Source organism: Roseovarius nanhaiticus (assembly GCF_900156535.1).
Taxonomy (GTDB): Bacteria; Pseudomonadota; Alphaproteobacteria; order Rhodobacterales; family Rhodobacteraceae; genus Roseovarius; species Roseovarius nanhaiticus.
The window spans coordinates 168642-224722 of sequence record NZ_FTNV01000003.1; the positions used below are offsets into that span (position 1 = coordinate 168642).

57 protein-coding genes (1 of these 57 only partly in view) are annotated in these 56081 nt (G+C 63.3%); 40 read left to right on the plus strand and 17 right to left on the minus strand.

Features of this window, described 5'->3' with window-relative positions:
• The first annotated feature begins 100 nt into the window (after positions 1–100).
• Positions 101–2392 carry a hypothetical protein gene (locus tag BW975_RS13960; protein ID WP_076534942.1) on the plus strand — a complete coding sequence of 764 codons (2292 nt, stop codon included), beginning with the start codon at positions 101–103 and terminating at the stop codon, positions 2390–2392.
• A gap of 74 nt (positions 2393–2466) precedes the next feature.
• Here BW975_RS13960 and BW975_RS13965 read toward each other — a convergent pair whose 3' ends face one another.
• Entirely contained in the window at positions 2467–3030 is a 564-nt protein-coding gene (locus BW975_RS13965) for a cupin domain-containing protein (RefSeq protein WP_076534943.1), read from the minus strand.
• A 162-nt stretch (positions 3031–3192) separates the two neighbouring features.
• Here BW975_RS13965 and BW975_RS13970 point away from each other — a divergent pair, with 162 nt between their 5' ends.
• The 3 genes from BW975_RS13970 to BW975_RS13980 all read left to right on the plus strand — a co-directional run bounded on the left by BW975_RS13970 (position 3193) and on the right by BW975_RS13980 (position 7265).
• Positions 3193–4470, plus strand: a complete 1278-nt coding sequence (locus BW975_RS13970) for a 4-aminobutyrate--2-oxoglutarate transaminase (protein ID WP_076534944.1) — start codon at positions 3193–3195, stop codon at positions 4468–4470.
• Between the two features lie 99 nt (positions 4471–4569).
• Positions 4570–5802, plus strand: coding sequence for a putative DNA modification/repair radical SAM protein (locus BW975_RS13975; RefSeq protein WP_076534945.1), 1233 nt, complete (start codon positions 4570–4572; stop codon positions 5800–5802).
• Positions 5802–7265 (plus strand): UdgX family uracil-DNA binding protein, encoded by a 1464-nt coding sequence (locus tag BW975_RS13980; RefSeq protein WP_076534946.1) that lies wholly within the window; start codon positions 5802–5804, stop codon positions 7263–7265. The genes BW975_RS13975 and BW975_RS13980 overlap by 1 nt, the downstream gene beginning before the upstream one ends.
• On the opposite strand, the gene BW975_RS13985 is transcribed toward BW975_RS13980, so the two are convergent.
• The 4 genes from BW975_RS13985 to BW975_RS14000 form a co-directional block, all read right to left on the minus strand.
• On the minus strand, positions 7236–7835 hold the full coding sequence (locus BW975_RS13985) for a flavin reductase family protein (RefSeq protein WP_076534947.1): 600 nt from the start codon (positions 7833–7835) through the stop codon (positions 7236–7238). The genes BW975_RS13980 and BW975_RS13985 overlap by 30 nt on opposite strands.
• 130 nt (positions 7836–7965) lie before the next feature.
• A complete protein-coding gene (locus BW975_RS13990) occupies positions 7966–8805 on the minus strand; it encodes an ABC transporter permease (RefSeq protein ID WP_076534948.1) in 840 nt (279 codons plus the stop codon).
• Positions 8802–9845, minus strand: a complete 1044-nt coding sequence (locus BW975_RS13995; RefSeq protein WP_076534949.1) for an ABC transporter permease — start codon at positions 9843–9845, stop codon at positions 8802–8804. Before BW975_RS13995 ends, BW975_RS13990 begins: the two co-directional genes overlap by 4 nt.
• A 100-nt stretch (positions 9846–9945) precedes the next feature.
• On the minus strand, positions 9946–11661 hold the full coding sequence (locus BW975_RS14000; RefSeq protein ID WP_076534950.1) for a peptide ABC transporter substrate-binding protein: 1716 nt from the start codon (positions 11659–11661) through the stop codon (positions 9946–9948).
• 323 nt (positions 11662–11984) lie between these two features.
• Between BW975_RS14000 and BW975_RS14005 the strand changes: the two genes are divergently transcribed.
• The gene (locus tag BW975_RS14005) at positions 11985–13553 is read left to right on the plus strand and encodes an ATP-binding cassette domain-containing protein (RefSeq protein WP_170846591.1); all 1569 of its coding nucleotides are present in this window, start codon (positions 11985–11987) and stop codon (positions 13551–13553) included.
• An 88-nt stretch (positions 13554–13641) separates the two neighbouring features.
• A complete protein-coding gene (locus tag BW975_RS14010; protein WP_076534952.1) occupies positions 13642–14802 on the plus strand; it encodes a M20 aminoacylase family protein in 1161 nt (386 codons plus the stop codon).
• On the opposite strand, the gene BW975_RS14015 is transcribed toward BW975_RS14010, so the two are convergent.
• From BW975_RS14015 to moaA, 3 genes are read right to left on the minus strand one after another with little or no spacing between them, the layout of a single operon-like run.
• On the minus strand, positions 14799–15839 hold the full coding sequence (locus tag BW975_RS14015; protein ID WP_076534953.1) for a glycosyltransferase family 4 protein: 1041 nt from the start codon (positions 15837–15839) through the stop codon (positions 14799–14801). The genes BW975_RS14010 and BW975_RS14015 overlap by 4 nt on opposite strands.
• Before the next feature lie 33 nt (positions 15840–15872).
• Positions 15873–17162, minus strand: a complete 1290-nt coding sequence (locus BW975_RS14020; protein ID WP_076534954.1) for a 3-deoxy-D-manno-octulosonic acid transferase — start codon at positions 17160–17162, stop codon at positions 15873–15875.
• A 4-nt stretch (positions 17163–17166) separates the two neighbouring features.
• Complete coding sequence (gene moaA, locus BW975_RS14025) at positions 17167–18174, minus strand: GTP 3',8-cyclase MoaA (protein ID WP_076534955.1); 1008 nt, start codon at positions 18172–18174, stop codon at positions 17167–17169.
• A 133-nt stretch (positions 18175–18307) separates the two neighbouring features.
• Between moaA and BW975_RS14030 the strand changes: the two genes are divergently transcribed.
• Complete coding sequence (locus BW975_RS14030; protein WP_076534956.1) at positions 18308–18802, plus strand: hypothetical protein; 495 nt, start codon at positions 18308–18310, stop codon at positions 18800–18802.
• 3 nt (positions 18803–18805) lie between these two features.
• Here BW975_RS14030 and glmS read toward each other — a convergent pair whose 3' ends face one another.
• Entirely contained in the window at positions 18806–20629 is a 1824-nt protein-coding gene (gene glmS, locus BW975_RS14035) for a glutamine--fructose-6-phosphate transaminase (isomerizing) (RefSeq protein WP_076534957.1), read from the minus strand.
• A complete protein-coding gene (gene glmU / locus BW975_RS14040; protein WP_076534958.1) occupies positions 20629–21984 on the minus strand; it encodes a bifunctional UDP-N-acetylglucosamine diphosphorylase/glucosamine-1-phosphate N-acetyltransferase GlmU in 1356 nt (451 codons plus the stop codon). The genes glmS and glmU overlap by 1 nt, the downstream gene beginning before the upstream one ends.
• A 146-nt stretch (positions 21985–22130) precedes the next feature.
• Between glmU and BW975_RS14045 the strand changes: the two genes are divergently transcribed.
• Positions 22131–22793 (plus strand): HAD-IA family hydrolase, encoded by a 663-nt coding sequence (locus tag BW975_RS14045; RefSeq protein ID WP_076534959.1) that lies wholly within the window; start codon positions 22131–22133, stop codon positions 22791–22793.
• Entirely contained in the window at positions 22790–23983 is a 1194-nt protein-coding gene (locus tag BW975_RS14050) for a DegT/DnrJ/EryC1/StrS family aminotransferase (protein WP_076534960.1), read from the plus strand. The genes BW975_RS14045 and BW975_RS14050 overlap by 4 nt, the downstream gene beginning before the upstream one ends.
• On the opposite strand, the gene BW975_RS14055 is transcribed toward BW975_RS14050, so the two are convergent.
• Complete coding sequence (locus tag BW975_RS14055) at positions 23980–24405, minus strand: CreA family protein (RefSeq protein ID WP_244512585.1); 426 nt, start codon at positions 24403–24405, stop codon at positions 23980–23982. The genes BW975_RS14050 and BW975_RS14055 overlap by 4 nt on opposite strands.
• A 59-nt stretch (positions 24406–24464) precedes the next feature.
• Entirely contained in the window at positions 24465–24938 is a 474-nt protein-coding gene (locus tag BW975_RS14060; protein ID WP_076534961.1) for a pyridoxamine 5'-phosphate oxidase family protein, read from the minus strand.
• Between the two features lie 131 nt (positions 24939–25069).
• On the opposite strand from BW975_RS14060, the gene BW975_RS14065 reads away from it, so the two are divergent.
• Complete coding sequence (locus tag BW975_RS14065; RefSeq protein WP_076535249.1) at positions 25070–25369, plus strand: hypothetical protein; 300 nt, start codon at positions 25070–25072, stop codon at positions 25367–25369.
• 6 nt (positions 25370–25375) lie between these two features.
• Here BW975_RS14065 and BW975_RS14070 read toward each other — a convergent pair whose 3' ends face one another.
• Positions 25376–25990 (minus strand): OmpW/AlkL family protein, encoded by a 615-nt coding sequence (locus tag BW975_RS14070; RefSeq protein ID WP_076534962.1) that lies wholly within the window; start codon positions 25988–25990, stop codon positions 25376–25378.
• A gap of 237 nt (positions 25991–26227) precedes the next feature.
• Between BW975_RS14070 and BW975_RS14075 the strand changes: the two genes are divergently transcribed.
• The 26 genes from BW975_RS14075 (at position 26228) to BW975_RS14200 (ending at position 49760) form a co-directional block, all read left to right on the plus strand.
• Positions 26228–26878 (plus strand): glutathione S-transferase family protein, encoded by a 651-nt coding sequence (locus BW975_RS14075; protein WP_076534963.1) that lies wholly within the window; start codon positions 26228–26230, stop codon positions 26876–26878.
• A 399-nt stretch (positions 26879–27277) separates the two neighbouring features.
• Positions 27278–27643 carry an NADH-quinone oxidoreductase subunit A gene (locus BW975_RS14080; RefSeq protein WP_076534964.1) on the plus strand — a complete coding sequence of 122 codons (366 nt, stop codon included), beginning with the start codon at positions 27278–27280 and terminating at the stop codon, positions 27641–27643.
• Positions 27634–28167, plus strand: a complete 534-nt coding sequence (locus tag BW975_RS14085) for a NuoB/complex I 20 kDa subunit family protein (RefSeq protein ID WP_076534965.1) — start codon at positions 27634–27636, stop codon at positions 28165–28167. The genes BW975_RS14080 and BW975_RS14085 overlap by 10 nt, the downstream gene beginning before the upstream one ends.
• A 30-nt stretch (positions 28168–28197) precedes the next feature.
• On the plus strand, positions 28198–28818 hold the full coding sequence (locus BW975_RS14090) for an NADH-quinone oxidoreductase subunit C (protein ID WP_076534966.1): 621 nt from the start codon (positions 28198–28200) through the stop codon (positions 28816–28818).
• A complete protein-coding gene (locus BW975_RS14095) occupies positions 28818–30059 on the plus strand; it encodes an NADH-quinone oxidoreductase subunit D (RefSeq protein WP_076534967.1) in 1242 nt (413 codons plus the stop codon). Before BW975_RS14090 ends, BW975_RS14095 begins: the two co-directional genes overlap by 1 nt.
• A gap of 71 nt (positions 30060–30130) precedes the next feature.
• Positions 30131–31420, plus strand: a complete 1290-nt coding sequence (locus tag BW975_RS14100; RefSeq protein ID WP_076534968.1) for an NADH-quinone oxidoreductase subunit E — start codon at positions 30131–30133, stop codon at positions 31418–31420.
• A gap of 39 nt (positions 31421–31459) precedes the next feature.
• Positions 31460–32257 (plus strand): endonuclease, encoded by a 798-nt coding sequence (locus tag BW975_RS18410; RefSeq protein ID WP_175610729.1) that lies wholly within the window; start codon positions 31460–31462, stop codon positions 32255–32257.
• 12 nt (positions 32258–32269) lie between these two features.
• A complete protein-coding gene (locus BW975_RS14110) occupies positions 32270–32491 on the plus strand; it encodes a DUF5337 domain-containing protein (RefSeq protein ID WP_076534970.1) in 222 nt (73 codons plus the stop codon).
• A gap of 7 nt (positions 32492–32498) precedes the next feature.
• The gene (gene nuoF, locus BW975_RS14115) at positions 32499–33806 is read left to right on the plus strand and encodes an NADH-quinone oxidoreductase subunit NuoF (protein ID WP_076534971.1); all 1308 of its coding nucleotides are present in this window, start codon (positions 32499–32501) and stop codon (positions 33804–33806) included.
• A 29-nt stretch (positions 33807–33835) separates the two neighbouring features.
• Complete coding sequence (locus BW975_RS14120) at positions 33836–34171, plus strand: hypothetical protein (RefSeq protein ID WP_076534972.1); 336 nt, start codon at positions 33836–33838, stop codon at positions 34169–34171.
• Between the two features lie 124 nt (positions 34172–34295).
• Positions 34296–34697 carry a DUF5333 domain-containing protein gene (locus tag BW975_RS14125; RefSeq protein WP_076535250.1) on the plus strand — a complete coding sequence of 134 codons (402 nt, stop codon included), beginning with the start codon at positions 34296–34298 and terminating at the stop codon, positions 34695–34697.
• Between the two features lie 5 nt (positions 34698–34702).
• Positions 34703–36715 carry an NADH-quinone oxidoreductase subunit NuoG gene (gene nuoG / locus BW975_RS14130; RefSeq protein ID WP_076535251.1) on the plus strand — a complete coding sequence of 671 codons (2013 nt, stop codon included), beginning with the start codon at positions 34703–34705 and terminating at the stop codon, positions 36713–36715.
• 3 nt (positions 36716–36718) lie between these two features.
• The gene (locus BW975_RS14135; protein ID WP_083687124.1) at positions 36719–37108 is read left to right on the plus strand and encodes a hypothetical protein; all 390 of its coding nucleotides are present in this window, start codon (positions 36719–36721) and stop codon (positions 37106–37108) included.
• 32 nt (positions 37109–37140) lie between these two features.
• Positions 37141–37509 carry a hypothetical protein gene (locus BW975_RS14140; RefSeq protein ID WP_076535253.1) on the plus strand — a complete coding sequence of 123 codons (369 nt, stop codon included), beginning with the start codon at positions 37141–37143 and terminating at the stop codon, positions 37507–37509.
• Positions 37510–37516: 7 nt separating this feature from the next.
• A complete protein-coding gene (nuoH, locus tag BW975_RS14145; RefSeq protein WP_076534973.1) occupies positions 37517–38554 on the plus strand; it encodes an NADH-quinone oxidoreductase subunit NuoH in 1038 nt (345 codons plus the stop codon).
• 6 nt (positions 38555–38560) lie between these two features.
• Positions 38561–39349 (plus strand): methyltransferase domain-containing protein, encoded by a 789-nt coding sequence (locus BW975_RS14150; protein ID WP_076534974.1) that lies wholly within the window; start codon positions 38561–38563, stop codon positions 39347–39349.
• A gap of 4 nt (positions 39350–39353) precedes the next feature.
• Complete coding sequence (nuoI, locus tag BW975_RS14155; RefSeq protein WP_076534975.1) at positions 39354–39848, plus strand: NADH-quinone oxidoreductase subunit NuoI; 495 nt, start codon at positions 39354–39356, stop codon at positions 39846–39848.
• Entirely contained in the window at positions 39845–40258 is a 414-nt protein-coding gene (locus tag BW975_RS14160) for a carboxymuconolactone decarboxylase family protein (RefSeq protein WP_076534976.1), read from the plus strand. Before nuoI ends, BW975_RS14160 begins: the two co-directional genes overlap by 4 nt.
• Entirely contained in the window at positions 40255–40863 is a 609-nt protein-coding gene (locus tag BW975_RS14165; RefSeq protein WP_076534977.1) for an NADH-quinone oxidoreductase subunit J, read from the plus strand. The genes BW975_RS14160 and BW975_RS14165 overlap by 4 nt, the downstream gene beginning before the upstream one ends.
• Positions 40864–41060: 197 nt before the next feature.
• Positions 41061–41366 (plus strand): NADH-quinone oxidoreductase subunit NuoK, encoded by a 306-nt coding sequence (gene nuoK / locus BW975_RS14170; protein WP_076534978.1) that lies wholly within the window; start codon positions 41061–41063, stop codon positions 41364–41366.
• Positions 41367–41370: 4 nt separating this feature from the next.
• Positions 41371–43443, plus strand: a complete 2073-nt coding sequence (gene nuoL / locus BW975_RS14175; protein WP_076534979.1) for an NADH-quinone oxidoreductase subunit L — start codon at positions 41371–41373, stop codon at positions 43441–43443.
• Positions 43443–44993: an NADH-quinone oxidoreductase subunit M gene (locus BW975_RS14180; RefSeq protein WP_092746245.1), complete on the plus strand. Its 1551-nt coding sequence runs from the start codon at positions 43443–43445 to the stop codon at positions 44991–44993. The genes nuoL and BW975_RS14180 overlap by 1 nt, the downstream gene beginning before the upstream one ends.
• A gap of 9 nt (positions 44994–45002) precedes the next feature.
• Entirely contained in the window at positions 45003–46448 is a 1446-nt protein-coding gene (nuoN, locus tag BW975_RS14185) for an NADH-quinone oxidoreductase subunit NuoN (RefSeq protein ID WP_170846590.1), read from the plus strand.
• A gap of 109 nt (positions 46449–46557) precedes the next feature.
• Positions 46558–47316 carry a biotin--[acetyl-CoA-carboxylase] ligase gene (locus tag BW975_RS14190; RefSeq protein WP_076534981.1) on the plus strand — a complete coding sequence of 253 codons (759 nt, stop codon included), beginning with the start codon at positions 46558–46560 and terminating at the stop codon, positions 47314–47316.
• Complete coding sequence (locus tag BW975_RS14195; RefSeq protein WP_076534982.1) at positions 47316–48086, plus strand: type III pantothenate kinase; 771 nt, start codon at positions 47316–47318, stop codon at positions 48084–48086. The genes BW975_RS14190 and BW975_RS14195 overlap by 1 nt, the downstream gene beginning before the upstream one ends.
• 6 nt (positions 48087–48092) lie before the next feature.
• Entirely contained in the window at positions 48093–49760 is a 1668-nt protein-coding gene (locus tag BW975_RS14200) for a ribonuclease J (protein WP_076534983.1), read from the plus strand.
• 89 nt (positions 49761–49849) lie between these two features.
• Here BW975_RS14200 and BW975_RS14205 read toward each other — a convergent pair whose 3' ends face one another.
• Both BW975_RS14205 and BW975_RS14210 read right to left on the minus strand, forming a co-directional pair.
• A complete protein-coding gene (locus tag BW975_RS14205; protein WP_076534984.1) occupies positions 49850–51397 on the minus strand; it encodes a DEAD/DEAH box helicase in 1548 nt (515 codons plus the stop codon).
• Positions 51398–51612: 215 nt separating this feature from the next.
• The gene (locus tag BW975_RS14210; RefSeq protein ID WP_076534985.1) at positions 51613–52557 is read right to left on the minus strand and encodes a glycosyltransferase family 2 protein; all 945 of its coding nucleotides are present in this window, start codon (positions 52555–52557) and stop codon (positions 51613–51615) included.
• Positions 52558–52733: 176 nt separating this feature from the next.
• On the opposite strand from BW975_RS14210, the gene BW975_RS14215 reads away from it, so the two are divergent.
• The 3 genes from BW975_RS14215 to grxD all read left to right on the plus strand — a co-directional run bounded on the left by BW975_RS14215 (position 52734) and on the right by grxD (position 54021).
• Positions 52734–53264, plus strand: coding sequence for a hypothetical protein (locus BW975_RS14215; protein WP_076534986.1), 531 nt, complete (start codon positions 52734–52736; stop codon positions 53262–53264).
• A 112-nt stretch (positions 53265–53376) separates the two neighbouring features.
• Complete coding sequence (locus BW975_RS14220) at positions 53377–53613, plus strand: BolA family protein (protein ID WP_076534987.1); 237 nt, start codon at positions 53377–53379, stop codon at positions 53611–53613.
• Positions 53614–53658: 45 nt separating this feature from the next.
• Positions 53659–54021 carry a Grx4 family monothiol glutaredoxin gene (grxD, locus tag BW975_RS14225; protein WP_076534988.1) on the plus strand — a complete coding sequence of 121 codons (363 nt, stop codon included), beginning with the start codon at positions 53659–53661 and terminating at the stop codon, positions 54019–54021.
• Between the two features lie 86 nt (positions 54022–54107).
• Here the strand turns inward: grxD and BW975_RS14230 are convergent, their stop codons facing one another.
• Positions 54108–54782, minus strand: a complete 675-nt coding sequence (locus BW975_RS14230) for a DUF1638 domain-containing protein (protein WP_244512584.1) — start codon at positions 54780–54782, stop codon at positions 54108–54110.
• A gap of 128 nt (positions 54783–54910) precedes the next feature.
• The gene (locus BW975_RS14235) at positions 54911–55615 is read right to left on the minus strand and encodes a corrinoid protein (RefSeq protein WP_076534990.1); all 705 of its coding nucleotides are present in this window, start codon (positions 55613–55615) and stop codon (positions 54911–54913) included.
• 215 nt (positions 55616–55830) lie between these two features.
• Between BW975_RS14235 and BW975_RS14240 the strand changes: the two genes are divergently transcribed.
• Positions 55831–56081: the 5' end (the start) of a PA0069 family radical SAM protein gene (locus tag BW975_RS14240; RefSeq protein ID WP_076535255.1), read on the plus strand. The gene runs 832 nt beyond the window's last position; the window shows 251 of its 1083 coding nt (coding positions 1–251); its start codon is at positions 55831–55833; the stop codon falls past the right edge of the window.

Consider the following 56081-nt stretch of genomic DNA (forward strand, 5'->3'; position numbering starts at 1 on the left):
CTTCACTACTTCCCTCAGCCAACCGGGTGCGCCCCGGTCTGGCCTCATAAGTGACATCCGCCGCGTGCCGCACGGGGCCGGATGCGAAAGGGAAAACAAGATGAACAAGGCAGTTACCGATGGCATCCTCTTCATGCCGCCCAGCTTTTCGGGCGGTCTTGGCGTCTGGTCCAGTGGGGATGGCACACCGGGCTCGGACACCTACCTCAATGCGCCCAACGCCGCTTTTGTCCCGGCTGATCAAGATTTCGGTGCGGCGCTGGAGTTGCAAAAGGCGCAGGCGGTCCAACGCCTGCGCTATATGGGCCAGACGCCAATCCTTCCGGGCTGCTATTTGCGCGTGAGTGCGCGGATCAAGGCGATTTCGGGCAATCTGCCCACTGTGCGCATCGCCGGGCGCGCGGGCCAGCCGGGCGGCGCGCAGGTGCCGGGCGTCACGCAGACGGGCCCCGAGAAAATCCTTTCGCGTTATGGCGAGGTCGTAGAGGTGAGCGCCATCGTCGGTACCGGCCAGCGGCCCGGCGTCGATATGGTCTGGGGCCCGACGGCGACATATGGGCATATCGGGCTGGACCTGACGGGCGGCAATGGCGGCATCGTGCGCATCGATGATCTGGTGATCGAGGATATCACGCGCGTTTTCCTGCGTGATTACATCGACGCTGTGGATGTGCGCGATTTCGGCGCCATTGGCAACGGCGTGCATGACGACGCCCCCGCGTTCGAGGCGGCAGATGCAGCCGCAGCCGGGCGCGATGTGCTGGTGCCCGACGGCACCTATCGTTTGGGCGATAGCGTCACGATGCAATCTTCGATCCGCTTTGAAGGTACGGTTCAGATGGCGCGCGAACATATCCTGTCTCTGACCCGCAACTACGACCTGCCGACGTATATCGACGCCTTTGGCGACGAGGAGGAGGGGTTTCGCAAGGCATTTCAGGCGCTGTTGAACAATGTCGGGCACGAATCGCTGGATATGCAGGGGCGCATCATCTCGCTGACCGGCCCCATCGACATGGCCGCCGCTGTGCCGGATAAAAGCAGCTACTCGCAGCGGCGCCTGATCAAGAACGGCCAGTTCTCGGCCCTGGATCGGGCAGAATGGGCCGACGAGGTGGTTACGTCCCGCGCAACCTATTCGGTGCGCGATAGCCTGCGCCTGACCGGCGTGGTGAACGTGGCAAATATTCCGCTGGGGGCCGTGGTCGAAGGCAACGGCGTGGGGCGCGAGGTCTATGTCGCGGGCGTCGATATCGCGGCGCAGGAGGTGCGGCTGAGCCAGCAACTTTACGATGCGGCGGGCACGCAGATCTTTACCTTTCGGCGGTTCAAATACATGCTGGATTTCAGCGGGTTCGAAAAACTCAGCAAGTTCAGCCTGTCCAATATCGAGTTTCAGGCCGGTGGCGATTGCAGCTGTGTGATGCTGCCGCAGGCGGGCACCGGATTTCACTTCCGCGACTGTTTCTTCACGCGCCCCAAGGATCGCGGCATTTCGAGCCTATCCGTCGGGGATCAGGGAATGATCGTGGACCGGTGTCAGTTTTTGTCAGACGAGGATGCCGAACTGGTCGCCAACAGGACGTCGATCGCACTGAATGCCAATGCCAATGACGTCAAGCTGCGCGACAATCGCGTGACGCGGTTCCGGCATTTCGCGCTGCTGGCGGGGTCGAGCAATATCATCTCGGGCAATCACTGGTTTCAGGGGGATAATTCGAACGATGGCACCCGCTCGGCCGGTCTGGTTTTGACGCGCACCAACTGCCGCACGACTGTCAGCTCGAATTATGTCGATAACTGCTTTATCGAATGGAGCAACGAACACGACGCCGAGCCGGAGTTTGCCAGTGAATTTTCTTTCAGCGCGCTCAACGTGGTTGATAACGTGTTTCTGGCGGGAAATGTCGCGCCGTGGTTCACGTTTCTGGTGGTCAAGCCGCATGGCTCGGGGCATTTTCTGAATGGCATGAACGTCAGTGGCAACTCGTTCCGCATCATCGACGATCCCATTGACCGGATTGAACGGGTGGACACCACTTTCGCGGATCTGGACTATAACCGGATCAAGAATATCGCGTTTTCTGACAACACGTTCGGCAACATCTTTCATCCGGTTTCCAGCCCGCTTCTGGTAGAGCACACGCAGTCCTCGGCGGAGGCCACGTGGACGATCAACGCTGCGATCAGCCTGCCGTTCGGGGCCTTCGCGCAGACCGTCACATCGGTCGTGCCCGCTGGCCCACTACGCAGCGCAAGCGGGGCGGTGGTGCATGTCGCGCCCTATTACGAGGCCAAGCAGGGCCCGGACAGCAGTTGGGTGCGGCTGCAATTCGGCCAGCCCGTACGCGGCACGATGATGGTGACGATGCGGATCGATGATCCGTTCTGAGACGAGCAGATCAAGATATTGATGGCAAGGGCGGCTTCGGATCGGAGCCGCCCTTTTCAGTCCGTTCCGCATGTCTAAAATGTCGGCGGGGTGCAGGCGCTGATGATCTCGCAGGGCTCGGGGCCGACCTGGCGAAAGCGGTGGGGATTGCGGCTGTCGAAATAATAGGCATCGCCGGGGCCCAGCACCTTGCGCTGATCGCCCACCGTCACCTCGACGCGGCCCTTTACGACGATGCCGCCCTCTTCGGCCTCGTGGCCGATCATGGTGCGGCCCGTGTCGGCGCCTATCTCATACGTTTCGGCCAGGATCATCATGGCGCGGCCATAGAGCGTGGTGCCGATCTGGCGAAGGGACACACCGTTCTTGCCGATCTGGGTAAGTTCCTCGGCGGCGTAGAACACCTTGCGCTCGGCCTCGGGCTGGAACGCGAAAAACTCGGACAGGGCGATGGGAATGCCCTCTAGGATGCGCTTGAGGGCAGATACTGACGGGTTCATCTTGCCCGCCTCGATCAAAGATATGGTAGAGTTAGGGACGCCGGTTTTCTTGGCCAGTGCCCGTTGCGACAGACCCGCCTGCATGCGCACAGCGCGCAATCGCGGCCCCAACTCAAGATCACTTTTAGTGCTCGCCATGTTTTGTACCCTGAACAGTCTCCGACTGGCCCAAGCTAAATCAAGGGCTTGGCCCGCGCAAGAAACAGACTTTTGAGCCGTGACGAAACGGCGTACAGACCGTTTCATGTTCGGCAGGACGATTCCGCGCCGCAAAGCCACCATTTCTCGAAAGGATGCGTCATGTTGAACGCCGAGATCGCAGAACGCCGCACCGGCGCCATTTCGCAAGGCGTGGGCATGATGACCCAGGTCTATGCGGACCACGCCAAGAATTCCGAAGTCTGGGACGTCGAGGGCAACCGCTATATCGATTTTGCAGCAGGGATCGCCGTGGTCAACACCGGCCATTGCCACCCCAAGGTGATGCAGGCCGTGTCCGACCAGGTAGCAAAGTTCACCCATACCTGCCATCAGGTCATGCCCTACGAAAGCTATATCCGTCTGGCCGAGCGCCTGAACGACAAGGTCCCAGGCGACTTCCCGAAAAAGACCGTGTTTGTCACAACCGGCGCCGAGGCGGTCGAGAACGCGATCAAGGTCGCGCGCATTCACACGGGCCGCTCCGCCGTCATCGCCTTTGGCGGTGCCTTCCATGGCCGGACCTTCATGACCATGTCGATGACCGGCAAGGTCGCGCCCTACAAGAAGGGTTTTGGCGCGATGATGCCCGACGTCTATCACGTGCCGTTCCCGATCGATCTGCACGGTGTCAGCACCGAGGACGCGATGAGCGCGATGCACAAGCTCTTCAAGGCTGATCTGGACCCCGAGCGCGTCGCGGCCATCATCATCGAGCCCGTCCAGGGCGAGGGAGGCTTCTACCCGGCACCTGCCGAGTTGATGCGCGGTATCCGCAAGCTGTGTGACGAGCATGGCATCGTGATGATTGCCGACGAGGTCCAGACAGGGTTCGCGCGCACCGGCAACCTCTTCGCGATGCACGGCTATGACGTGGCTGCCGACATCACCACGATGGCCAAGGGCCTTGCCGGCGGTCTGCCGCTGGCGGCGCTGACGGGCCGGGCCGAGATGATGGATGCGGCGCATCCCGGCGGTTTGGGCGGCACCTATGGCGGCAACCCTCTGGGCGTTGCGGCGGCGAATGCCGTTCTGGACGTGATCGAGGAAGAGCAGCTCTGTGACCGCGCCAACGAGCTGGGCTCGCGTCTCAAGCAGCGGCTGGAGCAGATCCGCGCAAGCACGCCCGAGATGGTGGATGTACGTGGCCCCGGCTTCATGGTCGCTGCCGAGTTCAACCTGCCAGATGGCAGCGCGCCCAATCCCGACATGACCAACCGCATCCGCATGGAGGCGCTCAAGCGCGGCCTGATTCTGTTGACCTGCGGCGTCTACGGCAACGTGATCCGCTTCCTCGCGCCGATTACCATCCAGGACGAGATCTTCGCCGAGGCGATGGAAATTCTGGAAGAGTCGATCGCGGCAGCGCGCGCGGCGTAAGCGGAAATCATCCGAAAACATTCGAGGGGCGTGCCATTGGCGCGCCCCTTTCATTTTGCCGCACTTGCCGGAGAGGCATCGAGAACATATAAAGAACATATGACTCGCCAAACGCTCGATGAAAAACTCGCGATCCTGTCGGATGCTGCCAAATACGATGCCTCTTGTGCATCGTCCGGCGGCACCAAGCGGAATGCGCGGGGCGGGGGCCTCGGCTCGAATACCGGCGCTGGGATCTGCCACAGCTACGCGCCGGACGGGCGCTGCATCAGCCTGCTCAAGATCCTGATGACCAATTTCTGCATCTACGATTGCAGCTATTGCATCAACCGCGTGTCCTCGAACGTGCCCCGCGCGCGGTTTTCCGTCGATGAGGTCGTCAAGCTGACCATCGAGTTCTATCGGCGCAATTATATCGAGGGGCTGTTCCTGTCGTCGGGCGTCATCCGCTCGCCCGATGCCACCATGTCGGACATGGTGCAGATCGCGCGAAAACTGCGCCATGAGGAGCATTTCAAGGGCTATATCCATCTCAAGACCATTCCGGACGCCGCGCCTGAACTGATCGCCGAAGCGGGCCTGTTGTCCGACCGCCTCTCGATCAACGTCGAGCTGCCCACCGATGCCGCCGTGCAAACCTATGCGCCCGAAAAGAACCCCGGCCAGATCCGCCGCGCCATGGCAGATGTGCGCCAGCGCCGCGAAAATGCCAAGGATCGCAGCCATACTGGCAAACGCCCGCCGAAATTCGCCCCCGCCGGGCAATCGACCCAAGTGATCGTGGGCGCCGATGGTTCGACCGATGCGACAATCCTCGGGCAATCCACGCGGCTCTATTCCGGCTATGGGCTGCGACGGGTTTACTATTCGGCCTTCTCGCCGATACCCGACAGCTCGGCCAAATTGCCGCTGATCAGCCCGCCCTTGCAGCGCGAGCATCGGCTCTATCAGGCGGATTGGTTGCTGCGGTTCTATGGTTTCGATGTGGACGAGATCACCTCGGTCACGCCCGACGGCAACCTTGACCTCGATATCGACCCCAAGCTGGCCTGGGCATTGCAACATCGCGGGCTTTTCCCGCTGGATGTGAACAGTGCCAGTCGCGAATTGCTGCTGCGCGTGCCGGGCTTCGGCGTCAAGACGGTGAACCGCATCCTCACGACGCGGCGCCATCGCCATATCCGCTACGAGGATATCGCGCGCATGGGGGCCTCGATGAAAAAGGCGGGCGCTTTCGTCATGGCGGGCGGCTGGACGCCGGGCAGCTTGACCGACAGCGCCAATCTGCGTGCGCGCTTCGCACCGCCGCCGGAACAGATGAGCCTTTTTTGATGCGGCAGGTGATGGTGCCGCTCATCGGGGCCGCCGGTATTTGGCGCGATGCGGCGCGGGGCCTCTTGGCCGAGGGTGTGCCGCCCCATGAGGTGCTGTGGAACGCCGAAGGGCAGGATGAGGCGCCAGATCTTTTTGGGGGCGATGCGCGGCCCGCACGCGGTGGCAGCGACATCACGGTGCCGCGCAGTTTCATAGCGCTGGCCGGTAGCGTCTGTTTTCACAATGACCCGCAGCGGTTTGCACGGCTTTATGCCTTTCTATGGCGGCTGCGTTCCGCCCCGCACCTGATGTCGGACCGCGCCGATCCCGATCTGGCCAAGCTGCGCGTGATGGAAAAGGCGGTGCATCGCTGTCGCCACAAGATGCGCGCCTTTGTCCGTTTTCGCGAGATTGACGCGCCGGGCGCGAACCGGCGCAGCTTTGCCGCATGGTTCGAGCCGACGCATTACACGCTGGAAATGAACACCGCGTTCTTCCGCGACCGCTTTGCCGATATGAACTGGCGCATCGTGACGCCTGACGTGACGGCGACTTACGATGGCAGAACCGTGACGCTGGCGCCGGGCCAGCCTGCGCCGAACCTGCCCGAGGATGCCAGCGAGGAGTTGTGGCTCACCTACTTCCGCAACATTTTCAACCCTGCAAGGCTGAAGGTCAGCGCGATGACATCGGAGATGCCGCGCAAATACTGGAAGAACCTGCCCGAGGCTGCCGCCATCCCCGAGATGATTGCAGGCGCCGCAGCCCGCGCGCGCGAGATGGCGGCCGCCGCGCCCACCTTGCCGCCTATCCGTGCCGCGCGCGCTCAGGCGCAGCTGGCCGCGCATAAATCAGCATGGGTCGATACCGGCGCGGGGCTCGAGGCCGAAATTCGTGCCTGCTCGCGCTGCCCTCTGCATTGCAATGCAACGCAGGCGGTTTGCGGCGAAGGCCCGCAAGAAACGCGGCTGATGATCGTGGGCGAACAGCCGGGCGATCAGGAGGATCTGGCCGGGCGGCCCTTTGTCGGCCCTGCGGGGCAGCTGTTCAGCCGCGTGGCCGAGGAGGCCGGGTTGGATCGCGGCGCTGCGTATCTCACTAACGCCGTCAAGCATTTCAAGCATATTCCGCGCGGGCGGCGGCGCATCCACCAACGCCCTGATGCGGGCGAGGTGGAGCAGTGCAAATGGTGGCTCGAGGCGGAAATTGCGCGCGCCAAGCCGCAACTGATCCTGGGCATGGGCGCCACTGCCGCGCTGGCGCTGACCGGATCTGGCGATGCGATCACGCGGCGACGCGGCCGCGTCGAGCGTGGTGTGATGGGCCACAACGTGTTGCTGACGCTTCATCCATCCTACCTCTTGCGCCTGCAGGACGAAAATGTGCGCGCCAAGGCGACCGTTGATTTCCGCGCGGATCTCGCGTTGGCCGCCCGGCTGGCGCAGGGCAGCTCAGGCTTTGGGGCGGCCCAGCTCCCATGAGGCGGTAACGGTGCTGTAATCGCGGTAGCCCATCCGTGCGATGGGCCGGGCACCAACGGTGTCAAAGCGTCCATCCTTGATGAACTCGTCGCGGATATGGGTCTGGACGACTTCGCCGATCACCATGAAGCGATCGAGCAATGTGCCGTGCCGGTCGCTCAGCTGCCTGACCTCGAGCGTCACGCATTCCAGCGCCGCAGGGCTGGCCGCAACAAAGGGCGTGCGGATGACGACTGGCTGCCCTTGCTCGACCTGCGCCAACTCAAACTCACTGACACCTGAGGGCTGGGGCGTGGAAGAGATGTTCATCTCGTCCTTCAGCGCCTCGGTGGCGAGGGAGAACGTGAATTCGCCCTGCTCGCGCGCGTAGGTGGCCGAGTGCTTGGCACCTTCGCTTGAGAACATGACCATGTCCGGATCTGACCCGATGGCGTTGAAGAATGAGTAGGGCGCAAGATTGGTCAATCCGCCCGGATCCAGCGTACCGATCCAGCCGATGGGGCGCGGCGTGATGATGGCCTTGAATGGATTATGCGGTAGCGCTTCGGGCCGGTCATCGCCGTAATGCATGGTAAACTCCTGAAAAATATTAGGTGAGGACATCCTAGAGCGTCCCTGAGATGTGTCGAGATGCCCGTCCGCTTTATCGGCCTGGGATTTGGGTATTTTCACCAAGAAAAAGTTGGGCGATGACGCCGTTTCAGCGGTGGCGACCCTTGTAGGGGTCAGCAAGGTCGCGCCACAGATCTGCCAAAAGCGTCGCGGCCAGCGCCGTTGCGGTAATCAGCGCCCCGGGCCAGAGTGCGCGGCCCGGATGGGTTCCCAGATGCGCGGTGCCGTCATGCAAAAGCCGCCCCCAGCTGGCCATATCGGGCGGAAAGCCCAGGCCGAGAAAACTGAGTGCGCTTTCCATCAAGATCGCAGACGCCATGGCGAGCGCTGCCGAGACCCCGAGGGGCGCCGCAATGGCGGGCAGGATGTGGCGCCAGATCATCTGCGGAAGCCGCGTGCCGGTGCTGCGCGCGGCGCGGATGAAATCGCGCTGCGCCAGTGTTTGCACCTCGGCGCAAAGAATGCGGGCAGGCGCCATCCAGCTGGTCGCGCCGATCGCCACGGTGATCAACACGAAGAGACCCGCCTCGGCGCCCATCGCCGCGGACAGCGGCGCGCGAAATAGCGTGGCCGCGATCAGGAGGAGCGGCAGCAGCGGCAGCGCCAGGAAGAGATCGGTCAACCGCATCAGAGGGCCATTCAGGCGGCGCGAAAGCCCGCCCGCGATGCCGATGGCGGCCCCAAGCGTCAGCGAGATGCCCATTGCCGTCAGCCCGACCGCCAGCGACAGCCGCCCACCCGCCATCAGCCGGGCCAGCGCGTCGCGGCCCAGCTGATCGGTGCCGAGCGGATGCGCGGGGCTGGCTCCTTGACTGCGCGCCGCCAGATCCACTGCGCCCGGAGACACGCTCCAAACAAGCGGGCCGATCAGCACGAAAGCCGCGATGGCGCCCAGAAGTGCTGCGCCGAGGGGCAGGCGGCGCGTCATGATATATCGCCCCTTATGACCTTGTAGGGCCCGCCCTCTGCCGCCAGACGCGGATCGAGCCAGGGCAGAGCGATATCCGCGATCAGGTTGGCCAGCACGATGAAGACCGCGATGAGCGCCGTGATGGTCTGCACCGTGGGCAGGTCCGTCGCCTTGAGCGATGTGATCAGCAGCTGGCCGATGCCGTTCACGCCGAAGATCGCCTCGGTGATGATCGCGCCGGCGAAGATCTGGGGCGCGCCAAGCGCGATTGTCGGCACCACCGGGATCAAAGAATTGCGCAGGCCGTGCCCCCAGATTACACGCCTTTCGCTGAGCCCCTTGGCGCGTGCCGCGCGAATATGATCCTGTTCAAGCGTGTCGAGCATCGCCGCACGCATATAGCGCGTTATCTGGGCCGTGGTCTGGAGACTGAGCACCAGGACGGGCAGGGCCATTTGGCCGATTTGTGCCAGAAGGCTGTCCCAATCCGTCACCGCCAGCGTCGTGTCATAGACCGAGGGCGCCCAGCCTAGCTGCACCGCAAAGACATAGATCAACACCGCGGCGGTGAAAAACGGCGGCAGCGCATAACCGAGCGCGGCGATGGCCGTGCCGATCCGGTCCAAAAATCCGCCCCGCCGCCGTGCGGAGGCCACCCCGAGGCCGATCGCGGCCAAGCTGCCCAGTATGTAGGCCAGGCCGACGACGAGGGCCGTTTGCGGCAGGCGCTGACCGATCAGCTCCATCACCGGTGCTCGGGTCTGCCAGCCGAGGATGCGCGGCGCCCCGGCCGTCATCTGCGTGCCCAGAATTGCATCAAGCGCTACGCCCGGCTCGATAATCAGCATCTGGCTGAGCCACAGGAAAAAGCGCGTCACGGCGGAGGCGTCGAGGCCGAGCGCGCGGCGCATCGCGTCCCGGACATCCTCGGGGATGGTCATGGGTAGATCGGCCATCGGATCGCCCGGCGCCAGTTCCAGCAGGGCAAAGATCACTGCCCAAATGATCAGGAGTGTCGGCAGGGCCATTGCGAGGCGGCGAAGAAGGTAGGATCGCATATCTTGGCGGCGCCTTCAGGGTGATCTGCGGTGATGCGAATGTGGCGGCAACCTTAGGGCGCTGGCGGCGCGCTTGGCAATGCGTGCCGCACCTGCCCCGCTAGTCAGGCAGACGGTGCCAATCGGCGATGTTCCACAGCTCGCTGTCCCAGGCGTTGATGCGCACGCCCTCCAGGCTGTTCGCATGGGCCGAGACGCGGCCACGGTCGATCAGCGGCACAACGACATATTGCTGCACCAGCATGTCGTTCAGCGTACGCGCAATGGCCGCACGGTCCATCGTGCCTGTCGTGCTGGATAGCTGCGCGAGCAGCGCATCATAGGCTGGATCGCACCAATGCCCGATATTGCGCCCTTGCCAGCCGTTCTGTGGGTTGGGCGCGCTATCACAGGACCAGCCCGACAAATACGCCTCGGGGTCTGGCCCGTCGGAGGCGCCCGCATACATCTGGATATCGGCGTTGAATTTCTGAAGCGTGTCGGGGCTGCCGCTATCGCCACCAAAGAAAACTGCGGCCTCGACCGCGCGTAATTCGGTGCGCGCGCCGATCTGGCGCCACCATTCCTTGGCGAGGGTCTGGAAATCCTGCCGCACCGCGTTGGTCGAGGTCAGGAATGTCAGCTCCAGTTCCTGCCCGGCGCGTTCGCGCACCCCGTCCCCGTCGCTGTCAATCCAGCCACTGCTGTCGAGAAGAGCGCGGGCCGCTTTCATATCCTGCCGCTCGCAGCCGCTATTGGCGTCCGATGCATAAAGAGGCGGGCCGGGCAGGATGTTGCAAGCGGGGCGCCCTGCGGGGCCATAGCCGATCTCGGACATGATGCTGCGATCGAGCGCCAGAGCCAGCGCGCGCCGTACGGCCCTGTCGGCCAGAACATCGTTGGGGGCGTCGCCCGTGGCACTTTCGCCGGGCTCGCGAAGATTGAATGCCAGACGTTCGACCAGCGTCGAGAAGGCCGTTACCACCTGTCCGCGCCCGCGCGCCTCCATCGGGCCCAGCACATCGGGCGCCAGTTGCAGGTTCCACGCATAATCGAACTCGCCCGTCTCCAGCACGGCGCGCCCCGCGGCCATGGCGCTGCCGCCGCCTTTCAGCATGACGGTGGCGAACGCGGGCTTGCCCGGTGTTCGAAATCGGTCATTCGCTTCAAACAAGGCCGCGTCGCCGGGGCGAAACTCGGTCACGCGGTAAGGGCCGGTACCGATGGGCGCAAAATTGGCGTCGCTACACCCGGCAGCGGCGGGGCCGAGGCACTCCGCAAACTGCGCCGCCTGCAGAATTGGCGTCTGCGGGCCGACGAAGGCGGAATAGGGGTAGGGCTTTGGGGTCGTGAAGTGGATTATGGCGGTCTGCGCGTCCGGCGTCTCGATCCGGTCGATATCGCGAAAGCTTTCAACCTGTGCACAGCCTGCGCCCGGCGCGGTGCAGTAGCGATGGGTAAAGGCGATGTCCGAGGAGGTGACCTGACTGCCATCCGACCACACGAGGCCGGGCTTCAGCCGCCATGTGATGCTGCGCATGTCCTCTGCCACGTCGCCGTTTTCCGCGGTGGGGATGCGCTGGACGAGCCACGGGATCATCTCGCCTTCGGGCGACAGACGCGCCAAGGGTTCCAGCACGGGAGAGGCGGCTTCGACATCTTTGATACCGCCCGACAGATACGGATTCAGCGTCGAGGGAGCCTGCCAGTAAAAGAGGCGCAGCTGCCCGTCTTGCCCACGCTGGCCATCCGCGGCGTGGCTGTCGCCGGGGGCGATTGCCCAAAGGGCCGATGCGATGACGATTGCGCCAAGCGCTCTGCCAAGCCTTGCGGTCATCCGGACCTCCTTTCGGGTCATTGAACGGTCGCACCACCCATGGCGAGCGGCGCTTTTCAGGGAGCGATCTTGGCCACGCGACAGAAGGCGTCTTGCCGACAATCCGCGCAGGTCTTTTCTACCCTTATCGTTCATCGTGCTTGGAATGACAGTCGGGTTCGGCAAAATTCGCGTGAAATGCGAAAGAAATAGCTCACAGCTTTGATTTCCATTGGCATTTCCTATGACCTCGGACCAGCGCATAGCGTCTGATGCGTGACAGTTCTGACGCGCTGCGCCATGTTGGGGCGGCGTCTTGCGCTGATTTTTCTATGAGGTCGCCGGTGACACTGTTGCGGATCGAAGATCTGACCTTGCGTCATGCGGGCGCTGCGGTGCCTGCGGTCATGCAAGCGACGCTCGAGATCGCGCCCGGCGCCGCGGTCAGTCTGATCGGGCCTTCGGGCGCGGGCAAGACGGCGCTGGTCGGGGCTTTGATGAGATTGGCCCCAAGGGCCGAGATTTCGGGACGGGCGCTCTGGCAAGGGACCGAGGGGCAAATGACGGACCTTCTGGCGCTGCCGCCGGCGCGGATGCGCGCAGTATGTGGGCGCGAGATCGGCATGGTCTTTCAGGATCCTGCAACGGCGCTCAGCCCTGTGATGCGGATCGGCACCCAACTGACGGAGGGGATGCGCGCGCATCTGGGCATTGGCGCGCGTGCCGCCCAAGCGCGCGCCATCGCCTTGCTGAGGCGGGTCGGGCTGAGCCATCCAGAGGCGATCGCCCGCGCCTATCCGCACCAGCTTTCGGGTGGGATGCGCCAGCGTGCGCATATCGCCATTGCGCTCGCCTCTGCGCCGCGCCTTCTAATCGCGGACGAGCCGACGACAGCGCTCGACGGCCCGCTTCGGGCGGGCATCCTGGATCTGCTCGACAGCTTGCGGCGCGAGACGGGAATGGCGCTGCTGACAGTCACGCATGACATGGAATCGGTGCGGCGCCTTGGTGGGCAGGTGGTGGTGATGGAGGCAGGGCGCATTGTCGAAACGGGCGGAACCGACGAGGTGATGTCCGCGCCCCGCGCGACCACGACGCGCGCGCTGATCGATGCGGCGCAACTCGGGCGCGCGCCCATATGCGCGGCCGGCGCGCCGGTTCTGGACATCCGCGATCTGACACTCCGCTACGGGGGCGGCGCGCCTACACTGCAAGAGGTCAGCCTGACTGTCCGCCGGGGGCAGACGCTGGCGCTGATCGGTGCATCTGGCAGCGGTAAGTCAACGCTTGCGCGCGCCGCTCTGGGGCTTGAACGGGCGCAGATGGGCGATGTACGTATCTGCGGCACCGCGATCCGCGGGCTGGGCACGCGGGCGATGCGGCAGCTGCAGGCACATGTCCAGATGGTGTTTCAGGATCCGGTCACGTCGCTTGATCCGCGCCGTGCCCTTGGGCGGCAGGTGGCTGACCCTTTGATCAACTACGGACGCTCGGCGCCGAAGGCCCGTATCGCCGGGTTGTTCACTCGGGTTGGTTTGCCGGTCGATCTGATGGATCGCCTGCCGCATGAAGTATCGGGTGGACAGCGCCAGCGCGCGGCGATCGCGCGCGCACTGGCGCTTGAGCCGGATATCCTGGTGGTGGATGAGGGGCTGTCGGCGCTCGATACCGTGCAGGCAGCGGGCATTCTTGCGCTGCTGCGCGCCGAACAGGCGCGGCGCGGCCTTGGCATACTTTTCATCACCCATGATCTGCGCGCCGCTCGTGCCATCGCGCACCGGATCGCGGTGATGGATGCGGGACGCATCGTGGAGGAGGGGCCGGCGTTCGACGTTTTGAATGCACCGCGGCACACCCATACCCGCGCCCTCGTCGCCGCCAGTGCGCTGACGGCGACGGCCGAGGCCGGGTAGCGCCATTCGCCTCTTTACGCGGCCTTCCGCGCGGTTCATCCTCGGCCCCAGCGCGCGGCCCCGGTGAGCCCCGCCAAGGAGACAGCCCATGCCGATCAAGAACCGCTTTGCCGAGACCCATGCCGACATCACCGCATGGCGCCGCGACATCCACGCCAACCCCGAACTGATGTTCGACACCCATCGCACCAGTGCGCTGGTCGAGCAGAAGCTGCGGGAGTTCGGCTGCGACGATGTGGTGACCGGCCTTGGGCGTACCGGTGTCGTCGGCGTGATCAAGGGGCGGGCCAGCGCGTCCGGCAAGGTCGTGGGGCTGCGCGCGGATATGGACGCGCTGCCGATCCATGAGACCACAGGCGCCGCCTATGCCAGCGCGGTGCCGGGCAAGATGCATGCCTGTGGGCATGACGGGCATACTGCGATGCTGCTGGGCGCCGCACAATACCTGGCCGAGACGCGCAATTTCGACGGCACGGCCGTCGTCATCTTTCAGCCCGCCGAAGAGGGCGGCGGCGGCGCCGACGTGATGTGTAAAGATGGCCTGATGGAGCGTTTCGGCATTCAGGAAGTCTATGGCATGCATAACTGGCCAGGTGTTTCGGCGGGCACTTTCGCCATCCGGCCCGGCGGGTTTTTCGCCTCGACGGATGAGTTCGAGATCACCGTAACCGGGCAGGGCGGCCACGCGGCCAAGCCGCATGAGGGCGTCGATCCCATCGTGATGTCGGCGCATCTGGTCACGATGCTCCAGACGATCACCAGCCGGAACGCTGACCCGACCGAGCAGATGGTCGTCTCGGTCACCTCCATCGAATCGCTGACAAAGGCGCTGAATGTTATTCCCGGTTCGGTTCATCTCAAGGGCACGGTGCGCACGCTGAATAACGAGATGCGCGCGCTGGCCGAGACGCGCATTCGCGGCATTTGTGAGCATTTGGGCGCGGCGATGGGCGGCTCTGCCGAGCTTGAGTTCCGCTCTGGCTATCCGGTGATGGTGAACCACCCCGCGCAAACTGATTTCGCCGCCGATGTCGCGCGCGGCATCGCGGGCGATTGTGCCGAAGCGCCACTGGTCATGGGCGGCGAGGATTTCGCCTACATGCTGGAAGAGCGTCCCGGCGCCTATATACTCGTCGGCAATGGCGATACCGCCGCGGTGCATAACTCGGACTATGATTTCAACGATGAGATCATTCCCGCCGGGTGCAGCTGGTGGGCCGAGATCGTCGAGCGGCGGATGCCCGTCTAGGCGTCGCCGCGCCACATGGCGTCATAGACCGCGCCGATGCCGTCGGCCTCGCGCGCGACGCTGAACCGCTCTAGCGCGGTTTTGCGCGCGGCCTCCGCCATGGCGGCGTGACGCTTGGGGTCGCGCAAAAGCGCGCCGATCGCGGTTGCCGCGTCTTCGGCATCCTTCACCAGCCATCCGGTGGTCTCGCCCGCGCTGAAATCGCGGTAATATCCAGCCTCTGTGGCGATGAAAGGCACACCGCTCGCCATACCTTCGAGCGGGGCCATGCCATAGCCTTCGTAGAGCGGCATTTGCACGACCATCGACAGGCTGCGCATGAGAGCCGGCAGCGCTTCGGGCGCGATCTCGCCGGGAAAGAGGATCCGATCTTGCAAGTTCGCCCTGGCCACTTGCGCCTTCAACCCTTGCAAAAACGCATGATCCTTGCGGCCCGCACGGCCGAGGACCAAGGCAGTGACACCCGGATGGTGCGGCAGAAGGCGCAGCATCGCCGCGACGAACCGGTCGGTTCCCTTCTCGGGGCGGATTCGCCCGATCGTGGCGATGCCGCGCGTGCCGGGATAGCCCGTGACGCGCCAGTCCGAGGCGCGGTCGCGCGCAGGGGTATACAATTCGCAATCGACGCCGTGGGGCACGACGGCGCGCACATGCGGCACGAAGTCGGCCGCGCGCTGCGTCGTGGCGATGACCGCATCCATGCGCGAGATCAGCCAGCGGGGCAGCGCCGAATGGCGGCGCTGCGCGGCGGAGGTAAAGACGATGCGGATGGGCAGGCGCAGCACGTCGCGCGCCCAGAGCGCGGCGCGCATTTCCGTATTGCGGCGCACATGCCAGATGGCAAAATCGCGGCCCTCTGGCGGGCGCCGGGTCAGGCGCCGGGCCTCGGCCACGCTGATCGGGGCGGGGCAGCCGGGCAGGGGCCGCCCCGCCAGCGCCAGATCATAGCGCGGCGCCTGCGCGCGCAGCACGCCGGCCGCCGTCGCCGACACGCCGGTGAAATTGCGGTTGAAATTGGTGACGATCAACTCGGTCACGGCGCGCTCCCGGATCAGTGGCTCGGCCCCCTCCTACTCCACCGCGAGGGCGGCGCATAGCGTAGATGCCAGATCCGACAGTTTATCTTCTTGCGCGGCGGCGAAGGCTGTGGCGCGCGCGCGAATCGCGTTCAGATCCTCGGGCGCGGCGAAAAGATGCGCGATCGCCGCGCCCAATTCGTTTGCATCCGCGACCTCGCGCGCGGCGCCCGCGGCATCCATCTGTGCGTAGCCATCTGCGAAATTGGCGTAGAGCGGCCCGTGCAGCACTGCGGCGCCGCCATGGGCCACCTCGTAAGGGTTGTGGCCGCCAACGGGGACGAAACTGCCGCCGACGCAGACCAGCGGCGCAAGGCGATACCACAGACCCATCTCGCCCAGCGTATCGGCCAGATAGACTTGGGATTTGCCGATGACCTCATTCGTGCTGCGACGTGCGGTACTGAGCCCCGCCTTGGCTGCCAGAGCCGCGATATCGCCCGCCCGCTCGGGGTGGCGCGGCACAAGGATCATCAGCGCCTCGGGATGACGCTCGAGCACGGCTTGATGCGCTGCGATGGCGACCTCGTCCTCGCCGGGATGGGTCGAGGCCATGACCCAGATCGGGCGCGCGCCCAGCTCATTTTGCAGCGCGTCGAGCGCCCCGGCGTCGTGGGGGAGCGGCCCGGCCATTGCCTTGAGATTGACGCCCTCGGCGGCGTGGGTGCAGCCAAGGCTGCGCAGATGCACGGCGGTGCGCGCGTCCTGGCAATGCACCATGCGAAAATGGCCCAGCAGATAGCGCGCCGTGCCCCCGATCCGCGCCCAGCCGCGGGCCGAGCGATCCGAGATGCGCGCGTTCAGCAGCGCCAGAGGGATGCCCCGCGCCGCCGCGCCGCGCAGCATATTGGGCCAAAGCTCGCTTTCGACGAAAACGCCCGCATCGGGGCGCCAGTGATCCAGAAATCGCGCCACGGCGGCGGGGCTGTCGAGCGGAGCGAACTGGTGACGGCAACGCGGCGGCATCCGTCCCGCGATGATGCGCGCCGAGGTGGCTGTGCCGGTCGTGATGAGGAAATTCAGCGCTTTATGCGTTTCGCCCAGATGCTCGATCAGGCGCAGGACCGACAGGCTCTCGCCGACACTGGCCGCGTGAAACCAGACCAACCGGCCCTCGGGGCGGGGCTGCGCGCTGTGGCCCATCCGTTCGGCGATGCGGGCCGCATCCATGCCGTTCTCGGCCAGCTTGCGGAGGCTGCGCCGGTAGGCCAGCGGCGCCAGCCCGCGCGCGGCAAGCGCATAGGCCCGCACCAAGGGCGTTGGCCGTCCGGGCGCGGCTGACATGGGCTCAGCCGCCTGTGTGGCTCATGTGGCGGGGCATCTGGCCATCCACCGTCTGGCGCGAATAATCGAAATCATGGCCCTTCGGCTTGCGCGCGATGGCGGCGCGGATCGCCTCTTGAAGGGGTCGCGTATCCGACGGGTGATTGCGCAGCGCGGGGCGCAGATCGGCCATATCCTCCTGCCCGAGGCACATGTAAAGTTGCCCGGTACAAGTCAGGCGCACGCGATTGCAGCTTTCGCAGAAATTATGCGTGAGCGGCGTGATAAAGCCGATCTTCTGCCCCGTCTCCTCCAGCCGGACGTAGCGCGCGGGGCCGCCAGTGCGCTCGGGAAGATCGATGAGCGTGTAGCGCTCGGCCAGCCGCGCGCGCAGATCCTTGAGCGGCCAGTATTGATCCAAGCGGTCCTCGTTGCCGATATCGCCCATCGGCATGACCTCGATCCAGGTCAGGTCCATGTCGCGGCTGGCGCACCATTCGGTGAGGGAAAACAACTCGTCCTCGTTGAAACCCTTGAGCGCGACCGCGTTGATCTTGACGCGCAGGCCCGCGGCCTGCGCCGCGTCGATCCCGCGCAGCACCTGCGGCAGGCGGCCCCAGCGAGTGATATCCGCGAATTTCTGCTCGTCCGCGGTGTCGAGCGAGATGTTGATGCGCCGTACGCCTGCCGCGTAAAGATCCTCGGCGAAGCGCTCCAATTGCGAGCCGTTGGTGGTCAGTGTCAGCTCGCGCAGCGCGCCGCTGTCCAGATGGCGGGTCATCGAGCGGAAGAAGGTCATAATATTGCGCCGCACCAAAGGCTCACCGCCGGTGATACGAAGCTTCCGAACGCCCAGCCCGATGAACGTGCTGCACATGCGGTCCAGTTCTTCCAGCGTCAGCAGCTCTTTCTTGGGCAGAAAGGTCATATTTTCGGACATGCAGTAAACGCAGCGGAAATCGCAGCGGTCGGTGACCGAAACACGCAGATAGTCGATGGCGCGCTGGAAAGGGTCTACAAGGGGCGTATTCATGCCCCGAAGGTAAGGTGCAGCGCGTCGCGGGGCAAGGGGAGATGGCCTTGCCCCACGGCAAGACGGCACAGGAATTCGCGCAAGCTCATCAGCGGGATTGAACGGGCGCGCTTGGCGGCCTAGGCTTCCGGTCATGAAACGCATATTTGCCCTCGCCGCCCTTGCGGGTTTGACCGGATGCGCCGCCATGCCGGATTGGATGACGCCGGGCGCGCGCCCCACGGCCCCAGTAGACGCGGCGGACGCCTCCGAGACGCCCGCGGCTGAAATCACCAGCACCGCCGTTCGCCCGCCGCCCGGTGCACGCACGGCCGAGGAGTTTGACACAACGAGCGAGGCGGACAAGGTAGCGGCTGCAGCGCCCGCCACCGGCGGGCGTGACCTGGGCCTGACCATCGCCAGCCTCGGCGCGCCGGGCGAGCCGGGGTTCTGGCTGAAAACGCCCTTGGTCAACGCGCCGGGGCCGGGCCGCGTCGTTTATCCGGCCAGTGGCAAATCGGTGAAGGTCGATCTCATCCCGCTCGAAGGCGCGCCGGGCGCAGGCAGCCGTATGTCACTGGCCGCGCTGCGCGTGCTTGAGGCGCCCCTGACGGGGCTGCCTGAATTGCGGGTCTTCGCGCTGAACTGACGCTTATTCAACCGTAACCGATTTCGCCAGGTTGCGCGGCTGGTCCACATCCGTGCCTTTGGCAACGGCAGTGTGATAGGCCAGATATTGCACCGGCAGCGCATAGAGAATGGGCGCGATGACGTCGTCGATATCGGGCAGCACAATTGTATGCCACACACCGTCGGACGCCTCGGCTGCGCCTGCGGCATCGGTGATCAGCACCACCTTGCCGCCGCGGGCCATGACCTCTTGCATGTTCGACACGGTCTTGTCGAAAAGCGCGTCGCGCGGGGCCATGACGATCACCGGCATATTCTCGTCAATAAGGGCGATAGGCCCGTGCTTGAGCTCGCCGGATGCATAAGCTTCGGCATGGATGTAGCTGATTTCCTTCAGCTTAAGTGCGCCCTCTAGCGCAAGCGGAAACATCACCCCGCGACCGAGGAAGAGCGCGTCGCGTGAGTGCGACAGCTGCACGGCGACGTCGCGCACTGCCTCTTCGATGCCCATGGCCTGGTTCATGATCGCAGGCAAACCGCGCAGGGCAGCCAATTTGACCTTGAGTTCCTCACCCGTCAGGTGCCCGCGTGCGTGCGCCGCCTTGAGCGCCATCAGCAGCAGGACCGTCAGCTGGCACGTGAACGCCTTGGTCGAGGCAACGCCGATCTCGGCGCCCGCATAGATCGGCATGTTCAGGTCGCTCTCGCGCGCGATCGAGCTTTCGGGCACGTTCGTCACCGCAAGAATGCTGCTGGCCTTTCCCTCGCAATAGCGCAGGGCGGCGAGCGTATCTGCGGTCTCTCCGGATTGGCTTACAAAAAGGGCGGCGGTGCCCTCGGTCACTGGCGGAGTGCGATAGCGGAACTCGGACGCGAAATCGACTTCGACGGGCAGATGGGCCAGCTGCTCGAACCAGTATTTGGCGGTAAGGCAGGCGTAATAGGCGGTACCACAAGAGGCCATCACGATGCGGTTTATCTTTGTGAAATCAACGCCGTCACCGGGCAAGTTGATGTCGCTCGCGTCATTGGCGATGTAGGCGGCCAGCGTTTCGCTGATGACCGTCGGCTGCTCGGCGATTTCCTTGGACATGAAATGCTTGTGCCCAGCCTTATCGATGCGGGTGGCATCGATGCGGATCGTGCGGGCCTCGCGCTGGACGGGCTGACCATCCGCATCGGTGATCTTGATCGCGCTGCGCGTCAGGACGGCGCAGTCACCCTCTTCGAGATAGGTGATGCGGTCGGTCATCGGCGCCAGCGCGATCGCGTCCGAGCCGACATAGACCTCGTCCTCACCATGGCCGATGGCCAGCGGGCTGCCCTTGCGAGCGGCGATCATCAGGTCCTGCTCGCCGTCGAAAAGAAAGGCCAGCGCATAGGCGCCTTCGAGCCGGGCCAAGGTGCAGCGCGCAGCCTCTTCGGGAGTCGCGCCTTGGTCGATATGATGCTGCGCCAGAAGGGCGACGGTTTCGGTGTCGGTCTCGGTCTGATGGGCGATGCCGGCCTTCGCAAGATCGCTGCGCAAATCGCGATAATTCTCGATGATGCCGTTATGCACCACGGCCACGCGGCCCGCGCGGTGTGGGTGGGTATTGGTCAGGGTGGGTGCGCCATGGGTGGCCCAGCGGGTGTGACCGATGCCGGACTTGCCGGCCAGCGGCTCGTGGACCAGCAGATCGCTGAGGTTCACCAGTTTTCCGACAGCGCGCCGACGGTCGAGCGCGCCCTCATTCACCGTGGCGATACCGGCGCTGTCATAGCCCCGATATTCGAGGCGTTTCAGCGCTTCGACCAGCGTCGGTGCGACTTCGTGTTGGCCCAGGATACCTACAATACCGCACATTATGACGCCCTTTCCTCAATGGATTTTTTCTTATTCTTTAACATATCGAACAATCTCTTTGCTCGGCCGGGCTTCGTCTCCTGCCGGGCCCGCGCCACGGCCAGCGCGTCCCGAGGCACATCCTGCGTGATGACACTGCCCGATCCGACAAGCGCGTTGTCTCCCACCGTGACAGGCGCCACCAGCATGGTACCCGAGCCGATGAAGGCGCCCGCGCCGATGGTGGTGCGGTACTTCATGACGCCGTCGTAATTGCAGGTCACCGTGCCCGCACCCACGTTGCAGGCGGCGCCCAGATCAGCGTCACCGATATAGGTCAGGTGATTCACCTTGGCGCCAGCGTCCAGAACGCTGTTCTTGATCTCGACGAAATTGCCGACGCGCACATCCTCGGCCAGCTCGGTGCCGGGGCGCAGGCGAGCGTATGGGCCAACGATGGCGCCCGTAGCGACGTGGCATCCTTCCAAATGGCTGAAAGCGCGGATACGCGCGCCGTTCTCGATGCTGACGCCGGGGCCGAAGACGACATTGGGCTCAATCAGCGTGTCGGGGCCGATGACTGTGTCAAAGGCGAAATGGACGGTGCCGGGCGCCTGCATCATCACGCCTTCCTCGAAGGCGGCGGCGCGGGCGCGCGACTGGAACAGATCTTCGGCGGCGGCCAGCTCGGCACGCGAATTGACGCCCAGCGTCTCGGCTTCGTCGCAGGCGATGGCAGTGGCCGACAGGCCGCGCGCGCGGGCGATGCCGATGATGTCGGTGAGGTAGTACTCGCCCGAGGCGTTGTCGTTGCCGACCGCGTCGATCAGATCGAAGAGCGTGGCGCTATCGGCGGCGATAACGCCGGAATTGCAGAAACTTACGGCGCGCTCTTCATCCGTTGCGTCCTTGAACTCCACGATGCGGTCCAGGCCATCGCCCTGCATGATGAGACGCCCGTAGCGCCCCGGATCGGCGGCCTCGAAGCCCAGCACGACGATGTCATGCGTGCGGCGCGCCTCGATCATGCGCTCCAGCGTTTCGGGCCGGATGAAGGGCGTATCGCCGTAAAGCACGATGGCATCTCCGTCATGCCCTTCCAGCGCAGCGCGCGCCTGCGCGACAGCATGGGCGGTGCCCAGCTGCTCGGTCTGGCGCACGCAGCGGATATCCTCGTCATGCTCGAGTGCTGCGGCCTCCACAGCCTCGGCGCCATGGCCGGTGACCACTGCGATGCGACCCGGCTCAAGCGCGGCTCCGGCGCGCAAGGCGTGCACCAGCATGGGGGCGCCTGCGATGGGGTGAAGCACCTTGGGCAGGTCCGACTTCATGCGCGTGCCCTTGCCGGCGGCGAGGACGATCAGAGCGATGCTCATGGGCCAAGATTCCTTTTGTCTCTTTCGCGGCTCGTTCTAACTGTTGTACGCACATGCGCAAGGCGAGTGGCGCTCAATCCTCGTTGCCGAGTGTGACAGGGTTCGGCAGAAAACTGCCGTTCGGTCTATTGTGGAAGGAAATGCGCATGCGCAGCATCGTTTTCGATCTCGACGGCACCTTGGCGGATACCAGCGGCGATCTGGTGGCCGCCGCGAATTACTGCTTTCGCGACATGGGGGCAGGCGATCAATTGACCGTGGCCGATGCGGGCACCGCGTTGCGCGGCGGACGGGCGATGCTGCTCTTGGGACTCGAGCGGATGGGCCGGCCCGCGGATGAGGCGCTGGTTGCGCGCTATTACCAGGTGCTGCTGGATGCCTATGAGGCCGAGATCGACACGCATTCCGTGTTCTACCCTGGTGCGCTCGACGCGGTGGCGGCGCTGGCTGGCGCGGATTTCAAGGTGGCTGTCTGCACGAACAAGCCGGAATATCTGGCGCGCCAACTCATGCAGAAAATGGGCGCGCTCGACCTTTTCGGTGCGCTGATCGGCGCCGATACGCTGCCGGTGCGCAAGCCCGATCCCGAACCCTTGCGCGAGGCCGTGCGCCGCGCCGGGGGCGATCCGGCCCGCGCGCTGATGGTAGGCGATACGATAACGGACCATGATACAGCCCGCGCCGCGGGCGTGCCTTCGGTACTGGTGACGTTCGGGCCGAATGGCGGGGATATGCCCGCGCTCGCCCCCGACGCGCTGCTGCATGATTATTCAGAGCTGCCGGAGATCGCGGAGCGGCTTCTGGCATGAGCGGCGCGCGCGAGATTTTCTCGGGTAGCTTTACCCAGCAGGAACCCATTCCAGAGGAGGCGATCGAGGCCGCCGTGGCCGTCATGCGCTCGGGGCGGCTGCATCGCTATAATACCGAGGATGGCGAGGTCGCGGCACTGGAGCGTGAGTTTGCCGCCTATACCGGCGCGAAATACGCTCTGGCCGTCGCTTCGGGCGGCTACGCCATGGGCGCGGCCCTGCGCGCGGTCGGGATCGGACCGGGCGACAGGGTGCTGACGAATGCCTTTACTCTCGCGCCGGTGCCGGGGGCCATCGCAGGCGTTGGCGCGGTACCGATTTTCGTGGGCGTGACCGAGGCGCTGACCATCGATCTGGATGATCTGGAGGCCAAGGCGGGCGAGGCGCGCGTCTTGATGCTGAGCCATATGCGCGGCCATCTGGCCGATATGGACCGGCTGATGGAAATCTGCGAGGCGGCGGGCATTACCGTCATCGAGGATTGCGCGCACACGATGGGCGCCGCGTGGCGCGGGCGCATGTCGGGGCGCGACGGCCTGATCGGGTGCTATTCGGTGCAAACGTACAAGCACATGAATGCAGGCGAGGGCGGGCTTCTGATCACAGATGACGATGACGTGGCCGCGCGCGCGATCTTGCTCTCGGGTTCGTACATGCTCTATGCGCGCCACGGCACGCGCCCGCCCGAGACGGCGTTCGCGCGCGCCAAGTATCTGACGCCGAACGTCTCTGGCCGCATGGACAATTTGCGCGCCGCCATTCTGCGGCCTCAGCTGCGCAGGCTGGATGCGCAATGCGCCGCCTGGACGGCGCGCTACCGCGTGGTCGAGAAGGGACTGCGCGGCACGCCGGGCCTCGCGGTCATCAAGCGACCCGAAGAGGAAACCTTCGTCGGCTCGTCAATCCAGTTCTTGCTCAAGGACTGGTCCGAAGCGGCTGTAATTGAGGTTTTGCGTCGCTGCGCCGCGCGGGGTGTCATGCTGAAATGGTTCGGCGGGGCCGAACCGGAAGGCTTCACCAGCCGCTACGACAGCTGGCACTACGCGCCGAGCACACCGATGCCCGCAAGCGACCGCATCCTGCGCGCTATCGTCGATATGCGCCTGCCGCTCACCTTCAGCCTCGACGATTGCGCGCTGATTGCGCGCATCATCCGGGCCGAAGTGGGCGCTGTGTGGCAAGCCGCCTAACGGCGCTCGACCGCATCCCCGACTGGCACGGTCGAGATCGACACCTTGGCCGAGCCTTGCGTCAGCTCGCGTCCATGCGCGACGTAGATCAGTGTGCGGTTGGCCTCATCATAGATCCGCTTGACTCGCAGCGTTTTGAAAATGATCGAGCGGCTGGCGCGAAACACGTCCTCGCCATCCTCGCTGCGGTCGATATTGCCGATGGTGATGGGGCCAATCTGTTGGCATTCGATGGCGCTGTTTGACGGATCCTCAAACCAGTTGCCATTGGCCAGCCGGTCGATAATGCCGCGCTCGAAATAGGCAAGATGGCAGGTGACGCCGCTGACCTCGGGATCTGGGATCGCCTCGATGACGATATCGTTGCCCGCCCAGTCAACGCCGATCTCGCCGACTTTTTCGGCATAGGCAACAGACGCCACGGGGGCTGCCAGAACGGCACCCCCCAAGAGGCATACGGACCTTATCAAGCTACGCACGCTCAAAAGCTTATCTTTCCGTGGCCGCCAGGATTGGCGACATCATCCGACACGGCCGATTTCGCCATCTCGTAGAAAGCCTTGGCCGTGCTGTCATGGGCCCAGATTTCGGCCGATTTCGGAGTAAACCGGACGAGACGAACGTCTTCGTCGTCTTTGCCCTCTTCGAACCAGGCGGCATCCATCGGTGACCAAATTTCGTCCAGCTTGTCGCGGCTGGATTCGATGGAAAGCGTTCCGTCAACCACGGCGTAGATTTTGGCGTCGCCCGAGGCGATCTGGTACCGCGCATCCTTGCCGGCTGCGGCGTCCTCACCGATGTCGGTGTGCTTGGCCGTCAGGAACCACAGAGCGCCATCGTCGCGGCGGGCATGGTGCGCCATCGGGCGCGGGTCCGTCCCCGTGGCCGAGAGCATGCCGACATTGACGTTCTCGACGCGGTCCCAGAATGTGGTTTTCAGATCATGGTCGCTCATGGCGGTCCCCTTTTCGTCTCGTGTTTCGCTGCCTCAACGACGCGCCGGGCATGCGGGTTCCCGGCAGGGATGGGGACGCAGGGCGCGGCGGGCGGATCGCCTGGACCAAGACAGCAGACAGAAGGAAAATGATGCCACGCTGGATGTTCTTTGGACCGCTGATTGCCCTTGTCGCGGCTGTTGCCGTGATCGGCCTGTCGATGGGCCGCAAGTCTGCGCTGCGCTCGGATGAGACGGCGGTGATCACGCGTGTCGCCATGCGCTATGTCCGCGAGGCCGGTCCGGGGGCGTCCGAGACGGACTGTACCGCGCGCCTTGCCACGGCAGAGGCGCTGTGGCTGGTGGTGTCCTGCACGCCCGACGGGCGCACAGGACGCATCTATTACGTCGACCGCTTCGGCGCGGTCGCGTATGTCGGCGAGGCCGGCTAGGCCGGATCAGAAGCGATAGACATAGGCGGCGCCGAAGACGAACGGATCGATGTCAACCTTGCCGATTTTGGCGCCATTCACTTTCACATCGGTGCCGATGTCGATGTAGCGCGCATCGAGCCGCAGCGAGCCACGCTCGGACAGCTTGAAATCGACGCCCGCATGAGCCGCAAGGCCCCAGCTATCATCGAGGTCCAGCCGCGCGCCGGCCAGCGCGCCGGTGCCCACATCGTCGAAGAAGGTGGTGTAGTTCACACCAAGACCGACGAAGGGTGTGACGTTGCTCTGGTTGACGAAGTGATACTGGATCGACAGCACGGGCGGCAGATGCTTGGTCTTGCCGATCTTGCCAGCGCCGGCCAGCTTGATGTCATGTTCGAAGGGCCACGCTGCCAGCACTTCGATACCGATCTTGTCCGCGACGAAATACTCAAAGGTCAGGGTCGGGCGGGTGTTGTCACCGACGCTGATCTGGCCTGCCGTGGTCGTCGAATTGCCGCCCTGCGGATTGACGTTGTGCACGCCGATACCGACGGTCATGTCGCCCTTGCTCTGGGCGAGGGCGGGCGCGGCGACAGTGGCCAGAAGGGCGGCTGCGGCGAGGGTGAGACGGGTGGTCATGGCTCTTCTCCTTGTAAGCTCGGGGGTGGTTTAGACCCGGCATGGGCGGCGGCATTTGACTCAGGTCAAGTATCTGATTTTTCCCGCCGAAGCGGCCTGCGCGCATCGGACCGACCGATGGAGTTGGGTATTTTCACCAAGAAAAAGCGCGGTGCGTTGGAGCCGATTTGCAACTGCCGGGGTTAACGGCAGGGGCCGCGTGCTGTAGCCATGGAAACGAGCCAGGGAGGAACCAAGATGATCACGCTCTATCACGTGCCGCAGAGCCGCTCGATGAGGGTGCTTTGGCTGCTCAACGAGCTTGAGGTCGAGCATCGGCTGGTCGAGATGCCCTTCGATGGCTCACTCAAGACCGAGGAGTTTTTTACGCGCTCGCCGGCTGGACGTGTGCCCGCACTCGAGATCGAAGGCGAGCGCATGTTCGAGAGCGGCGCCATGGTGGAATACCTTTGCGAGCGGTTTCCCGAGCGCGGAATGGGCCGTCCGCCGGGCGCGATGGACCGGATGGCCTGGCTGGTCTGGGTGCATTTCGCCGAGACGGTCAGCCAGCACGTGGCGGCGCTGACGCTTCAACATATCGTGCTGGGCGACGAGGCGAGCGATGCGGTTTGCCGCTTCGAGCGCGCGCGGCTGCGCGAGTGCTATGACGCGATCGAGGCGCGGCTGAGCACGCCGGTCGAGAATCGCGACTACCTGCTGACGGGCGGGTATTCGGCGGCGGATATCTGCGTGGGGCAGGCGGTTTACATGGCGCGCCATTTCGTACGCACCGACGACTGTCCCGAGCTTTCGGCCTGGTTCGAGCGGATCACGGAGCGGCAGAGTTATCTGGACGCGCTGCCCGGCCCGGAAGCTTCCCGAATGTTCCAGCAGGATTTCTACGGCTAGTGCACTGGGAGCCGCCACAGCGCATCGCGGTCGAGACCGGAGGCGATGCGGGTGGCACCGCGCCGTGGCAGCGCCAAAGGTCCAACCGGGCCGGCGCGGGATGCATAAAGCGCGCCGCGGGTGCGATGCCGTGATAGAGTGGTCACCGGGCAATGAGATCGCCGAGCGCTCTGGCATGTGATCATCACTTGAAATATCCTTTCGAGCGATAGGTGTAAGCATATTGGCCGAGTGCTATAAGCCTGCCGCCGCGCTTGATGTATCAGTGGGGTGCGGCGATGCGCCCTAATATGGCTGCGACCCGTTGACCCCCATCGGGGGCAGGAGTAAACCGGGCCAAAGCCTGACACGCCACTTGGGCGCCTGCGCAACGCGCGGGCCCGCTGAAAGGAGCCGCTCTTGGAAGAGATGTTGAGGGAATACCTTCCCATTTTGATCTTTCTGGCCATCGCCATTGGCCTCGGGGTCATTCTGATCCTGGCCTCGCTCATCCTGGCGGGGCGCAATCCCGAACCTGAAAAGGTCAGTGCTTATGAGTGCGGGTTCAACGCGTTTGACGATGCCCGGATGAAATTCGACGTGCGGTTCTACCTCGTGGCGATCCTTTTCATTATCTTCGATCTGGAAATTGCGATGCTGTTTCCCTGGGCTGTGGCGTTTCAGGACATCTCCATGACGGCCTTCTGGTCGATGATGGTGTTCCTTGGCGTGTTGACCATCGGTTTCGCCTATGAATGGAAGAAGGGAGCCCTCGAATGGGAGTAGCCACCGGAGCCAACCATGCCGGCGCGGACCGCGAGGTTGCCACGCAGGACCTGAACCGTGAATTGCAGGACAAAGGCTATTTGCTGACCGCGTCCGAGGACATCATCAACTGGGCGCGCACCGGCTCGCTTCACTGGATGACGTTCGGACTTGCCTGCTGTGCGGTCGAGATGATGCACACCTCGATGCCCCGCTACGACGCCGAGCGGTTCGGCATTGCACCGCGCGCCAGCCCGCGCCAGTCGGACGTGATGATCGTGGCCGGCACGCTGACCAACAAGATGGCCCCGGCCCTGCGCAAGGTCTATGACCAGATGCCCGAGCCACGTTACGTGATCTCCATGGGCAGCTGTGCGAATGGCGGCGGCTATTATCACTACAGCTATTCGGTGGTGCGCGGCTGCGACCGCATCGTGCCCGTCGACATCTACGTGCCGGGCTGCCCGCCGACTGCAGAGGCGCTGCTCTACGGAATTTTGCAACTGCAACGCAAGATCCGCCGCACCGGAACGATCGTCCGCTGAGGCGGGCGTGTGACGCTCAAGGGGAATGACATGACCGAAGCGCTCAAGGAACTGGGCAACCACATCGAGACGAAGCGCAAGGATTGCGTGCTGGGATGGTCCGTTGCGCACGGAGAGCTGACCGTTGATGTCGCGCTGAGCAATATCAAGGGCTTGGTCGATTTTCTGAAGACCGACAGCACCTGCCGTTTTTCGTCATTGGTGGACATCACCGCCGTGGATTACCCCGAGCGGGCCAAGCGGTTCGACGTGGTCTATCATTTCCTCAGCATGTACCAGAACCAGCGCATCCGCCTGCGCGTAGCGGCACGGATGGAGGATATGGTCCCGTCGATCACCGACATTCATCCTTCGGCCAACTGGTTCGAGCGTGAAGTGTTCGACATGTTCGGCATCCTCTTTTCCGGCCATCCGGACCTGCGCCGCATCCTCACCGATTATGGCTTTCGCGGCCATCCGCTGCGCAAGGATTTCCCGACCACGGGCTATACCGAGGTGCGCTATGACGAGAACAAGAAGCGCGTTGTCTATGAGCCGGTAAGCCTCGTTCAGGAATACCGCCAGTTCGACTTCATGTCGCCATGGGAGGGGGCCGAATACGTCCTGCCCGGCGATGAGAAGACCGAAGAGAAGAAAGAGGGGGCGAAGTGATGGACGGCGATATCCGCACCAACACGTATGATGACGGATCGCGCGATTTTGAATCGGGTGAGCAGCAGATCCGCAACTTCAACATCAACTTCGGCCCGCAACACCCTGCTGCGCATGGCGTTCTTCGCCTCGTGCTCGAGCTGGACGGCGAGATTGTCGAACGGTGTGATCCGCATATCGGGCTGCTGCATCGTGGCACCGAAAAGCTGATGGAAAGCCGGACCTACCTGCAGAACCTGCCCTATCTCGATCGCCTCGATTACGTGGCGCCGATGAACCAGGAGCATGCTTGGTGCCTCGCCATCGAGCGCCTGTGCAATATCGAAGTGCCGCGCCGTGCCAGCCTCATCCGCGTGCTCTATTCCGAGATCGGCCGCATCCTCAGCCATCTGCTGAACGTCACAACTCAGGCGATGGACGTCGGTGCGCTGACCCCGCCTCTCTGGGGCTTTGAAGAGCGCGAAAAACTGATGATCTTCTACGAGCGGGCCTGCGGCGCGCGCCTGCACGCGGCCTATTTCCGGCCCGGCGGCGTGCATCAGGATCTGCCTGGCGATCTGCTCGACGATATCGAGGCCTGGGCCAAGGAATTCCCGAAGGTCATGGACGATATCGACGGCCTTCTGACTGAAAACCGCATTTTCAAACAGCGCAACGCTGATATCGGCGTCGTGTCCGAACAGGACGCGCTGGATTGGGGGTTTTCGGGTGTCATGGTGCGCGGCAGCGGCATGGCGTGGGATCTGCGCCGGGCGCAACCCTATGAATGCTATGACGAATTCGACTTTCAGATCCCGGTCGGCAAGAACGGCGACTGCTATGATCGCTATCTCGTCCGCATGGAGGAGATGCGCCAATCGACCAGCATCATCCTGCAGGCCATCGAGAAACTGCGTGCCCCCGAGGGCCGCGGCGATATTCTGGCGCGGGGCAAGATCACCCCGCCCAAGCGCAGCGACATGAAGACGTCGATGGAGGCTCTGATCCATCACTTCAAACTTTATACCGAGGGTTTCCATGTTCCCGAGGGCGAGGTTTATGCCGCCGTCGAGGCGCCCAAGGGCGAGTTCGGCGTCTATATGGTGAGCGACGGCACCAACAAGCCCTACCGCGCCAAGCTGCGCGCGCCTGGATACCTGCATTTGCAGGCGATGGACTATCTGGCCAGCGGTCACCAATTGGCCGATGTGGCCGCGATCATCGGCACGATGGACGTCGTGTTCGGCGAGATCGACCGTTGATCGCCACCGCTTATACCGCCTGCGCTTTTGCGCCGGTCACTGACAAGATACGCACGAAAGAGAGCGCCTAGATGCTACGCCGCCTCCACCACGAACAGCCCGAGAGTTTTGCCTTTACGCCTGCCAATCAGGCATGGGCCGAAGCGCAGATCACCAAGTATCCCGAGGGCCGCCAGGCCAGCGCGATCATCCCTCTTCTGTGGCGCGCACAGGAGCAGGAGGGCTGGTTGACCCGGCCCGCCATCGAGGGCGTGGCCGATATGCTGGGCATGGCCTATATGCGGGCGGTCGAGGTGGCGTCGTTCTACTTCATGTTCCAGCTGCATCCCGTTGGAAGTGTTGCAAATATTCAGGTTTGCGGTACCACATCCTGCATGATCTGCGGCGCCGAGGATCTGGTGGCCGTGTGCCGCGAAAAGATCGCGGACAAGCCCCATACGCTGAGCGCCGATGGCAAGTTCAGCTGGGAAGAGGTGGAATGCCTTGGGGCCTGCGCGAACGCGCCGATGGCTCAGATTGGCAAGGATTACTACGAAGACCTCAGCGCCAGGCGTCTGGGCGAAATCATCGATGAGCTGGCTGCTGGCAAGGTTCCGACGCCCGGCCCGCAAACGGGACGGTTCGCATCCGAGCCGGCGTCGGGTCTGACGAGCCTCAAGGAGTTCGACAGCGGCCACAAGCAGTATAACGCCTCGGTACAACTTGCGACGGATCTGGGCGAGACGATCAAGCGTATCGATGGCACCGAGGTGCCACTGCTGGCGCCATGGCGCGACAAGGGCGCATCGCATCAGCCCGCCAAGCCCAACGTGAAGGTGTTGGATGCACCGCTGGACATCGTCAAGGAAACCGGCCGCATTGACGCGGACAAGGCGGCCAAAGGCGATGCCGCCAAATCCAAGGCGAAGCCGGACGAGGGCACTGTCGCAAAGGCACCAAAGGGTGAGCCGGGCCCCGAGAATGCGCCTACAGCCAAGACCTCTGACGCGTCGTCCAAGGCGCCGCAGGTCAAGGGTGATACCGCTGGTGCGCCGGGCGACGCCAAGCCCGCTGATACGCAGGCCGAGACCGGCAAGAAACCCGAGGTTCTGGACAAGGCCCGCGGCGGCAAGCCCGACAACCTCAAGCTGATCAAAGGCGTCGGGCCAAAGCTGGAAAAACTGCTGCATAGCCTCGGCTTTTTCCACTTTGATCAGATCGCGGCATGGACGCCGGAAGAACGGGCTTGGGTCGACGAGAAACTGGAAGGCTTCAAAGGGCGCGCATCGCGCGACGATTGGACAGGACAAGCAAAGACGCTGGCATCGGGCGGGACGACCGACTTTGCCAAGCGTGTCAAAAAAGGCGACGTTTACGACTGATTCTAGCCGTGCGCGCCGGACCTCAAGGGGGACATGACCATGACAACTGACGATTCCGCCAAGAAATGCGCCAGCACCTGCTGGTATATCTCAGTCGCCGTTGGCTTGCTGCTCGCCATTGCGCTGCTTGTGGGGGCTGACTGGTCGCTTCTTTGGGCGCTCCTTTTCGGGGTCGTGGCCTTCCTGATCTTCGGATTCGTTCTGCCGCAACTGGTCTGCACCAAGCCGATCCCGCGCCCTCTTGCCTCGGCCACACCCGAAGGCAGCCTTGTCGCGGGCGATCCGCCTGCGCCCGCTCCGGGCGGCGATCACGCGCTGGCGGCCTCGGCGGCTGCAGCGACCCCGCCTTACTTTGAGGACGAGCGCGAGAAGGACGCCGCGCCGCAAGCCCATCCGATAACGTCCGAGGCGCGCAAGCCCAAAACCGCGCCGGATGCGGATGGGGTCCAGGGTGCGGACACGGGCTCTGCAGCCAAGAGCGCACCCAAAGCCAAACCCATGGGCGAGACCACGACCATGGGTGCCAAGACTGCGGCGGAGTCGAGTGAAGGCAAGAAACCCGAGACGCTGAGTGCGCCGCGCGGCGGCAAGGCCGACGATCTCAAGATGATCAAGGGTGTCGGGCCCAAGCTGGAAATCATGCTGCACGGCATGGGCTTTTACCACTACGATCAGATCGCAAACTGGAGCGACGAGGAAATCGCCTGGGTCGATCAGAACCTGCAGGGGTTCAAAGGCCGCGCGACCCGTGACGACTGGAAAGGCCAAGCCAAGACGTTGGCCAGCGGCGGGACTACCGAGTTTTCAAGTCGCGCCTCCAAGGGCGACCTTCACTGATATGGTTCCGGTATGAGTGATAGCGGCCGCGATCAGGCCCGCGCAGGGCGCCGCGCCGCGATCGTGATTGCGGTCACGGCTGTCCTGTGGGTGGCCGCGACCATGATCGGGACTAAATTCGGACTGACCCAGCGAGAGCTGGCGCTTTTCGATCTGATGGCCCTCGGGGGATTCCTCTGGGCCGTCTGGATGATCTACAATATCTGGCGCGCGCGTCAGGACAATCAGGGGTAACGGCGCAATGCTGAAAGACCAGGACCGTATCTTTACCAACCTTTACGGGATGCACGACCGCACGCTTAAAGGCGCGCAGGCACGTGGCCATTGGGATGGCACGGCCAAGATCCTGCAGAATGGCCGCGACTGGATCGTCGAGCAGATGAAGGCCAGCGGGCTGCGCGGACGCGGCGGGGCGGGCTTTCCCACGGGCCTCAAATGGTCGTTCATGCCCAAGGAAAGCGATGGCCGCCCCAGCTATCTGGTGGTCAACGCCGACGAGTCCGAGCCGGGTACCTGCAAGGACCGCGAGATCATGCGCCATGATCCGCATACCCTGATCGAGGGCTGCCTGATTGCCAGCTACGCAATGCAGGCGCATGCGTGCTACATCTACATTCGCGGCGAATATATCCGCGAGAAAGAGGCCCTTCAGGCAGCGATCGACGAGGCGTATGATGCCGGGCTCGTTGGCCGGAATGCCTGCAAATCGGGTTTCGACTTCGACATCTACCTTGTCCACGGCGCCGGCGCCTATATCTGCGGCGAAGAGACCGCATTGCTGGAATCGCTTGAGGGCAAGAAGGGCATGCCGCGCATGAAGCCGCCCTTCCCGGCAGGAGCGGGCCTTTACGGCTGCCCGACGACGGTCAATAACGTGGAATCCATCGCGGTCGTTCCGACGATCCTGCGGCGCGGGCCGGAGTGGTTCGCAGGCTTTGGCCGCCCCAACAATGCGGGCACCAAGCTGTTTGCGATCTCGGGTCATGTGAACAACCCTTGCGTCGTCGAAGAGGCGATGAGCATCACCTTCGAAGAGCTGATCGAAAAGCATTGCGGGGGCATTCGCGGCGGCTGGGACAATCTCAAGGCGGTCATCCCCGGCGGCTCGTCCGTGCCCTGCATTCGCGGCGAGCATATGCGCGAGGCGATCATGGATTTTGACTATCTGCGCGAGCAGCGCAGTGGCCTCGGGACCGCTGCGGTGATCGTGATGGATCAGTCGACCGATATCATCAAGGCGATCTGGCGCCTCAGCAAGTTCTACAAGCACGAAAGCTGCGGCCAGTGCACGCCTTGCCGCGAGGGGACCGGCTGGATGATGCGCGTGATGGATCGCCTGGTGACCGGCGATGCGGAGCCTGAAGAGATCGACATGTTGCTGGATGTGACCAAGCAGGTCGAGGGGCACACGATCTGCGCGCTGGGGGATGCGGCGGCGTGGCCCATTCAGGGTCTTATCCGTAACTTCCGGGACGAGATCGAAGACCGCATCAAGCACAAGCGCGGGACGACATCGCGCCCGGCGAACGCGCCCGTGGCGGCCGAATGAGCGGCGCTTGCCGGATTGGGAGATCAACGATGACCGCCAAACCCGTGATCCTCGCGCTCTGCGCCGCCCTCGCTCTGTCCGCTTGCGGCAAGCCGGGCGAGCGCATGCGCTTCAACGGCAACTACTACCCCGCGGATCTGAAAAAGGTCGGCGATCGGCGAGAGGATTTCGTGATCACGGTGCGTGATCCGGGGCAGGGCATCGAGGGCGCGCGTGAGGCGGGCCGCTTTGAGGCGACGCGCTATTGCGTCGAAACCTTCGGTGACAGCACGGTAAATTGGCAGACGGGCTATGATCCCGATGCGAATGCGGCCGTGATGGATAATGGCAGGCTGATTTTGCGCGGGAGCTGCGTGATATGGTAGCATTGCTCTGGGTTTCGGCGGCGTTTTGCGCATGTTATTGCATAACGGCGGCCGGGATCTCCATGTCATGCGGATTGGAGCGCGCAATTGTGCGTGCGCCTCACCGCATGAAGGGAGCATGACCATGCGCATTGTGACCACGACTATTCTCGCCCTCGCCGTTTCCGCCGGTGCAAGCTCGGCCCAAGCCGGGCTGGCTGACGAGCGGGACATCAACGCCGGGCTTCTGGCCGTTGCCGCCGCCGACAAGATCCGCCGCGAGTGTGGCGATTTGTCTGGCAAGTTCTGGGCGGCGCGCAGCTACGTGAACCAACTCAAGGGGATGGCCTCCGAGCGGGGCTATACCGAGGCGGAAATCGACGCCTATGTGAATGACGACGCCGAGCAGGCCAAGATGCGCGAGCGGCGCAACGCCTACTTCAAATCCAAGGGGGCGAGCAATCTGGACGCCGCCAGCCTCTGCCGCCTCGGCCAGGACGAAATCAAGAACCGCAGCCGCATCGGCTCATTCCTGAAAGCAAAGTGAACACCATGACGAACCTTCGCAAAGTGAACATCGACGGAACCGAGATCGAGGTGGATGGGGCGATGACCCTTATTCAGGCTTGTGAGCAGGCAGGCGTGGAAATCCCGCGTTTTTGCTATCACGAGCGTCTGTCGATCGCCGGCAACTGCCGCATGTGCCTTGTGGAGGTTGTCGGCGGTCCGCCGAAGCCCGCGGCAAGCTGCGCCATGCAGGTGCGCGATCTGCGCCCCGGCAAGGACGGTGAGCCGCCGATGGTGCGCACCAACTCGCCCATGGTCAAGAAGGCCCGTGAAGGGGTGATGGAGTTCCTGCTGATCAACCACCCGCTCGATTGCCCGATCTGCGACCAGGGCGGCGAGTGCGACCTGCAGGATCAGGCGATGGCGTATGGCGTCGACTTCAGCCGCTTCCGCGAGCCCAAGCGCGCAACCGAGGATCTGGACCTTGGTCCCTTGGTCGAGACGCATATGACGCGCTGCATTTCCTGCACCCGCTGCGTGCGCTTTACCACCGAAGTCGCGGGTATTTCCCAGATGGGCCAGACCGGCCGCGGCGAAGATGCCGAGATCACGTCCTATCTGGGCGAGACGCTGGACAGCAACATGCAGGGCAACATCATCGATCTGTGCCCCGTCGGCGCGCTGGTCTCCAAGCCCTATGCCTTTACCGCCCGCCCCTGGGAGCTGACCAAGACCGAGACGATCGACGTCATGGACGCTCTGGGCAGCAATATCCGCGTCGATACCAAGGGCCGTGAAGTCATGCGCATGCTGCCGCGCAACCATGACGGCGTGAACGAGGAATGGATTTCCGACAAGACGCGTTTCGTCTGGGATGGCTTGCGCCGCCAGCGTCTGGACACGCCCTATATCCGCGAAAACGGCAAGTTGCGCCCCGCAAGCTGGCCCGAGGCGCTGAGCGCCGCGGCGACCGCCATGAAGGGCAAGAAGGTGGCCGGCCTCGTCGGTGATCTGGTCCCGGTCGAGGCGGCCTTTGCGCTGAAACAGCTGATCGAGGGGCAGGGAGGCCATGTCGAGTGCCGCACGGATGGGGCAAAGCTGCCCGCGGGCAATCGCTCGGCCTATGTCGGCACGGCGCGGATCGAGGATCTGGATGATGCGGGCAGCGTCACAATCATCGGCTCGAACCCCGCCATCGAGGCGCCGGTTCTGAACGCGCGCATCCGCAAGGGGTGGCTGCGCGGAGGCACGGTGAGCCTGATCGGCGAAGCTTGCGAGCTGACCTATGAGTACGATCACGCGGGCGAGGATCGCGCCGCGCTTGAAAAGATGGTGACGAACGCCGAGAAGAGCGACGGCAAATCTATCGTGATCGTAGGGCAGGGTGCCTTGCAGGAGGCCGATGGCGAGGCGGTTCTGGCCCATGCGATGCAGCTGGTCGAAAAGACCGGCGGCAAGCTGATGGTGCTGCACACCGCCGCAGGCCGCGTCGGCGCGATGGATGCGGGCTGCACCACCGACGGCGGGCTCGAGGCCGCGCTTGAGGGGGCCGAGGTGATCTACAACCTCGGTTCGGACGAAACCGAGATCAAGGACGGGCCATTCGTGATCTATCAGGGCAGCCACGGGGATCGGGGCGCGCACCGCGCCGACCTAATCCTGCCCGGCGCCGCCTATACCGAAGAGCAGGGCCTTTTCGTCAACACCGAAGGGCGCCCGCAGCTGGCGCTGCGCGCCAATTTCGCGCCCGGCGATGCCAAGGAAAACTGGGCGATCCTGCGCGCGCTCTCGGGCGAGCTGGATGCGACGCTGCCGTATGACAGCCTGCCGCAACTCCGCCAGGCGCTGGTCGCCGAGGTCCCGCATCTGGCGCAGATCGATCAGGTGGCCGAGAACGATTGGCAGCCTTTGGAGGCAAAGGCGATGGGCAAGGCGACCTTCCGCAGCGCGATCAAGGATCACTACCTGACCAACCCGGTCGCCCGCGCGAGCCAGCTCATGGCCGAGCTGAGCGCCAACGCCAAAGCGCGGCGCGCGCCCAAGCTGGCGGCGGAATAAGCCATGCGCGCCGGGCGCCATATCGCAGCGACGGCCCTGGCCGCGCTGGTCCTGCTGGGGTGCGCCGCGCCCAATGAGATGCAGGAATATGTCGGGCGAAACGTGAACGAGGTGATTCTGGATCGCGGCAGCCCGTCCGAGATTTTCAATCTGTCGGACGGGCGGCGCGCCTATCAATGGGAGATCACCAAGCAGGGCTACCGCCCTGCGCCGCGCCCCCGGATCGGTGTCGGGATTGGCATCGGCACGGGTCATTGGGGCGGCGGAATAACGACGCTCGGGACGGATTACGTGCCCTATTCCAAAGAATGCCACTATACGCTTTACGCCGATCAGCGCGGTAACGACTGGATCGTCATGGGCATGCGCCCGCCGGTTTCGGGATGCGCCTGATGCGCATGCGGCATGCGAGGGCGGCGGCTGCAATGGCCGCCGCTGCCTTTCTGGGGGCTTGTGCGCTTGCCGGTGGGGCAGGCGTGCCTTTCGCGCCCGAGTATCGCGGGGTCAAGACTGACCTTCTGGACGGCGATCTGGTGAACTTCCATGTTGCGATGACCGGCGCGCGCGGTAGCGCCGATGTGGCACGCTACGCGGAATGCGCCGCCGCGCAATACGCGCTGATCCGCGGATACGGTTTTGCGCGCCATGTGCGCACGAATATCGCGGATGAGGGTGGCATCTGGCGCGCCGATGCGGTTTATACGATCTCGCCCGCCTTGCCGCGCGGGCTGAAAACAATCGACGCCGAAGTCGTGGCCGCCGACTGTGCGGAAAACGGAATACCGATGGTATGAGGACCTGATGGCTGAATTCTTTACCACCCCGCTGGGGACCGTCCTGCTGATCTTTGCGCAGTGTCTTGCAATGCTGGGCTTTGTGATGGTCAGCCTTTTGTTCCTCGTCTATGGCGACCGCAAGATCTGGGCCGCCGTGCAGATGCGCCGGGGTCCGAACGTCGTGGGCGTCTTTGGCCTGCTGCAATCGGTGGCCGACGCGCTGAAATACGTGCTCAAGGAAGTGGTGGTGCCCGCCGGCGCGGACAAGACCGTGTTCATCATGGCGCCGATCGTCAGTTTTGTTCTTGCCGTCATCGCCTGGGCCGTGATTCCCATGAACGAGGGCTGGGTGCTTTCCGACATCAACGTCGCCATCCTCTACGTCTTCGCCGTCTCTTCGCTTGAGGTCTACGGCGTCATCATGGGCGGCTGGGCGTCCAACTCGAAATACCCGTTCCTCGGCTCGCTGCGCTCTGCGGCGCAGATGATCTCCTACGAGGTTAGCCTGGGTCTGATCATCGTCGGCATCATCATTTCGACCGGCAGCCTCAATTTCGGCGATATCGTCGCGGCGCAGGACACGGCCTATGGCTTCTTCGGCTGGTACTGGTTGCCGCATCTGCCGATGGTCTTCCTCTTCTTCATCTCGGCCCTGGCCGAAACGAACCGCCCGCCCTTCGACCTGCCCGAGGCCGAATCCGAATTGGTGGCCGGTTACCAGGTGGAGTATTCCGCGACGCCCTTCCTGCTCTTCATGGCGGGCGAGTATATTGCCATCTTCCTGATGTGCGCACTGACGACGCTGCTATTCTTCGGCGGCTGGCTGTCGCCGATCCCCGGCCTGCCCGATGGCGTGCTGTGGATGGTGGGCAAGATGGCGTTCTTCTTCTTCCTCTTCGCGATGGTCAAGGCGATCACGCCGCGCTACCGCTACGATCAGTTGATGCGTATCGGCTGGAAGGTGTTCCTGCCCATGTCGCTGGCTTGGGTCGTCATCATCGCCTTCCTCGCCAAGTTCGAAGTGCTGGGCGCTTTCTGGGCCCGCTTTGCGATGGGGGCCTGATCCGAGATGGGGATTGATTACGTCCTTTTCGACCGTCTGGTCGAGCTGAGCACAAGGTTCCGGCCCGAAGGCCGGACCGTGATGCTGGGACGTCAGAACTTCCCCATTCAGACCAAGCACCGTCACCTTTACGAGAAGACTTTGGCCGATCATGGCATCGACGCGCGCCGTTTCGACTTCACCCAAGAGGACGGCTTTGCCGAAACCTTGATGGAGAAGTTGGGCTTCGGTGCGATGGAGACCATGGATTTCTCGGATTACGAGGGGGCGGGCATTCTGCACGACCTCAACCAGAAGCCCGAGAAAAACCTCGAAAACCAGTTTGATCTGATCTTTGATGGCGGCACGGTCGAGCATGTGTTCAATGTGCCGAACGCCCTGGAGGGGCTTTTTCGGATGCTGAAGCCCGGCGGGCGGCTGATCTCGGCCAATGGGCTGAATGGCTGGTATGGCCACGGCATGTACCAGTTCAACCCCGAGCTGGTCTGGACCTTCTGGAAGCGCGCCTGCAATTGCAATGTGCTGGATTGCCGGGCCATTCCGGTGGAGCCGGGTGGCGCCTTCGGGCATGTGGAATTCGGCGACCCCGCCGAGACGGGCGTGCGCCTGCGGCTGAAGAACCAGATTGGTCCGGGACGCACATACCTTTATTACGAGATTGAGAAGACGGCGCAGTCGCACCTGCCGGATTTCGCGCTGCAAAGCGATTACGAGACCCGCTGGAACGGCGCCGCAAATGCCGGTAAGACGCGGCTGGACAGTGAGACTCAGGCAACCCCGATTGCGAGGAGCTGACGCAATGGCGAATATCGATTATGGACGCGCAGCCGGTTACTTTCTGCTGAGCGATGTGTGGAAGGGCTTGCGCCTTGGCCTCAAGTATTTCTTTGCGCCCAAAGCGACGCTGAATTACCCGCACGAAAAGGGCTATCTCAGCCCGCGCTTTCGCGGCGAGCATGCCCTGCGCCGGTATCCCAACGGCGAAGAGCGCTGCATCGCCTGCAAGCTGTGCGAGGCGATCTGCCCCGCGCAGGCCATCACCATCGACGCCGAGCCGCGCGATGACGGAAGTCGCCGCACCACGCGCTACGACATCGACATGACGAAATGCATCTATTGCGGCTTCTGCCAGGAGGCTTGCCCCGTCGATGCCATCGTCGAAGGGCCCAACTTTGAATTCTCGACCGAGACCCGCGAAGAGCTGTTCTACGACAAGGACAAGCTTCTGGAGAACGGGGACCGCTGGGAAGCCGAGATCGCCCGCAACCTCGAGCTGGATGCGCCCTACCGATGAGCGATGCATCCAACCCGTTCGAGCAGATGATGCGCCAGATGCAGGACATGGCCAAGACCATGGGCCCGGCGATGGACGCGTTCTCGCCCAAGTCATTCGAGGCGATGTGGCAGACGATGCCCAAGGATCTGATGGAGATGACCTTCGGCAAGGGCTTGAACCCGGACGGGCTTGATGCCAAGACGCGCCTGCTGCTGACGCTGGCAGGGCTGACCATGCAGGGCGCACAGGCCGACAGTGCCGTGCGTCTGACCGTGCGCCACGCCCGCGAGGCGGGGGCGACGGATGCTGAAATTGCCGAGACGATCGCCCAGATGGGGATGTTCGCCGGCGTCCCTGCCACCACCCGCGCGATTGCACTGGCGCGCGAGGTGATGGACGGGGACAAAGAGGAAGGAAAAGACACATGACCGCGATGGCCCTTGCGTTCTATCTCTTTGCGATATCGGCTTTGGTCGGTGGCCTCTTTACCGTTGTCAGCCGAAACCCGGTCCATTCGGTGCTGTGGCTGATCCTCAGCTTCATCAGCGCCGCGGGCCTTTTCGTTCTTTTGGGCGCCGAATTCGTCGCGATGCTGCTGGTGATCGTCTATGTCGGCGCGGTCGCGGTCCTGTTCCTTTTTGTCGTCATGATGCTGGACGTGGATTTTGCCGAACTAAAAGCCGAGATGGCAAAGTACATGCCCCTCGCATTGCTGATCGGTGTGATCCTCCTGATGCAATTCGGCATCGCCTTCGGCGCGTGGGAGACGTCCGCCGGGGCCGAGGCTGCCGCTGTGGCGCCGACCCCTGCGGATACGCAGAACACCGCCGCGCTGGGTTTGCTGCTCTATGACAAGTATTTCCTACTGTTCCAGCTGGCGGGTCTGATCCTGCTGGTCGCCATGATCGGCGCGATCGTTCTGACGCTGCGCCACCGCGTGGACATCAAGCGGCAGAACGTGCTGCACCAGATGTGGCGCGACCCAAAGAAAGCGATGGAGCTGAAGGACGTCAAGCCGGGGCAGGGTCTATAGGCGCCCGCCCCGTCACTCGCTGAACACGGCGCATTGGTGCGCCTTTTGAACCAAGGGATGAAACGCATGTCCAGAAATACAATCGTCGTGCTTGTGGTCGTGTTGATCATCATCTTTGGCGGATATTCTCTGATCGGCTAGTCAGCCGCCAAGGCGCCCGACCAGAGGCGCGCGACAGGAAAGACTGAGGGACAGACATGATCGGAATTGAACATTACCTGACGGTAGCGGCGACGCTGTTCGTCATCGGCATCTTCGGGCTCTTCCTGAACCGCAAGAACGTCATCATCCTGCTCATGTCGATCGAGCTGATGCTGCTGGCCGTGAACATCAATCTGGTCGCCTTCTCCAGCTTTTCGGGCGATCTGGCGGGGCAGGTGTTTACCCTGCTGGTCCTGACCGTCGCCGCCGCCGAGGCCGCCATCGGCCTTGCGATCCTCGTCTGCTTCTTCCGCAACCGCGGCACGATCGCGGTCGAAGACGTCAACGTGATGAAGGGCTGAGCCAATGGAAAAGATCATCCTATTCGCCCCGCTCGTGGGCGCGATCATCTCTGGCTTCGGCTGGCGCATCATCGGCGACAAGGGCGCGCAGTGGGTGTCGACCTTGCTGCTGTTCCTCGCCTGCCTTCTGTCCTGGGTGGTATTCTTGGGCCATGACGGCGAGATGCAGCAGATCCACATCATGGATTGGGTGCAATCGGGCCTGCTCGACACCAGCTGGTCGATCCGTCTGGATCGCCTGACCGCGATCATGCTGATCGTCATCACCACCGTGTCGGCGCTGGTTCACCTTTATTCCATGGGCTACATGGCCCACGATCACAACTTCAAGGAGGGCGAGACGTATCGCCCCCGCTTCTTCGCCTATCTGTCGCTCTTCACATTTGCGATGCTGATGCTGGTGACGGCCGACAACCTCTTGCAGATGTTCTTTGGCTGGGAAGGCGTGGGCCTCGCGTCCTATCTGCTAATCGGGTTCTATTATCGCAAGCCTTCGGCAAATGCCGCCGCGATCAAGGCGTTCGTGGTCAACCGCGTCGGTGATTTCGGCTTCTTGCTGGGCATCCTGATGATCTTCTTCCTGACGGAGTCGATCAATTTCGCCGATGTATTCGCCGCCGGTCCGCAACTTGCGGAAACCACGGTCCGCTTTCTTTGGACTGATTGGAACGCGGCCAATCTGATCGCTTTCCTGCTCTTTGTCGGCGCGATGGGCAAATCGGCGCAGCTGGGTCTGCACACATGGCTGCCTGACGCCATGGAAGGCCCGACGCCGGTGTCGGCGCTGATCCACGCGGCGACAATGGTGACCGCCGGTGTGTTCCTGGTCTGCCGCATGTCGCCCATCATGGAATTCGCGCCCGAAGCGATGCTGTTCGTGACGTTCCTCGGCGCAACGACCGCGTTCGTCGCCGCCACGATCGGACTGGTGCAAAACGATATCAAGCGCGTCATCGCCTATTCGACCATGTCCCAGCTTGGCTACATGTTCGTTGCGGCGGGTGTCGGCGCCTATTCGGTCGCCATGTTCCACCTGCTGACGCATGCCTTCTTCAAGGCGATGCTGTTTCTTGGTGCAGGCTCGGTCATTCACGGCATGCACCATGAGCAGGACATGCGGAACTATGGCGGCCTGCGCAAGAAACTGCCCTACACCTTCTGGGCGATGATGATCGGCACGCTGGCCATTACCGGCGTCGGGATTCCGCTGACCGGCTGGATCGGCTTTGCCGGCTTCGCGTCCAAGGATGCCGTCATCGAAAGCGCGTTTGCCGCGAGCCAAGGCGGCTATGCCTTCTGGATGCTGGTGGCCGCCGCGCTGATGACCAGCTTCTATAGCTGGCGCCTGATGTTCCTCACCTTCTTCGGCACGGCGCGCGGGGACAAGCATACGCACCAAAACGCGCACGAGTCGCCGATGGTCATGCTGGTGCCCTTGGGTGTTCTGGCCGTTGGTTCGGTGCTGGCGGGCGCCATCTGGTATGGCAGCTTCTTCGGCAAGACGAACGAGGTCGTCAAATTCTTTGGCGGCAGCTATGGCGAGCCGGCGCAGGAGCTGGTCGAGGCCGTGGCCGAGCGCAGCCCCAAAGCCTCCGAGCTGCATTATGTGATGGAGAGCGCGCCGGGCGAGGCGGCGATCTATATCCGCCCTGAAAACACCGTGCTGCATGAGGCGCATTACGTGCCCACCTGGGTCAAGCTGTCGCCTTTCGTCGCGATGCTGGCGGGTCTTCTGATCGCTCTGTGGTTCTATATCTGGAGCCCTGGCACGCCCGCCACTTGGGTGGCCGCACAGCGTCCGCTCTATAACTTCCTGCTGAACAAGTGGTATTTCGACGAGATCTATGACGTGCTGTTCGTGCGGCCCGCCAAGAAACTCGGCGGCTTCCTTTGGAAGCGCGGCGATGGCGGTGTGATCGACGGCGGGATCAATGGGCTTGCGATGGGCATAGTGCCCTTCTTTACCCGCCTCGCCGGCCGAGCGCAGTCTGGCTATATCTTTACATATGCCTTCGCCATGGTGATCGGGATCGCGATCCTTGTCACATGGATGACGTTCACTGGAGGGGCAAACTGATGGAAAACGTTCTGTCGATCACCACGTTCATCCCTCTGATCGCGGCGGCCATTCTGGCCATTTTCCTGCGCGGCGAGGATGAGGCGGCACAGCGCAATGCCAAATGGGTGGCACTGGCCGCGACGGTCGTGACCTTTGTCGTTTCGCTCTTCATCCTTTTCGATTTCGATCCCAGCAATACCGGCTTTCAGTTCGTAGAAGAGCGTGAATGGCTGCTGGGTCTGCAATACAAGATGGGCGTCGACGGGATCTCGGTTCTCTTCGTCATGTTGACCACCTTCATGATGCCGCTGACCATCGCGGCGTCCTGGGGCATCAAGACGCGCGTCAAGGAATACATGATCGCGTTCCTGATCCTCGAGACGCTGATGTTGGGCGTGTTCATGGCGCTCGACATGGTGCTCTTCTATCTCTTCTTCGAGGCTGGCCTGATCCCGATGTTCCTGATCATCGGCATCTGGGGCGGCAAGGAGCGGATCTACGCCTCGTTCAAGTTCTTCCTCTATACATTCCTCGGCTCTGTCCTGATGCTGGTTGCGATGGTCGCCATGTTCTCGGATGCGCGCACTACCGATATCACGGATCTGATGCGCCACGGGTTTGACAGCGAAACATTCAGCGTCTTGGGGATCACCATCGTTGGCGGCATGCAGACGCTGCTCTTCATCGCCTTCTTCGCCAGCTTCGCGGTCAAGATGCCGATGTGGCCGGTCCATACCTGGCTGCCAGACGCGCACGTGCAGGCGCCGACCGCGGGGTCGGTCGTGCTGGCCGCGATCCTGCTCAAGATGGGCGGCTACGGCTTCTTGCGCTTCAGCCTGCCGATGTTCCCCATCGGGTCCGAAGTGATGACGCCGCTGGTACTGTGGCTGTCGGCCATCGCGATCGTTTACACGTCGCTCGTGGCGCTGGCGCAGGCGGACATGAAAAAGCTGATCGCCTACTCGTCGGTCGCCCACATGGGCTATGTCACCATGGGCATCTTTGCGGCGAACCAGCAGGGCGTCGATGGCGCGATCTTCCAGATGCTCAGCCACGGCTTCATCTCGGGCGCGCTCTTCCTCTGCGTCGGCGTGATCTATGACCGGATGCACACGCGCGAGATCGATGCCTATGGCGGTCTTGTGAACCGGATGCCGGCCTATGCGCTGATCTTCCTCTTCTTCACCATGGCGAATGTCGGTCTGCCGGGCACCTCGGGCTTCGTGGGTGAATTCCTGACACTCGTCGGCATTTTCCAGGTCAACACCTGGGTGGCGCTGGTGGCGACTTCGGGCGTGATCCTGTCGGCCTCCTACGCGCTCTGGCTTTATCGCCGGGTCGTGCTGGGTGATCTGATCAAGGAGAGCCTCAAGTCGATCAAGGACATGACGGGCCGCGAGCGGGCGATCTTTGCGCCGTTGGTTGCCATGACACTGCTCCTGGGTGTCTATCCCAGCCTTGTGACGGACATCATCGGCCCCTCGACCGAGGCGCTAATCTCGCAATATGACACCGCGCTGGCGGAGGGTGGCAGTGCCGCCGTCCAGACCGCCGAAGCCGCGCAATAGGAGGCCCAGATGATCCAGGCTGATCTGAACGTTATTCTGCCCGAGATCGTCATCGCCGTTTACGCGATGCTGGCCCTTTTGGGCGCGGTCTACACGATCAAGGACCGCGCGGCGGGCCTGTTGATCTGGCTGACCGCGGCGCTTTTTGTCGCCATGGCCTTCTGGATCGGGACCACCGGTTCGGGTGCGCGCGTAGCATTTTCGGGCATGTTCATCGATGATGGCTTTTCGCGCTTTGCCAAGATCATGATCCTGATTAGTGCCGCCGCCGTCATGGTGATGGGACAAGACTACATGGCGCGCCGTGGCATGCTGCGGTTCGAATATCCCATTCTCATCGCGCTTGGCACTGTCGGCATGATGGTGATGGTCAGCGCCGGCGATCTCATGTCGCTGTATATGGGCCTCGAATTGCAGTCGCTGGCGCTGTATGTCGTGGCCTCGCTGCGCCGCGACAGCGCCAAGTCGACCGAGGCGGGCCTCAAGTATTTCGTGCTGGGCGCGCTCAGCTCGGGTCTGCTGCTCTATGGTGCGTCGCTGGTCTATGGCTATGCTGGTACGACGGGCTTTGCCGGAATCATCGATGCCGCCGAGGGACGTGCGCCTCTGGGCTTGCTGCTGGGCCTCGTCTTTGTCATGTCGGGCCTTGCCTTCAAGGTCAGCGCCGTGCCGTTCCATATGTGGACGCCCGACGTTTACGAAGGCTCGCCGACGCCGATTACCGCGTTCTTTGCGACAGCGCCCAAAGTGGCGGCCATGGCTCTCTTCGCGCGGGTCGTGTTTGATGCATTTGGCGGCATTGTGCCTGACTGGCAGCAGATCGTCGCAGTGATGAGCGTATTGTCGATCTTCTGGGGTAGTTTTGCCGCGATCGGGCAAACCGATATCAAACGCCTGATGGCCTATTCGTCGATTGCTCATATGGGCTTTGCGCTGATGGGCCTTGCCTCGGGTACGGCGTTTGGCGTGCAGGCGATGCTGATCTACATGGCGATCTACGTCACGATGAATATCGGTACCTTTGCCTTTGTCTTGTCGATGCAGAAGGACGGCCTTCCGACGACCGATATCCGCAGCCTCAACCTTTATTCCAAGGCGCATCCGGGCCGGGCGCTGGCAATGCTGGTCCTGCTCTTCAGCCTTGCGGGCGTGCCGCCGCTGGTGGGCTTCTTCGGCAAATTCTACGTGCTGCGCGCGGCCTACGAGGGCGGACTTGTCTGGCTGGCTGTGCTGGGTGTGGTCGGCTCGGTGATCGGGGCGTTCTATTATCTGCGCATCGTCTTCTACATGTATTTCGGCGAAGAGGGTGAGGCGCTGGACCCGCCGGGATCGCCCGTGCTCTGGGGGTTCCTCATGGTGTCGGCGGCGATCATCGGTTTGGCCTGGCTGCCGGGGATCAACCTCTTTGGTATCGAAGGCGCGGCGCAGGCGGCGGCGGCGACGCTGGTTAACTGAGCCTGGCTCGCCAAGCATTAAAAACGGTGACGCGCCATGGGGCGCGTCGCTTTCGTTTATGGCAGCCTTGAGGGCTGCATGCGCTCCGCGCGGGAGTATTTTGAGAACAATGAAAGATCCGGATTGGCCGATAGGGTATGCGCGCCTCATACTGGACGAGGTGGATAGCACCAATGCCGAGGGGCTGCGCCGTGCCGCCGATCTGGCGGGGCCGACCTGGATCCATGCCGCGCGGCAGGTGGCGGGGCGCGGGCGCCGCGGCCGGGCCTGGAGCGATCCCGTTGGAAATTTTGCGGCGTCGCTGGTGCTGCGGCCCGAGGGTGCGCCGGGCGAGGTGGCGCTGCGCTCCTTTGTGGCGGCGCTGGCGCTGCATGATGCGCTGAGTGCGGTCGCACCGGCGGCGGATCTGGCACTGAAATGGCCCAATGACGTGCTGCTGGCCGGCGGCAAGCTGGCAGGAATTCTGCTGGAGGGAACGAGCCATGGTGCGCGGATGGACCATTTGGTGATTGGCATCGGCGTGAATCTGGTCGAGGCGCCGTTGCGGGGCGAGGGTGCTGTGGCACCGGTTTCGCTGCGCGGTGAGACGGGCGTCGTGATTGCGTCCGAGGCGCTGCTGGCCCATCTGGCGGCGGCTTATGCGCGGCGCGAGGCAACGTTCGCCACCGAGGGGTTCGAGCCGATCCGTGCCGCCTGGATGGCGCGCGCGGCGCGGCTGGGCCAGGAGGTGACGGCGCGGACCATGCAGGGCGAGACGCGCGGCATTTTCGAGACGGTGGACGAGGCGGGCCAGCTGGTGCTGGCCACGCCGGGCGGGCGCCACGTGATCCCGGCCGCGGATGTGTTTTTCGACAGGGAGGCGCTTTGATGCTGCTGGCCATTGATTGCGGCAATACCAATACGGTCTTTTCCATCTGGGATGGTGAGACCTTCCTTGTGACCCTGCGAACTTCGACCCATCACGCGCGCACGGCGGATGCCTATTTCACCTGGTATTCGACTTTGGTGAAGCATTACGGGATCGAGGTGGATATCACTGACGTGATCATCTCATCCACCGTGCCGCGTGTCGTCTTCAACCTGCGCGTCTTTGCCGACCGGTTTTTTGGCTGCCGGCCCATGGTCGTGGGCAAGCCTGATTGCGCGCTGCCGGTAGCGCCGCGTGTCGATGCGGGAACGCTTATCGGGCCTGATCGTTTGGTCAACACCGCCGGCGCTTATGCGCGCCACGGCGGGGATCTGATCGTGGTGGATTTCGGCACCGCCACCACCTGCGACGTGGTGGCCGAGGATGGCGCCTATGTGGGCGGCGTAATCGCGCCGGGGGTCAACCTGAGCCTCGAGGCGCTGCATATGGCCGCCGCCGCGTTGCCCCACGTGGATGTGACCACGCCGCCGCGTGTGATCGGCACGAATACGGTCGACTGCATGCAGTCCGGGGTCTACTGGGGCTATATCGGCCTTGTCCAAGGCCTCTGTGATAAAATTCGCGCGGAATACGCGCGCCCGATGAAAGTGATCGGAACGGGTGGCCTCGCGCCGCTCTTTGCCCAAGGCGCCGATCTGTTTGATGAAATCGAAGATGATCTGACAATGCACGGACTGACCGTGATCCACGACTACAACAAGAAAGGCTGACGCCTCATGAGCAATGAACGTGTAATCTATCTGCCCCTCGGTGGGGCAGGCGAAATCGGTATGAATGCCTACGTCTATGGTTACGGCAAACCCGGCAAGGAAAAGCTGATCCTCGTTGATCTGGGCGTGACCTTCCCAGATATGGACGGCTCGCCGGGGGTGGACCTGATCCTTCCGGACATTTCCTGGCTGGAGAAGCGCAAGAACGATCTGGAGGCGATCTACGTCACCCACGCGCACGAGGACCACGTGGGCGCGATCGCGCATTACTACGCGCAACTTGGCGCGCCTGTTTATGCACGCGCCTTCACTGCCAATATCGCGCGGCGCAAGATGGGCGAGCATGGACATCCCGAAAAGGCAGTGAAGGTTGTCGAGCCTTGGCCGCAGACGGTCAAGAGCGGGCCTTTTACCTTAGGTTTTGCGCCCATCTCGCATTCGATCCCCGAAAGCTCGGCCCTGGTGATCGACACGCCCAAGGGGCGCATCGTGCATACCGGCGATTTCAAGATCGACACCAATCCCGGCGTTGGCGAGCCGTTTGACCACGCGATGTTCGAGGATATCGGCAAGGACGGCGTTCTTGCGCTGATGTGCGACTCGACCAACGTCTTTTCGCAGCACGAAGGCCGGTCCGAGTCGACCGTCGGCCCCGAGATCGAAAAGCTGGTGGCCGGCGCCAAGGGTATGGTCGCCGCGACTACCTTTGCCAGTAACGTGGCACGCGTTCTCACGTTGGCCGAGGCGGGCGAGCGGGCAGGGCGCAGCATCTGCCTGATGGGCCGCGCGATGCGCCGGATGGTCGAGGCATCCATCGAGACAGGCGTTCTGGACCATTTTCCGACCGTGGTCAGCCCCGAGGATGCCAAAAACCTGCCGCGCGACAATGTCATGCTGATCGTCACCGGAAGCCAGGGCGAGCGGCGCGCGGCCAGTGCGCAGCTGGCCAATGGCAAGTATCAGGGGATCAAGCTGAAGGAGGGGGACCTGTTCCTCTTCTCGTCCAAAACGATCCCCGGCAACGAGCGCGGCGTCATTCGCATCATGAACCAGTTTTCCGAGATCGGAGTCGATGTGGTCGATGACGATGCCGGACGCTATCACGTCTCGGGCCACGCCAACCGGCCAGATATCGAGACGATGCACACGCTGATCAAGCCGCAGATCGTGGTGCCCATGCATGGCGAGCATCGCCACCTGCGCGAGCACGTCAAGATCTGCGAAGGCAAGGGTATTCGCGGTGTTTTGGCGGTGAACGGCATGATGATTGACCTGACCGCCAAGAAACCCAATGTGGCCGAGTATATCGAGACGGGCCGCACCTATCTGGATGGCACGGTGCGCGTGGGTGCGCTGGACGGCGTGGTGCGCGACCGGATCCGCATGGCGATGAATGGGCACGTCACGGTCAACGTTATCCTTGACGAGGACAACGAGAGCCTTGGCGATCCCTGGTGCGAGATCAAGGGCCTTGCCGAGACAGGCACCTCGAACGCGCCGCTGATCGACGTGCTGGAGGAGGACCTGTCTCAGTTCATCAATCGCGCGGGCAAGAAGGTGCTGGCCGATGAGGACAAATTGGACGATGAGCTGCGCCGCATCACGCGCCAGTCGGCCAATAACGAGATCGGCAAGAAACCCGAGGTCACCGTGATCGTCAGCCGCCTGAGCTGATGGTCGCGGCGCCTGTGGGCCGTGCAGACTACAAAAAAGGCCCCGATCACCAAGTGATCGGGGCCTTTTCTATTCTGGCTCGCTAATGCTTAGCTGGCGCGCCGGTCTTCGAAGCTGAGGGCGATGAAGCTGGGCATGTGATCGCCCATGCCGACGACCTTGTCGCCGCCGCCATTGCCGCCCCCGCCCGAGCGGCCACGGCCACCACGGCTGCGCGAACGGCCGGACTTTCCCTCCTGCTCGTCATCATTGCGCGCATCGCGAGGCTTTTCGCTGCGCTCTTCGCGCGGTGCGGCCTTCTCGGGTTCGGCTTTGGGGGCCGGCTCGGGCGCGTGTTCGGGCGCGCTCTGCGTCTGCGTCCCGCTGGTCTCTGGCGCTGTGGCGCCTGCGTCCTCGGCACCTGAGGGCTTGCGCCGGCTCCGGCTGCGGCGCGGCTTGGGCGGCGTATCTGCTTCGGCCTCGGGGGCGGGCGCTGCCTCGGGCGTGTCGCCCAACGGGTTGGGCAGGCGCGGGATGTCCTTCTGGATCAGCGCCTCGATCGCGGCCATGTTTTTCTCGTCCTTGGGGACGCAGATCATCATCGCCTTGCCGTCGCGGCCCGCGCGGCCCGTCCGGCCGATGCGGTGAACGTAATCCTCGGGGTGGCTGGGCACGTCGAAGTTGAAGACGTGGCTGACCGCGGGCACATCGAGGCCGCGCGCGGCCACGTCCGAGGCCACCAACAGACGCAGATCGCCTGCGCGAAAGCCGTCAAGCGTTCGTGTGCGCTGGCTCTGGTCCAGATCGCCGTGGATGGGCGCCGCATCATAGCCATGCTTTTTCAGAGACTTGGCAACAGCATCCACATCGATCTTGCGATTGCAGAAGACGATGGCATTGGTGCACTTGTCGCCCTCACCGTCGATCATCATGCGCAGGATGGCGCGCTTTTCGGACGCCTCGCGGTCGCGGCGCGTGGCCTTGAACATCACGACGCCCTGCTCAATCGTCTCGCTGGCCGTGGCTTGGCGCGCGACCTCGACCCGCTCGGGGTTGCTGAGGAAGGTGTTGGTGATGCGCTCGATCTCGGGCGCCATCGTGGCGCTGAAGAAGAAGGTCTGGCGCGTGAAGGGTGTCAGGCTGAAGATACGCTCGATATCGGGGATGAAACCCATATCAAGCATGCGGTCCGCCTCGTCGACGACCATGATCTGCACGCCCGTAAGCAGCAGCTTGCCGCGCTCGAAATGATCGAGCAGGCGACCGGGTGTGGCGATCAGGACGTCAACGCCCTTGTCGATCAGCTTGTCCTGCTCCTTGAAGCTGACACCGCCAATCAGGAGGGCCTTGGTCAGCTTCAGATGTTTGGAGTAGGTGTCGAAATTCTCGGCCACTTGCGCGGCGAGTTCGCGCGTGGGGCACAGCACCAGGCTGCGCGGCATGCGCGCGCGGGCGCGGCCACGGGCCAAGAGCGACAGCATGGGCAGCGTGAAGCTGGCCGTCTTGCCGGTGCCGGTCTGGGCGATGCCCAGAACGTCGCGGCCCTCGAGCGCGGGGGGAATCGCGCCGGCCTGAATGGGGGTGGGGCTGGTATAGCCAGCCTCGTCGATGGCCTTGAGGACCTTCGGGTTCAGATTCAAATCAGAAAATTTGGTCATGTATATCCGTAGCTTACGGACACAACTTGGCCCGCACGTCTGATCGGGTCCGGGCCCGTACGGCCCCGTGGTTCTCCACATATGTGGACCCTCGTGGCGCATTTATCCCAAGAAAGGGCGAATGGTCAATCGGCTGCGGTTTTTGCGCATCAATTGCGGCATTTAGGTGCGGATCGTCGCCTGTGGCGAAACAGTCATGCGAGTGATTGCAAGGCCTAGCCTGCTTGCGGAAAAACCCGCGTCCGCGCGGCGTCGAGATTTAGGTCGATCCGGTGCAGATGGCCGTGCGCCTCCAGCCGGGCGCGCAGCTCAGGCGTAGCGGTGCAGACCTCGTCATAAAAGCGGCGCAGCGCCTCTTCGCCGCCATCCTCTTCGATCGCGGTGAAGAGCGCGTTCATCGTTGTCGGTACGCTGGACGGTCCTTGCAGGTCGGGCCGGTAGGAGCCTGCGGCAAGACGGTAGCGATAGGCGCGCTGCCACGCATCATAACTGGGCGCGTGCAGGTGGCACAGGCGCGTGCCATCCAGATCGACATCATTGGGCAAGCGGCCAGCGGCGCCGAAGGCGTTGTGAATGCGCAGGCTGACCTCCTCGGATCCGGTGCGCACGAAAATCTTGCCCGCGACGTGGCTGAGAAAGCCGCCATTGAGTAGCGCGCCGTAGGTGGGGTAGATGTTTTCGGTCTCGATGTTGCGGGGGCCTTGGCGCGGGTGGCAACCCTTGAACCATTGGGGCGCGCCACCGCCGGGCTGGGCCAGCGCCTCGATAGGGCGGATGCGCGCGGTGCGGATGTCGGGGGCAAGCGCGGCCAGCTGGGCGGCTAGCGACACGTCGCCGGGCATCAGAAATTCGTCCACGTCGATATGGCCGAGCCAATCGACACCCGGATCGCGGCGATAGGCGCGGGTGGCATTCGCGGTCTGCCGGGCCTGATGCTTGACCGGGCGCTGGCGACGCTTGGCCCAATAGGCCTCATCGGTGACGGTCACGCGGCAATTCGGATGGGCGCGCAGGGCGCGGCGGGCCTTGGGGCAATCCTCGTCCAGATAGATGTGCAGGCGGTGCGCGCCCAGCTCCAAATGATAGGCGGCAAAGTTCAGGATCGCTTCGGCGGGCGCCTTGATGGTCGACACGAGGCCCCATGTGATCGTTTTGGTCATTGAGCCGCTCGTTTCTTTACCTGCCTTGGCGCGCAGGATGGCGTGGCGCGGGGCAGGGCGCAAGCCGCCGGTTGGCGCACGGCAGTTTTGAGTAAAATTTTACACAGTGCGTTGATGGCAGCACGGCAGGATGGCAGGCTGCGCATATGATAGTGCCGCAGCGCGTGTGTGTGAAAATGTTGAGACAGGTATTCGTGATCCTTGCGCTGTTGGTGGTGCCGCCTGGCGAGGTGACGGCGCAAGACGCCGCAGATGTGCCGCTGGATGCCGAGCGGCTCGGGCAGCTGGTAGAGGCACTGGACCCCGGCGCTCAGGCGCAGGGCAATGGCTGGCGGATGGTGATCGAGGGGCAGATCGTGCTGCTGACAACAGATCCCGCCGCCGGACGCCTGCGCGCCATGGTTCCGATCCGCGCGGCGGACAGCCTGGAGGCGCCCGAGCTTGACCGCATGCTGCGCGCGAATTTCGATACCGCGCTCGATGGGCGCTACGCCATTTCGAGCGGGCTGGTCTGGTCACTATACGCGTCGCCGCTGGCTGGCCTGGGCAAGGCGCAGTTGATCTCGGGGCTGGCGCAGGTGGTCACGCTGGCGCGCAGCTATGGCGGCGCCTACAGCAGCGGAGTGATGCAGTTCGGGCCGGTTGAGGATGGCGAGACGCCGGGTGGCCTGCTGCGGCGCCTTCTGCGCCGAGGGCAGGACATCTAAGCGCGCGCACTGGGCGTTGCCGCCTTGCTGCATCTTGCACTCGCGCCAGCGGGGCTCTACATCCTTTGGCAATGGGCCGCGGTCGCGGCAATGACGATGAGGAGCGCGCAAAATGGGCCTGCAAGCCACCGATATCGAGGCAATGATCCGCGAGGCATTTCCGGACGCCGAAGTTCACGTTCAAGGCGATGATGGCGTGCATTTCTCGGCCGAGGTTGTTGACGCGTCCTTTGCCGGCATGAACCGCGTTCAACAGCAGCGGGCGGTCTACGCTGCCCTCAAAGGCAAGATGGACGGATCAACCGGCGAGCTGCACGCACTGGGCCTGACCACACGCGCGCCGGGCTGAACCCTACGCGACGATTTTCCAAGATTTCCCCCGAAAGGACATCACATGACCGACGCAAAGACCCGTATCGACGAGACCGTCAAGGCATCCGACGTGGTGCTTTTCATGAAGGGCACCAAGGAGCAGCCGCAATGCGGGTTTTCCAGCCGCGTGGCGGGAGTGCTCAACTTCATGGGCGTTGAATATAGCGACGTAAACGTACTGGCGGACGAGGATATTCGCCAGGGTATCAAGGATTATTCCGACTGGCCGACCATCCCGCAGCTCTACGTCAAGGGCGAATTTGTCGGCGGCTGCGACATCATCACCGAGATGACCCTCTCGGGCGAGCTTGATACGCTGCTGGAACAGCAGGGCGTTGGCTATGACAAGGCGGCGGCGGACAAGATCCGCGAAGCCAACGGCTGAATACATGGTCCGCGCAGTTTGCGGCGGACGGATTTGAGTATTTTTGCCAAGATGAACAAGGGCGCGGTGCCGAAATGGGGCCGCGCCTATTCTTTTGCGGCGTTCGCCAACGCGCTTGCGAGATCACCGTAGCCGGTATGGCGATACTCAAACGCGAGGCCAAGCCGGCGCGCGCAATCTTCGGCTTTGGCATAGAGCGCCGGGTCTTCGGTCTGGGCCTGGTAGACCAGCTTGGTGTAATTGCCGAAGATCATGTCGCGCAGCTGTGGGTGACGATCGAGGCCCATCGGGCGCCAGACGAAGGCGTCGAACTGTTTGACGAGAAAGTCGGTCAGATAGAAGGCCGTGATCTCGTCTTCATGCTGCCCGAAGGCATCGTTGCCCTCGAAAAAGCTGTAGCAATGAGGGCCTGCGATCATCTCGATGCCCAGCTCGTCGCATTTCGCCTTGAGCAATCCGCCTGTGCCGCAATCGGCATAGGCAACGAAGATGCTGTCGAAACGGGTGCGATGCTTGGCCACGGCCTCTTCGACCGCTTCGGTGATCTGCTCGGGATAGAGGTGCAGCTTGGCCGGGAGGCAGACGAGGGTCATGTGATTCCAGCCATTGAGGCGGATCAGCGCGAGGATCTCGCGCGCCAGCGCACCGCAGGCGATGATGAGGATCGTGCCGCGCGCGTCCTCGACCTGCAGGCCTTCTTCGGTCAGGACCGTATCGGCCGGCAGATCGGCTATGGAAGAAGGTGCGGTATCGGACATCATGCGCATGGCTCCGTCTTGGCTGGAAACTATAGCCGGGGCTGCGCCAGAGGCAAAGCGCAGGCGCCGCCGGACGTGCTGCCAGGCCCGTCGCGGGCCTGGCCTCACTCACGCGGCGCAGCCTTCTAAGATCAGGCGGTCGCGCCCTGGTTATGCTTGCGCAGCACGAATTCCTTGGCTGTCTCGACCGCGACGGCCGCGTCGCGGCAATAGGCGTCTGCGCCGATGGCTTTGCCGAATTCCTCGTTCAGCGGTGCGCCGCCGACCAGCACAATGTAGTCGTCGCGGATGCCCTGTTCGATCATCGTATCAATCACGACCTTCATGTAGGGCATCGTCGTGGTCAGAAGGGCGGACATGCCGAGGATGTCCGGGCCTTCGGTTTCGAGCGCGTTCAAATAGTTCTCGACGGGGTTGTTGATGCCCAGATCGACCACCTCGAACCCGGCGCCTTCCATCATCATGCTGACGAGGTTCTTGCCGATGTCGTGAATGTCGCCCTTGACCGTGCCGATCACCATCTTGCCGACGCGGGGTGCGCCTGTCTCGGCCAGAAGCGGCTTGAGGATGAACATGCCGCCCTTCATCGCGTTGGCGGCCAGCAGAACTTCGGGGACAAAAAGGATACCGTCGCGGAAGTCCTTGCCCACGATGGTCATGCCGCCGACGAGAGCCTTGGTCAGGATGTCATAGGGGGTCCAGCCACGCTCGAGCAGGATGTTGACCCCTTCCTCAATCTCTTCCTTGAGGCCGTCGTAAAGGTCGTCGAACATCTGCTGGACAAGCTCGTCGTCGTCCAGGTCCGCAAGGATGATGTCGTCTTGGTCTTCGGACATGATGTGATCCCCTTATGTGAAAGGCGCGCGGCGCCCTTGATCTTTTTACGCTGCGCCACGTTTCGTCGTTTTCACGCGATCCCACTAGGCGATTTGCGACACAGGCCGCATCCAGACCGACTTAACCTGTTCAATTATGGGCGGGAAGGGCCGAAATATGCATGTTCATTATGGCGTTCTTGCATGTGTTCGCCGTTTGTTCTATATTTCAGTGCATGAGCCACCATCAGACCTTTCCCTTCTGCATGGAGCGCCCCGCGCGGGGCGCGGTGTCCAACGATGCGGGCCGGTTCGAGCGCCATGCGCGCCGCTATGAAGCGGATGGCTGGGAGGTGCAGGAGGCGGCGCCACTGCGCACCCAGACCACGCTGGAAGTGCCGCGCCGGGTGATCAGTTACAACCGATCGCCGGATCTGCCCTTCGATCGGTCGATCAATCCCTACCGCGGTTGCGAGCATGGATGCAT

Coding starts and splice junctions, on each gene's coding strand:
- BW975_RS13960 (WP_076534942.1), top strand. CDS start 101: ATGAACAAGGCAGTTACCGATGGCATCCTCTTCATGCCGCCCAGCTTT.
- BW975_RS13965 (WP_076534943.1), bottom strand. CDS start 3,030: ATGGCGAGCACTAAAAGTGATCTTGAGTTGGGGCCGCGATTGCGCGCT.
- BW975_RS13970 (WP_076534944.1), top strand. CDS start 3,193: ATGTTGAACGCCGAGATCGCAGAACGCCGCACCGGCGCCATTTCGCAA.
- BW975_RS13975 (WP_076534945.1), top strand. CDS start 4,570: ATGACTCGCCAAACGCTCGATGAAAAACTCGCGATCCTGTCGGATGCT.
- BW975_RS13980 (WP_076534946.1), top strand. CDS start 5,802: ATGCGGCAGGTGATGGTGCCGCTCATCGGGGCCGCCGGTATTTGGCGC.
- BW975_RS13985 (WP_076534947.1), bottom strand. CDS start 7,835: ATGCATTACGGCGATGACCGGCCCGAAGCGCTACCGCATAATCCATTC.
- BW975_RS13990 (WP_076534948.1), bottom strand. CDS start 8,805: ATGACGCGCCGCCTGCCCCTCGGCGCAGCACTTCTGGGCGCCATCGCG.
- BW975_RS13995 (WP_076534949.1), bottom strand. CDS start 9,845: ATGCGATCCTACCTTCTTCGCCGCCTCGCAATGGCCCTGCCGACACTC.
- BW975_RS14000 (WP_076534950.1), bottom strand. CDS start 11,661: ATGACCGCAAGGCTTGGCAGAGCGCTTGGCGCAATCGTCATCGCATCG.
- BW975_RS14010 (WP_076534952.1), top strand. CDS start 13,642: ATGCCGATCAAGAACCGCTTTGCCGAGACCCATGCCGACATCACCGCA.
- BW975_RS14020 (WP_076534954.1), bottom strand. CDS start 17,162: ATGTCAGCCGCGCCCGGACGGCCAACGCCCTTGGTGCGGGCCTATGCG.
- moaA (WP_076534955.1), bottom strand. CDS start 18,174: ATGAATACGCCCCTTGTAGACCCTTTCCAGCGCGCCATCGACTATCTG.
- BW975_RS14030 (WP_076534956.1), top strand. CDS start 18,308: ATGAAACGCATATTTGCCCTCGCCGCCCTTGCGGGTTTGACCGGATGC.
- glmS (WP_076534957.1), bottom strand. CDS start 20,629: ATGTGCGGTATTGTAGGTATCCTGGGCCAACACGAAGTCGCACCGACG.
- glmU (WP_076534958.1), bottom strand. CDS start 21,984: ATGAGCATCGCTCTGATCGTCCTCGCCGCCGGCAAGGGCACGCGCATG.
- BW975_RS14045 (WP_076534959.1), top strand. CDS start 22,131: ATGCGCAGCATCGTTTTCGATCTCGACGGCACCTTGGCGGATACCAGC.
- BW975_RS14050 (WP_076534960.1), top strand. CDS start 22,790: ATGAGCGGCGCGCGCGAGATTTTCTCGGGTAGCTTTACCCAGCAGGAA.
- BW975_RS14060 (WP_076534961.1), bottom strand. CDS start 24,938: ATGAGCGACCATGATCTGAAAACCACATTCTGGGACCGCGTCGAGAAC.
- BW975_RS14065 (WP_076535249.1), top strand. CDS start 25,070: ATGCCACGCTGGATGTTCTTTGGACCGCTGATTGCCCTTGTCGCGGCT.
- BW975_RS14070 (WP_076534962.1), bottom strand. CDS start 25,990: ATGACCACCCGTCTCACCCTCGCCGCAGCCGCCCTTCTGGCCACTGTC.
- BW975_RS14075 (WP_076534963.1), top strand. CDS start 26,228: ATGATCACGCTCTATCACGTGCCGCAGAGCCGCTCGATGAGGGTGCTT.
- BW975_RS14085 (WP_076534965.1), top strand. CDS start 27,634: ATGGGAGTAGCCACCGGAGCCAACCATGCCGGCGCGGACCGCGAGGTT.
- BW975_RS14090 (WP_076534966.1), top strand. CDS start 28,198: ATGACCGAAGCGCTCAAGGAACTGGGCAACCACATCGAGACGAAGCGC.
- BW975_RS14095 (WP_076534967.1), top strand. CDS start 28,818: ATGGACGGCGATATCCGCACCAACACGTATGATGACGGATCGCGCGAT.
- BW975_RS14100 (WP_076534968.1), top strand. CDS start 30,131: ATGCTACGCCGCCTCCACCACGAACAGCCCGAGAGTTTTGCCTTTACG.
- BW975_RS18410 (WP_175610729.1), top strand. CDS start 31,460: ATGACAACTGACGATTCCGCCAAGAAATGCGCCAGCACCTGCTGGTAT.
- BW975_RS14110 (WP_076534970.1), top strand. CDS start 32,270: ATGAGTGATAGCGGCCGCGATCAGGCCCGCGCAGGGCGCCGCGCCGCG.
- nuoF (WP_076534971.1), top strand. CDS start 32,499: ATGCTGAAAGACCAGGACCGTATCTTTACCAACCTTTACGGGATGCAC.
- BW975_RS14120 (WP_076534972.1), top strand. CDS start 33,836: ATGACCGCCAAACCCGTGATCCTCGCGCTCTGCGCCGCCCTCGCTCTG.
- BW975_RS14125 (WP_076535250.1), top strand. CDS start 34,296: ATGCGCATTGTGACCACGACTATTCTCGCCCTCGCCGTTTCCGCCGGT.
- nuoG (WP_076535251.1), top strand. CDS start 34,703: ATGACGAACCTTCGCAAAGTGAACATCGACGGAACCGAGATCGAGGTG.
- BW975_RS14135 (WP_083687124.1), top strand. CDS start 36,719: ATGCGCGCCGGGCGCCATATCGCAGCGACGGCCCTGGCCGCGCTGGTC.
- BW975_RS14140 (WP_076535253.1), top strand. CDS start 37,141: ATGGCCGCCGCTGCCTTTCTGGGGGCTTGTGCGCTTGCCGGTGGGGCA.
- nuoH (WP_076534973.1), top strand. CDS start 37,517: ATGGCTGAATTCTTTACCACCCCGCTGGGGACCGTCCTGCTGATCTTT.
- BW975_RS14150 (WP_076534974.1), top strand. CDS start 38,561: ATGGGGATTGATTACGTCCTTTTCGACCGTCTGGTCGAGCTGAGCACA.
- nuoI (WP_076534975.1), top strand. CDS start 39,354: ATGGCGAATATCGATTATGGACGCGCAGCCGGTTACTTTCTGCTGAGC.
- BW975_RS14160 (WP_076534976.1), top strand. CDS start 39,845: ATGAGCGATGCATCCAACCCGTTCGAGCAGATGATGCGCCAGATGCAG.
- BW975_RS14165 (WP_076534977.1), top strand. CDS start 40,255: ATGACCGCGATGGCCCTTGCGTTCTATCTCTTTGCGATATCGGCTTTG.
- nuoK (WP_076534978.1), top strand. CDS start 41,061: ATGATCGGAATTGAACATTACCTGACGGTAGCGGCGACGCTGTTCGTC.
- nuoL (WP_076534979.1), top strand. CDS start 41,371: ATGGAAAAGATCATCCTATTCGCCCCGCTCGTGGGCGCGATCATCTCT.
- BW975_RS14180 (WP_092746245.1), top strand. CDS start 43,443: ATGGAAAACGTTCTGTCGATCACCACGTTCATCCCTCTGATCGCGGCG.
- nuoN (WP_170846590.1), top strand. CDS start 45,003: ATGATCCAGGCTGATCTGAACGTTATTCTGCCCGAGATCGTCATCGCC.
- BW975_RS14190 (WP_076534981.1), top strand. CDS start 46,558: ATGAAAGATCCGGATTGGCCGATAGGGTATGCGCGCCTCATACTGGAC.
- BW975_RS14195 (WP_076534982.1), top strand. CDS start 47,316: ATGCTGCTGGCCATTGATTGCGGCAATACCAATACGGTCTTTTCCATC.
- BW975_RS14200 (WP_076534983.1), top strand. CDS start 48,093: ATGAGCAATGAACGTGTAATCTATCTGCCCCTCGGTGGGGCAGGCGAA.
- BW975_RS14205 (WP_076534984.1), bottom strand. CDS start 51,397: ATGACCAAATTTTCTGATTTGAATCTGAACCCGAAGGTCCTCAAGGCC.
- BW975_RS14210 (WP_076534985.1), bottom strand. CDS start 52,557: ATGACCAAAACGATCACATGGGGCCTCGTGTCGACCATCAAGGCGCCC.
- BW975_RS14215 (WP_076534986.1), top strand. CDS start 52,734: ATGTTGAGACAGGTATTCGTGATCCTTGCGCTGTTGGTGGTGCCGCCT.
- BW975_RS14220 (WP_076534987.1), top strand. CDS start 53,377: ATGGGCCTGCAAGCCACCGATATCGAGGCAATGATCCGCGAGGCATTT.
- grxD (WP_076534988.1), top strand. CDS start 53,659: ATGACCGACGCAAAGACCCGTATCGACGAGACCGTCAAGGCATCCGAC.
- BW975_RS14230 (WP_244512584.1), bottom strand. CDS start 54,782: ATGATGTCCGATACCGCACCTTCTTCCATAGCCGATCTGCCGGCCGAT.
- BW975_RS14235 (WP_076534990.1), bottom strand. CDS start 55,615: ATGTCCGAAGACCAAGACGACATCATCCTTGCGGACCTGGACGACGAC.